The following is a 57,671-nucleotide window of genomic DNA, read 5'->3' as shown; positions in this document are numbered from 1 at the left end:
GCAAGGTTTGAGCGAGCAGAAATTCTGTTGGTTGAGACGAATCGGTCGGTGCAGGTTTTTTTTCGATAAATTTAAATTCCGCGTCACGAGGTCCCTGCATGTATAGCGCTATGCTTGCGTATGATTCCGAAGGAGGATCCACCACAAGCTTCGCGGCGCCTTCCTTACTGCCATCCTTGGTCAGGAGTTCTTCGGTAAAAATGGACTGAGGCGCACCCTGAACCGGAATGCCGGGACTTGGCGGCGGATCAACGATAACCGGATAGGTGCCAGCCACAAGCTTTGGCGGATAAAGTACCGCCTCGATTCCCGACTCTGATTGAATGTCATTCATGGGACATCTTCCGTTGATAAGCCTCACCTGAGGCATGGTCGAAAGACGGTAAACCCGAGGAGTCGAATTCGGCTACTGTCAGAACTAACAGGTACGAAGGTCTTTCAGACGAGCGGCGCTTCTATCCAACGCTGTCACACTGCCGGAAAATGAATCCTGAACGCCGCCCCACCCATCGGCGAATCCCCCAGCATCAACTTGGCGTTGTAACTCTCGATAATGTCCTTGACCACCGCCAAGCCAATCCCCTGCCCCGGATGCTGACGATCCAGCCGCTCGCCACGCTCAAGAATCCGCGCACGCTGATCCGGCGGTACGCCCGGGCCGTCATCTTCGACGCACAACTCAACCCCGGCCAGGGTCTCGCGCACGCTGATGCGCACTTCGCCCAGGCACAGGCGATAGGCGTTTTCCAGCAAGTTACCCATCATCTCCAGCAAGGCGCCCTGCTCGATCGGTACATAACAATGCTCAGGCAGATCGAATGCCACCCGCACACGCTTGTCGCGGTAGACCTTGTCCAGCGTGTCGCACAGGCTTTTGAGCACCGGTTGCAAGCGCACCTGATGCCGCACCAGTCCGCTTTTGCGCAAACTCGCGCGCTGCAGTTGATAGCTGATCTGTTGGCTCATGCGTTCGATCTGGCTTTGCAGCACCCAGGCCTGATCGCGTTCTTCGGGACGTTGAGCCATGTCCTCGCTGACGCCTTGCAGCACCGCCAGCGGCGTTTTCAGACTGTGGGCCAGGTCATCGAGAGAGTCGCGATAGCGGCTGCGTTGCTGGCGCTCACTGAGCAGCAAGCGGTTGAGCGAACCGGTCAGTCGCAGCAGTTCACGCGGGTGTTGTTCGGTGAGGCTTTCGCGGGTGCCGCCTTCGATTTCATCGAGTTCCTGACTGAGTTGGCGCAAGGCTTTAAGGCCCCAGGTCAGACCGATCCACAACAGCGCCAGCAGTACCAGCAAGGCGGCGCCGAAACCCAGGTAAAGATTTTCGCGCAGGCCTTCAAGGGTGCTTTCGTACTCGCGCACCGGTTGCAAGGCAACGATGCTGAACGCAGCGCTTTTGCCGCCGAGCAGTTTGACTTCCACGTCGTAGACGAAGAATTCCTGGCCGCTGGCCTCGCGAATCCGCGCGAACTCGTTGCCGAGGCCGTCATAACGCGGTTTGTAGTTGATCTGCTCTTCCTGGGTGGCTTTCGAACGCCAGACCAGATGCCCTGAACGGTCGTAGATGTAACCGAGCAGGCGCAGGTCAGTGAGGTTGAAGCGCTCATCCGGCAACTGCGTAGGCATCACCAGCCGGCCGTTTTCAATGCGTGCGGCGGAGATCAGCGTGGTGACGTCCGACGCCAGACGCTGCTCGATGGAATCCTGCAGCGCCAGGCTGAACGCGCCTTGCATCGCCGGCAGCAAGGCGAGCATGAACAACACCGCCAACGTGGTGGCGGCGAGCATCAAGCGAACACGAAGGGAACGAATCAAGTGCAGCGCTCATTGAACAGGTAGCCGAGACCACGCACGGTGTCGATTGGCTTGAACCCGGCCGGACCTTCGAGCTTGCGGCGCAGGCGGCCGACCAGCACTTCGATCACGTTCGGATCGCGCTCGTCATCGTCCGGATAGAGCTGTTCCATCAAGCGGTCCTTGGGCACCACTTGCTGGTGGTGCCGCATCAGGTATTCGAGGATGCGGTATTCGTAGGCGGTCAGCGCCAGCGGTTGCTCGTCGAGGGTGGCCTGTTTGCGATTGAGATCAAGCAGCAACGGGCCGGCGACGATGGTCGATTGCGTGAAACCGCTGGAGCGTCGCAACAAGGCATTCAGGCGCGCGTCGAGTTCTTCGAACTGGAACGGTTTGACCACGTAGTCGTCAGCACCGGCGGCCAGGCCTTCGACCTTGTCCTGCCAGTTACCGCGCGCGGTGAGGATCAGGATCGGGAAGGTCTTGGCGCCTGAGCGCAACTGGCGGATCAGGTCGAGGCCGCCCATGCCCGGCAGACCGAGGTCGATCACCGCCAGGTCAAAATTGAACTGCCCGGTCTGGTACAGCGCCTCTTCGGCATTGGCCACGGACTCGACCACGTGACCGCTCTCCGTCAGACGGGTTTGCAGGTGATGACGCAACAGCGCTTCATCCTCGACGACCAACAGTTTCATATCGCTCTCCTGGGTAAATCAAAATCTCCAACAACACACCTGTGGGAGCGGGCTTGCTCGCGAAGGCGATGTACCAGTCGTCATCTTCATTGACTGATCCACCGCTTTCGCGAGCAAGCCCGCTCCCACATTCAGGCTGACTGCTCTATCAGAAAGAGTAGTTGGCCGACAGGTACGTCTGGGCGCTGCTGGTCAAGCCCAGCGAACCCTGTTTGCTGCCGCCGCGCTCGCTCATCTCGGTGCTGGCGTTGCTACGCAGGTAACGGTAACCGAGTTCTACCGAAGTGTTTTGCGACACTTGCTGCAAAACACCGAACTGGCCGCCGACCGCATAACCGATGTCACTGTCGCGACTGTAGCCTGGCGATTCCTGAGTCAGCTTGGTCAAACCGGCCGTCGCACCGCCGAACAATTTGGTGGTGTTGCCCACCGGATAGAACAGATCGTAGCTACCCAGCAGGTTTTCCTGACGCAGTTTAATGCCATTGTGCGAACCCGACACATTGTCGTAGGTGGCGTAGTAGCGACCCTGACTGTTTTGCTGACCGAGGCGTACGCCGTAGGTATTGTTGCCGTCGATCGCGCCAGTGGCGTCAGGGTGATCGAGGTTGTCGTTCAGGGCATGGGATTTTTTGATCTTGTCGCTGGTCTGGCCGAAGGTCAGGCCGGCGAAGTTCGAAGTCGTGTCGGCATGGGCCGCGATACTGGCGCTCATTACGGTAAATGCCAGCAGCAGTTTGTTTAAACGAGTCATGGTATTTCCTCTTTCACAGTGCTGTTTGGGTATGGCGCAAGGTTACTGCCCCTGTCCTGTACCGCCCCTGAACACTCTCTGAACCTGACCTGAACCAAATCGACTAGGCTGCTCTGACCACTTTTCGATATGGAGACCGACCATGCGCCTGTTCCTCGCCCTCACCCTGCTGGCCGCAAGCTGCCTCACCCACGCGGCGATCAAGACCGAAGAAATCCCCTACCAAAGCGCCGACGGCAGCAAGCTGATGGGTTACTACGCCTACGACGACGCGATCAAAGGCGCCCGTCCCGGCATTGTCGTGGTGCATGAATGGTGGGGCTTGAACGATTACGCCAAGCGCCGCGCACGCGACCTGGCTGAGCTCGGCTACAGCGCGCTGGCGATTGATATGTACGGCGAAGGGAAAAATACCGAGCACCCGAAAGATGCGATGGCGTTCATGCAGGCAGCGACCCAGGACGCCGACGCCGCCAGTAAACGCTTCTCTGCCGGTTTGGACTTGTTGAAAAAACAGCCCCAGACCGACGTGAACAAACTCGCAGCCATCGGCTATTGCTTCGGCGGTGGCGTCGTGTTGAACGCGGCGCGCCAAGGTGTACCGCTGGCGGGGGTGGTGAGTTTCCATGGCGCGCTGGCAACCAAGACGCCGGCCACGCCCGGCAGCGTGAAGGCGAAAATTCTGGTGGAGCATGGTGCGCTGGACAGCATGGTCACGCCGGACAACGTCACCGCGTTCAAGTCGGAAATGGACAAGGCGGGGGCTGACTACAGGTTCGTCAGTCTGGAGGGCGCCAAGCATGGTTTTACCAATCCGGATGCCGATCGCTTGAGCCATGGCGAACACGCAGGGCCGGACATTGGTTACAACAAGGCTGCGGATGAAAAATCCTGGGCGGACATGAAAGCGTTCTTCCAGAAGATCTTTGGTTAAGCCAGCGTTGAGCGTGGTGTGGCCTTCACGCTTGCTCGCGAAGGCCACACCATTGATCTCGACCTTGCCTCGGCTAACCGGCAAAATGCCCGCCATGAATCTCACCCCAACCCTCCCCGCTTGCTGCACCCCGCTCGACGCCCACTGGCCCTTGCCGACGGCGTTGCCCGACACGGTGCTGCTCAGCACTCATTTCGATCCGTCGCAACTGCTCGGCGATGACTTTCAACGCAGCGCCATCGATCCACCGCCAAGTATTCAGCGTTCGGTGGCCAAGCGTCAGGCCGAGTTTCTCGCCGGACGCCTCTGCGCGCGGGCGGCGCTGCAACAGTTGCAAGGGAGTGGCATGGTTCCAGCAATTGGCGAAGACCGGGCCCCCGTGTGGCCGGCGCACATCAGCGGCTCGATCACCCACAGCACCGGCCGTGCGGCAGCGATTGTCGCCAATAAGCAACATTGGCGCGGCTTGGGTATGGATCTGGAAAACCTGCTCAACATCGAGCGCGCCGAGCGCCTGGCCGGGGAAATCCTCACTCCGGCGGAAATGCAGCGCATGGCCGCTGGCGCGCGGGATCAATTGGCGTTGCTGGTCACGCTGACATTCTCGGTGAAAGAGAGCCTGTTCAAAGCGCTGTACCCGATCGTGCAAAAACGCTTTTACTTCGAGCATGCCGAACTCCTGGAATGGACTGAACAGGGTCAGGTACGTTTACGCCTGTTGACGGACCTGTCCGGCGAATGGCGCAACGGGACAGAACTGGATGCGCAGTTCGGGGTGCAGGATGGGCAATTGTTGAGTCTGGTCAGTATCAAAGCCTGAAGATCTTTATGGGCTTTCAGGGAGACCACATCGCTGGCAAAGACGACACAACATTCAGCGCCGCTCCTGATTCCTCGGCCAGCTCAAGCTAAAGCAGGCCCCTCCCAGACTCTTGCTCCGGCCAATGATGGCCCGCCCGTCATGCCAATGGATGATCCGTCGCACAATCGACAAGCCCAACCCATGCCCACCCGATGCCCGGGTGCGGCTGTCGTCCAGGCGTAAAAACGGCGTGAAGATCCGCTCCCACGCCACTTCCGGCACTCCCGGCCCGTCATCCTCGACATCCACCCGACAGCGCAGTTGCCCGACCTGATAACTCACCGTGACCGTCGAGCGTGCATGGCGCATGGCGTTGCTCACCAGATTCTGCAAGGCCCGATGCAGATAACGCGGCTCAGCCTCGACCCAGGCATCGTCGTTATCGGCGGCGGCCAGACACAAGCCACGCTGCACCGTGACCTCGGCGCGCAACGGCGCCAATTCCTCGATCACCTGATTGACCAACGCGTCGAGGTCGATGCGTTGAAACGTCAGCGCCGGTGCCCCCTGCTCCAGACGCGCATACGTGAGCATTTCATCGACCAGCTTATCGAGGTCCTCAATGTCGTGATCCATGCCCTCACGGTACTTTTCCAGGGCTTGCGGCGTGGTTGCCGAGCCGATCATTTCCAGGCCAAACCGCAACCGAGCCACCGGCGTGCGCAGTTCATGGGACACCGCACGCACCAGTTCACGCTGGATCGCCAATAACTGTTGCAGGTGTTCGGCCATGCCATTGAACGCCGAAGCCAGTCGCCCGACCGAGTCAGCACCGCGCGCCGGCACGCGGGTTTCCAGACTGCCCTTGGCGATGCGCGTAGCCGCTGCTTCAAGGCCTCGCAAACGGCGCTCGAGTTGGCGCACCAGCAGATAAACGATAAGGCCGATCAAGGTCAGCCCGAGCGCGGCGATCAACACCAGCCATTGCGGTGGATACGGATTCATCTGGTACAGCGGCCCGATTTCCAGCACCCAGGGCGTACCAACCATGCCGGCAAACACGCGGATCGAATCGCCGCCCTTGCCCAGCGCCATCACCGTATCGCCCTCGGACACCCGTCGGCTCTGGTCTTCGTCCATGTCGGCGTCATTCACTGTGACCAATCGCAGATCGAAACCGAAGCCCTTCTCTTTCTTTATCTGCGCCAGCCGTTTGGGCTGCTCGCCCACCGGTACGCGCACCAGTTCATCGGCCAGCAGGTAAATAGTCGCCCGGGCCAGTTGTTCGCTGATTTGTTGCACCTCGCCGGTGAGTACGAGTTGTTCTTTGTCGCTGACCAGCCGATAGACCTTCGCCGCATGCGGCCCGGTTTGCTCGACCAGCGCTTGGCCGCGCAGAACGCGGGTGCGCTGGGTGAGGTCGAGGCCCGTTTCGGCAAAGGTCTTGAGCGCCAGCGGAATCCCGAGCAATCGCTCCCAAACCAATAGCGCACGATGACGCTCGGTTTCATTCATCGGTTGCAGGTTGTCGGCCATCAGCGAGAACGTGCCGTGGGCCAGGCGCTCGCGGTACTGCTCGCTGCGCACCTGATTGAGCAGGTTCAGTGCGAGCACACCGAGCACGGCCACCAGAATCAAGGCTGCGCACATGCCGCCATAGATACGCAGGAAGATCGAGTTCACAGCGCCAGGTCTGCGCAGGCCTCAGGGACGAACAGGTAGCCTTTGCTGCGGATGGTCTTGATCAGACGCGGATGGTCGGGGTCGTCGCCGATTTTGGGGCGGATGCGCGATATGCGTACATCGATCGAGCGGTCCTGCCCGTCGTAGCCAATACCGCGCAGCGCGGTGAAAATCTCTTCCCGTGACAGAATGCGTCCGGCGTTGGAGACCAACAACCAGAGCAGGTCGAACTCGGCGCTGGTCAACTCGATGCCGCTGTCGCTCAGCCAGGCCTCGCGCAAGGCGTTGTCCACCACCAGCGGGCCGAATTGCAGGCGCCGGGATTTCTCCGTGGTCGGCTCGGGCGTGTCACTGCGTCGCAGCAACGCCTGAACCCGCGCCAGCAACAGTCGCGGGCGTACCGGCTTGCACACGTAATCATCGGCGCCGAGGTCGAGGCCATGGATCTGGTCGGCGTCGTCGGTTCTTGCCGTAAGCATCAGAATCGGCCCGTCATAACGGTCGCGCACCTTGCGGCAGATGCTCAGGCCATCTTCGCCGGGGAGCATCAGGTCGAGGATCACCAGATCCGGTTGCTCCTTGATGATCCGCGCCGCCGCCAGCGCACCGTTGCCTTCGATGTCCACGCGCAGTCCATTGGCTTGCAGGTAGTCGCGAGTGAGTTCGGCCAGACGCTGATCATCCTCGACTATCAATACCTGAAAGGCTTGTTGCTCCACCGGTGACCTCTGCTTGCCAGAATTACGAATAAAGGAAGGATCCTCCGGTCTTTTTGTCATCTTTTCGGAGGATAAGAATGCGTACGCATGGGCCGATTGTATAAACGGCGTCCAGCCAGAACACAAGTCGGTAAATGCGTTCGGACAAGGCCGTTTTTTGTGATAGGGTTCGCGCCCTTAAAAATCCGCTGAAGCGTTTTTCCAGGCGAAAAAACAGTGACAAACGGTCTAGCTCAGCAGGTTCGCGGCCTACACGGGAATTCCCTGTTTCACACACAATTTACGCACAGGGTTATCCACAAGCTGTGCGTTGCAATCCGCCCCTGAAACGCATTATCTTGTAGCCCGCTCGCAAAAAAACCCTACATGTAGGGTTTTGCGTAAAAAACCAAACACAAACCGGACAGTGAATTCAAGGCTTTTTATTGCCATTGTCGGGTTGAACCAAACGTATTTTTACAAGCCCAAACCGCGCCTGCGGATGGCTACCGTTTTTCAGTCGATCACGACGATAACGGTACGGGTGTTGCAGTGGCGAAACTGCTCCCCGAAAGGAATGCGGTCTCACGCGTATCGCGCGAGCCGAAGACTTCGGCATGGAAGCGGCGCCCACAAGGCCTTCTTCCTGAACTGTCCCGAAGTCGTTATACCCGGCACGTGCCGGTTGTAGTGCTTCAGGACGGAACGGTGGGCACCGTGATGGTGCCCAAACAAACATAGAGAACGTGGAGACACCCATGCAAACCGACACAACTCGCGAGAACCCGCAGGGCACCTTGCCGCAGGCCGCTGATTCGACTTCGGATCTGGCAGCCACCGCGCCTGGCCAGCTGCGCGTGATCAAGCGTAATGGCACTGTCGTTCCTTACACCGATGACAAGATCACCGTCGCTATCACCAAAGCGTTTCTCGCAGTTGAGGGCGGCACCGCTGCCGCTTCGTCGCGAATCCACGACACCGTTGCCCGTCTGACCGAACAAGTCACCGCGACCTTCAAGCGTCGCATGCCTTCGGGCGGCACCATCCACATCGAAGAAATCCAGGACCAGGTCGAACTGGCCCTGATGCGTGCCGGCGAGCAGAAAGTGGCTCGCGACTACGTGATCTACCGTGACGGTCGCTCGAAAGAACGCGCTGCCCACGCCCCGGCCGAAGAAGCAGTCAACGCTCATCCGTCGATCCGCATCACCCGTACCGACGGTAGCCTGGCGCCACTGGACATGGGCCGCCTGAATACCATCGTGACCGAAGCCTGCGAAGGCCTGGCTGAAGTCGACGGCGACCTGATCCAGCGCGAAACCCTGAAAAACCTGTACGACGGCGTGGCCCTGACCGACGTCAACACCGCCCTGGTGATGACCGCCCGTACGCTGGTTGAGCGCGAGCCGAACTACTCGTTCGTCACCGCCCGCCTGCTGATGGACACCCTGCGTGCCGAAGGCCTGGGCTTCCTGGGTGTGGCTGAAAGCGCCACTCACCACGAAATGGCCGACCTGTACGCCAAGGCACTGCCGGCTTATGTCGCCAAAGGTATCGAGTTCGAACTGCTGAACCCTGTGCTGGCCACCTTCGACCTGGAAAAACTGGGCAAGGCGATCAACCACGAGCGCGACCAGCAATTCACCTACCTGGGCCTGCAAACCCTGTACGACCGTTACTTCATCCACAAGGATGGCGTGCGTTTCGAACTGCCGCAGATCTTCTTCATGCGCGTGGCCATGGGCCTGGCCATCGAAGAGAAGAACAAAGAAGACCGTGCGATCGAGTTCTACAACCTGCTGTCCTCGTTCGACTACATGGCTTCGACTCCAACACTGTTCAACGCCGGCACCCTGCGTCCACAGCTGTCGAGCTGCTACCTGACCACCGTTCCGGATGACCTGTCGGGCATTTACCACGCGATCCACGACAACGCCATGCTGTCGAAATTCGCCGGTGGCCTGGGTAACGACTGGACGCCTGTCCGTGCACTGGGTTCGTACATCAAAGGCACCAACGGCAAGTCGCAAGGCGTGGTTCCGTTCCTCAAAGTCGTGAACGACACCGCCGTCGCCGTTAACCAGGGTGGCAAGCGCAAAGGCGCTGTCTGTGCCTACCTGGAAACCTGGCACATGGACATCGAAGAGTTCATCGAGCTGCGCAAGAACACCGGTGATGACCGTCGTCGTACCCACGACATGAACACCGCCAACTGGATCCCTGACCTGTTCATGAAGCGCGTCTTCGATGACGGCAAATGGACCCTGTTCTCGCCATCCGAAGTACCCGACCTGCACGACCTGACCGGTAAAGCTTTCGAAGAGCGCTACGAGTATTACGAAGCGCTGTCCGAGTACCCGGGCAAGATCAAGCTGTTCAAGACCATCCAGGCCAAAGACCTGTGGCGCAAAATGCTGTCCATGCTGTTCGAAACCGGTCACCCATGGCTGACGTTCAAAGACCCGTGCAACCTGCGCAGCCCGCAGCAGCACGTCGGCGTGGTTCACAGCTCGAACCTGTGCACCGAGATCACCTTGAACACCAACAAGGACGAGATCGCCGTTTGCAACCTGGGCTCGATCAACCTGCCGAACCACATCGTCGACGGCAAGCTGGACACCGCCAAGCTCAAGCGCAGCATCGATGTTGCCGTTCGCATGCTCGATAACGTGATCGACATCAACTACTACTCGGTACCGCAGGCGAAGAACTCCAACTTCCGTCATCGCCCTGTCGGCCTGGGCATCATGGGCTTCCAGGACGCGCTGTACCTGCAACACATCCCTTACGGCTCCGACGCTGCCGTCGAATTCGCCGACAAGTCGATGGAAGCGGTCAGCTACTTCGCGATCCAGGCGTCCTGCGACCTGGCTGACGAACGCGGCTCGTACGAGACGTTCAACGGTTCGCTGTGGTCCAAAGGCATCCTGCCACTGGACTCGCAACAGATCCTGATCGAACAACGTGGCCAGAAGTACATCGATGTCGACCTGAACGAAACCCTGGATTGGGCACCGGTTCGCGCCCGTGTACAACAAGGCATTCGTAACTCCAACATCATGGCCATCGCACCGACCGCGACCATCGCCAACATCACTGGCGTCTCGCAGTCGATCGAACCGACCTACCAGAACCTCTATGTGAAATCGAACCTGTCGGGCGAATTCACCGTGATCAACCCGTACCTGGTTCGCGACCTCAAGGCGCGCGGTCTGTGGGACTCGGTCATGATCAACGACCTGAAGTACTACGACGGTTCGGTGCAGCAGATCGAGCGCATCCCGCAAGAACTCAAAGAGCTCTACGCGACCGCGTTCGAAGTGGACACCAAGTGGATCGTTGACGCCGCCAGCCGTCGTCAGAAGTGGATCGACCAGGCTCAGTCGCTGAACCTGTACATCGCCGGCGCCTCGGGCAAGAAGCTCGACGTGACCTACCGCATGGCCTGGTACCGTGGACTGAAAACCACCTACTACCTCCGTGCCCTGGCCGCGACCAGCACCGAGAAGTCGACCATCAACACCGGCAAGCTGAACGCTGTTTCCAGCGGCGGCAACCACGGTGATGATTCGGTTCTGGCGGCTCCTGCAGGTCCTGCTCCAGTGCCAAAGGCTTGCGCGATCGACGAGCCGGATTGCGAAGCTTGCCAATAAGCTGAGCTGAGTCAGGCGTTGCAAGGCGCCTGAACGAGAAACCCCCGACAAACCTATGGTTTGTCGGGGGTTTTCTTTTGGGTGGAGTAAACGCTCGGGTCAAGTGTATCTGACAGCAGTTGGGCAGCATCAGGACGCCTTCGCTGCCCCCTCTCCCTTGGTCGGCTCACACACCGCCCAAACCGAACCGGCCTCGCACCTACAAAAAAGCCCCTCAAAAAGAGGGGCTTCCTTTACAACCAAAAACCAGCATCAGGCCATCTGAATGATGGTCTGCATGATGGTGCTCTGAGTCGAAATAGTCTTGGCGTTCGCCTGATAGTTGCTCTGCCCCTTGATCAGATCAACCAGCTCGTTGGTCAGGTTAACGTTGGACTCTTCCAGCGAGTTGGAAACAACCGAACCCAACGTACCGGTTTCCGGCGCATCGTAACCCGGGATACCCGAAGCAAACGTCTCTTTCCAGCTAGTACCACCAATAGCCTGCAGGCCTTGTTCGTTGGTGAAGCTGGCCAGCGCAACCTGGCCGATGGCCTTGCTCTGGTTGTTGCTGAAGTTGGCGAACAGCGTACCGGTGCCGTCGATGGTCAGGTTGGTGATCTGGCCAGTGGCGTAACCATCCTGAGTCGGGATCGAACGCGCGGTGTCAGCGTTGTACTGAGTGGTCTTGGCCATGGAAATGGTAATACCAGCGGTGTTCGCCGCAGCACCGTTAGGCGTGAAGGTACCATTGATCACATTGCCAGGAACCCAGCCGGTGAGCTTCAGGTCACTGCTAATCACCGGACCAGGCGGCGTGCTGACCTGAGTCAGTTTGCCAGCGGAGTCAAACGTCATGGTCGAAGGTGTCGGCGCGGTGACCTTCGGATCGCTACCGGTAGCGTCCGGGTTACGCCCGTCTACCAGGGTGTAGACCTTCCAGGTGTTGGCACCGGTCTTGACCACGTACTGATCCATCGGGTGCATGTTGCCCTGACTGTCATAGATCGGCGTGCTGAACGATTTGGTGTAGGTCGCGAGGTTGGTCGGGTCGAATTTGCCGGCGGCCACGGTGTCGTCGATCACCGGAGCGGTCGAGTCCAGGTTGATGGTCGACGTCACCAGCGAGGTGGACTTTGGCGCCAGGTTCGAGGTGTCGATCTTCAGGTCGGTCAGTACGCCGTTGATGACCTTGCCGTTGGCATCCACGCCGTAGCCCTGCAGACGCGAGGTGTAGTTGGTGTTGGTGATGAAGCCAGCATTGTCGACCTTGAACGTACCGGCACGGGTGTAGGACACCGAGCCATTGTTGCTCATGGTGAAGAAGCCCGAACCGTTGATACCCATATCCAACACGTTACCGGTGTTGTTGATGTCACCCTGAGTGAACTGCTGGGACACGTTGGCCAGACGCACACCGTTACCGATGACCTTGCTGCCGCTACCCAGGCGAGTGGCCGAGTAAACGTCTTCGAATTCTGCACGGGACGATTTGAAACCGGCGGTTGCAACGTTGGCGATGTTATTGCCGGTCACGTCCAGTTGTTTGTTGGCTGCATAGAGACCGCTAAGGCCGATATTGAAAGACATATTCCACTCCTTTGTGCCGGTTAGTCGGCTCTATATACCAATGGTTTGTACTTTGGACAGGGCGACGGTGCCCTTGCCGGACAGGTTGAGCATCAACTCGCCGCCGGTCTGGCTGATGGTCACACTGTTGACCGTGGCTGGCAGGTAAGTCGCCAAGTCGGTCGCGGTGCCATTGATTGATGCGTTGGCTTTGACGGTATAGGTACCGGCCTTCACCAGATTGCCGTCCTTGTCCTTGCCGTCCCAGGTGAAGCTCGCGCTGCCTGCGGCGCGACTGCCCAGATCGATGGTGCGAACCACCGTGCCGCTGCTGTCGGTAATGCTGACGGTGCCACCGGCAATCGATGACGGAACGGTCGCCGAACCGGTCATGCCCTTGCTCGGGTCGTCCATCTGAACGCTGTTGGTCTGCACGATCACGTTGCGACCGACCAGCGACGACGCCTGCAGTGCCTGCGAGGAGTTGTAGTTGCCGGCCAGCGAGCTGACGGTGCTGTTAAGCGTGGTGATGCCTTCCAGGCTACTGAACTGTGCCAACTGGGCAACGAATGCACTGTTGTCCTGCGGATCGAGCGGGTTCTGGTTTTTCAGCTGGGTGACCAGCAATTGCAGGAACGCGTCCTTGCCCAGTGCCTGGCCGCCGGTGGCGCTGTTGGTAGCCGAAGCAATGCCACCGGTGGTCGAACTGGTCTTTTTCGACGAGTTCGCCAGGATGTCATTCATGCTCAAGCTGCTGGTGGTATCGGAAACACTCATGGCCGTCGCCCCTTATTACTGACCGAGGGTCAGCACCTTCTGCATCATGGTTTTGGCGGTGTTCATCATTTCGGCGTTGGTCTGGAACGACCGGCTCGCGGAAATCATGTCAGCCATTTCTTCCACCACGTTGACGTTCGGGTAGTAGACGTAGCCCTTGGCGTCAGCGGCCGGATGGTTCGGCTCGTAACGCGCCTCGAGGTTGCTCTGGTCTTCGACCACGCCGAGTACCTGTACGCCCTGCCCTGCGGCGTCCTGGCTCTGGAACAGCGAGTTGCTGCCGCTGTTCTGGCCACCCTGGAACATGGTGGCGAACACCGGGTGACGGGCGCGGTAGGTCTGGTCGATGCTCGACGAGACGGTTTCGGCGTTGGCGATGTTCGAAGCCACGGTGTTCAGACGCGTGGTTTGTGCGCTCATGCCGCTGCCGGCAATGTTGAAAACGCTAGACAGGGACATGGATTACTCTCCGCGCAGGGCTGACACCAGCCCTTTGAATTTGCTGTTGAGCAGAGTGAAGCTGGCCTGGAAGCCGACCGCGTTTTGCGCGTAGTTCGACTGCTCAAGCTGAGCATCTACGGTGTTCTGGTCGATCGAAGGCTGCATCGGCGTGCGATACATCAGCGACTCGTCGCCATTGCCCAGGCCTTCAGCTTCGATGTGACGACTGTTCGTCATGTTCAGGGCGATGGTGCCGTTGGCGTTCTTCTGGGTCTGTGCTTCAAGCACTTTGGAGAAGTCCAGATCCCGAGCCTTGTAGTTCGGGGTATCGGCGTTGGCGATGTTGTTGGCCAGCACTTCGGCACGCTGAGCGCGGAAGCCCAATGCCTTTTCGTGAATGCCGAGCGCTTTATCGAAGCTGATGCTCATGTCGGGAACCTTCGGGTGACCGGTTTTTCGTAACTGAGCTTTAGCAAGCGCCGTGCCAACGCGAGAAACCCCCGAAAACCGCACCTTTGCGGGGATCAGGCAAAGTGGCAATGCCAGAAAAGCGGCAAACGACTTCCGCTGGCTGCCGCTTTTCTGCCGCTTGCCCTCCCCTCCCACCCACACCACAGCTCCACTGTGGGAGCGGCGACCTCGTAGAAACGCCAGGCACAAAAAAACGGGAGCCCCTGCGGACTCCCGTTTTTGTGTTGCCGATTTGCAGATTACTTGGCCTTGTAAATGATCCCCGGGCTGCACTGGACCATCTGGTAATGATCCGGCAAACCGTTCAGCGCTTCGGAAGCGCCAAGGAACAGATAACCACCCGGTTTCAGCGTGCTGTGAATGCGCAACAGAATGTCTTTCTTCACTTCAGCAGAGAAGTAGATCAACACGTTGCGGCAGAACACGATGTCGAACTTGCCCAGGCTGGCGTAACTGTCGAGCAAATTGAACGAGCGAAACTCCACCCGGTTCTTGATCGGTGCCTTGATGACCCAGCGCCCAGGTCCTTTCGGATCGAAAAAACGCTGCAGACGATCGGGGGACAAACCGCGACCGATTGCAAGGCTGTCGTACTCGCCAGTCTTGCAGTTGTTCAGCATGCTGCCCGAGAGATCGGTGGCAACGATCTGCACGCCCATCTTCAACTGGCCAAGGTTGACGCGCTCGAACTCATCGATAGACATCGAGAGCGAGTACGGTTCCTGACCCGACGAGCAGGCTGCCGACCAGATCCGCAGACGCTGGTTGGGACTGGCCTTGATGGCTTCGGGCAGCACCTTGTTCTTCAAGACTTCAAACGGATAGGTGTCACGAAACCACAGGGTTTCGTTGGTTGTCATGGCATCGACGACCTGCTCGCGCAAACCACTGCGCGGCTGGGTCTGGATGCGCTGAACCAGCTCACCCAGGGACTTGATACCTTGCTGCTCCATCAGTTTGTTGAGACGGCTCGAGACCAGGTACTGCTTGTTTTCACCGAGCAAAATGCCACAGGCTTTTTCCAGGAAGACCCGGAACTGTTCGAAATCCAAATTACCCGTAGACAAATTGATGCCGCCTCTTAAATCGTGTTGACCGCCAGGGACAAAAGGTCCCTAGCTGATATCTGCTGCTTTGATCCGGTCGACTACCCGGGATGCCAGGTCATCAGGGCGGAACTTGGCCAAAAAGTCATCGGCACCGACTTTCTTGACCATCGCCTGATTGAATACCCCCGACAACGAAGTATGCAGGATGATATGAAGCTTTTGCATGCGAGCGTCGCCGCGGATTTCAGCCGTCAGCGTGTACCCGTCCATCTCCGGCATCTCGATGTCGGAAATCATCATCAGGAACTCTTCTTCCGGCTTCTTGCCCTCGTCGACCAGCTTGCGCAGGTAATCCAGCGCCTGCTTGCCGTCGTTCAACGCCACGACTTCAACGCCGATCGTCTGCAGGCAACGCGTGACCTGCTTGCGCGCCACCGACGAGTCATCGACCGTCAGCACCCGCAGCGACAACGCCTTGGTCTGCGTCTCGACATCGACCACACCGACCGAAATCGCTTCCGGCGTCGGTGCAACTTCCGCCAGCACCTTTTCGACGTCGATGATTTCGACTAACTGATTGTCCACCCGAGTCACAGCGGTCAGGTAATGATCGCGCCCGGTGCCCTTGGGCGGTGGATGGATCTCCTCCCAGTTCATGTTGACGATGCGCTCCACCGAGCGAACCAGGAAACCCTGGGTCTTGGTGTTGTACTCCGTGATGATCACGAACGGATTTTTCTTGTCTTTCAACGCCCCGGAACCGGTCGCCATTGCCAGATCAAGGATCGGAATGGTCGCCCCCCGAATATTCGCCACCCCGCACACGACAGGACTGGACTTGGGCATCAGCGTCAGTTGCGGGCATTGCAGCACTTCCCGAACCTTGAACACGTTGATCCCGTAGAGCTGCTGACCGTCGAGACGGAACAACAACAGCTCCAGGCGATTCTGCCCTACCAGTTGCGTGCGCTGGTTCACCGAATCCATTACACCAGCCATGCCCAGACTCCTACACCAACGCCAAGTGTTGTTGCGACGCACATTCATTGCTAAACGGCACGGCGCTTGCTTTTTAACTCGTATGAACGCTCAAACGACATTTTTCCGACGCCTGACATCTCCCCTTCGCAGAGGGCTTTGCGCGATGTCCGCCGTTTGCCTCTTTTTCGCCGGCAGCCCTGCCATTGCTGATGCGGTTACCTTGCCTGACATGCTTATCGGCGTCACTCAGGGCTTTCTTGAGTTCACCGTAGAAGACTATCTGGCTACCAGTCAAACGGAAGGCCGCTACGAAATCGAAGTCAACCAGCTCGACCCCCGTATGCACATGCCCATGTGCGACAAGGAATTGACAGCGTCTTTGGAGAGTCCGGCACGTCCGCTGGGACGGGTAACCGTGAAGGTTCGCTGTGAGGGAAGCTCGCCCTGGACCGTGTTCGTACCCGCTCAAGTCCGCCTGTTTCGCGAGATTGTGACCACCACACGACCGCTCAAACGCGCCGGGATTATCGAGCCGCAGGATGTGACCCTGCGAGAGCGTGACGTCAGCACAATCAATCAAGGTTTTCTGACGTCGGTGGATCAAGCCATCGGGCAAAAATTAACCCGACCAACGGTCGCCGATCAGGTCATCACGCTCGTGCATCTGGAACAGGCGGAAGTCGTGCGCAAGGGCGATCAAGTGGTCATCATCGCCCGCACCGGCACACTCGCCGTGCGTATGCCGGGAGAAGCCCTGTCCAACGGCGGCCTGAAAGAACAGATCCGGGTGAAAAACCTCAACTCCAACCGGGTCATCAAGGCGCAAGTCATCGCGCCAGGCCAAGTGGAAGTGGCCATGTAAAACGCTCATGAGAAAACTGGCGCGGACCTCGTCGGTTCCCTAAACTGTGCGGCAGCAGGACACGCGCCGGCGCATGCAGGGCCTATTGCTAAATGGGCCTAAAGTTTTCCAGGGGATGGCCGAAAACATGGCAAGCGTCCAAATTCCCAGAGGTTTTTAACATGGTCATCGATTTCAGCCGTTTGAACAGCTCCTCGTCACTTACGGGCAGTACACGTACCAGCAACGCCAGGGAAACCGCCGAAACCGGCACCTCCGCGCCGCTGAATACCCAGGCCGAACCGGCCAGTACCGCAAAAAGCGGGGAATCGGTACACCTCAGCAATGAGGCTCAACAGTTGCAGAAGGTCACGGACAAGCTGCGCGATCAGCCTGCTGTCGACAAAGCCCGAGTGGCCGAGTTGAAAGCCGCGATTGCCGATGGCAGCTACAAAGTCGACAGCAACCGTGTAGCCAGCAAACTGCTCAACTTCGAAGCCCAGCGCTAGGCTTTTGCCTGCGCCAGGCTTTTGGACGCTTAAAACCCAAGGCCAGCCATGCACGACACTCATTTACTGCAACTGATCATCGACGACTTTGCTCCAGCTCAACAATTGCTGGAATTGCTGCAAACCGAATCCCTCGCTTTGCATAGTCGCGACATGCCCTTGCTGGAAGAAATTCTGGCACGCAAACAGGCCCTGATCATTTTGCTTGAACAGCATGGCCGCAAACGCAGCGAAATCCTCGCCAGTCTCAACCTGCCGACCAATCGGCAGGGGCTTGAGCAACTCGCCAGCCAGTCGAGCCTCGGCGACCAGTTGCTCAGCCAGAGCGACTTCCTGACCGATCTCATCGCCCAATGCCAGGCGGCCAATGTCAACAATGGCCAGTCGATCCGGGTACAGCAGGCCGCTACGGCCAATCAGCTGAAAATCCTCACCGGGGGTGAACCGCCAGCGCTGTATGACGCCAGTGGTGCTTTCGCCAAACCCGTCAAGCCGCGTACGTTCAGCCAGGCGTAAGCCGTTCGATGAGCCCGCACTATCAACACGAGAAACATGCTGGCAAAATACTGGCCAGTCGTAGTCAAATTTTGTCTGGAGATTGAGAAAACGTGCCAAACGCCCTAAGCGCGGATGATGCTCCGCAGCCCCCAAAGGTGCTCACCACGCCCCTGGAAATCTCCAGCAACCTGCGTCAGCTGCAAGAAAGCCACGATCCGCTGATCATCACGTTCCACGAACGCAGCCAGCGCTTCCAGAGCTACCTGATCAAAGTCGACCGTGACAGCGCGTCCATCGCCCTTGATGAAATGATCCCGCGCGACGGCGAACGCTTCCTGCTCGCCGGCGAGTCTTTCAAAGTTGAAGGTTTTCATGAGGGTGTGCGCATTGCCTGGGAATGCACTGGCACGCTGAACATCCAAGAGCGCGAAGGTGATCGCTTTTATACCGGCGAACTGCCGAGCGAAGTGGTGTATCACCAGCGCCGCAACGCCTTTCGCGCGGCACTGAAACTGACCGATCTGGTCAACGTTGAACTGGGCGGCGAAAAGCTCAAATCGCCGATCAACGGCAAGCTGCTGGATATTTCCGCGACCGGTTGCAAGCTGCGCTTCGAAGGCGACATCACCGATCGCCTGCAACTGGGCCAGGTCTACGACCGCTTGATCGCCCCGCCGCTGTTCGGCAACCAGCCGACTTCCGTCGAACTGCGTTATCTGCACTTCGAAGAAAAACTCAACATCACGTTTGCCGGCCTGCGCTTCCACAACATCAGTGGTCAGGCTGCACGTAACGTCGAGCGTTTTGTTTATCAGCTGCAACGTGAAGCACGGCGTTTCGATAAAGACGATCTCTGATTCGACACGGCCAATAAAAAGGGCAGTCACCTTGCGGTGACTGCCCTTTTTTATTTTCGACTGCTTCTCAAGGCCTGGCGCCACTGATATCCGGGGCGGGCTTATCGTTGCCAGCATCCGGATTGGCTGCAGGTTCGGACTCAGGTTCTGTTTCAGGTTGCGATTGCGCCTCCGACTCTGACACTGGCTCCGGTTCAGGCTCTGGCTCTGGCTCTGGCTCTGGCGTGTTCTGCATCTGCTCCTGCACCACCTGCTCGTCAACACGCGGGTCGAGGGCTGCCACCAGCGGTGAGCTGGACATGCTGTCCGGCATCGCTACGTGATGCAGCGGCGCGTCGTCGACCTGATGCAGATTGGTCACCGCCTTCGGGCGAATCCGCCACACCAGCACCATCGCAAAGAAGCTGAAGAACGCGTACAGACTTTGGCTACCGAACAACTTCATCAACACACCCGCCAACAGCGGCCCGATGCTCGCACCGACCCCGTAAGTCACCAACAGCATCGCCGTCAGCGACACCCGGCGATCACCCTCGACATGGTCGTTGGAAAACGCCACCGCCAGGGGATACAGACAGAACTGCACCAGCGAGCAGAGGAAGCCGACCACAAACAGCACCTCCAGCGGTACCTGCGGCAGGATCGCCAGCGGCAAAGCGGCAACCGCCAGAAAACCGGCAAAACAACGAATCAGCAGCGCGCGATCATATCGGTCAGACAACCACCCCAGCGGCCACTGCACCAGCAATCCGGCAAAAATGCAGGTACCCATGAATAGACCGACCTGCTCGGTCGACAGCCCTTGCTGCGAGGCATACAGCGGCGCCAGACCGTAAAACGAGCCAATGATCAAACCCGCCCCGAGCACCGTACTCAATGATTGCGGCACGCGCTTGATGAAAAAACGCGGCTCCATCGGCGCCGGATGCAGCGGTGCCGGGTGAATCCGTCGGGTCAGCGTCACCGGCACCAGACACAGCGCGAAGCACAGGGCGACCAGCATCAGCAGCTCCAGACCGAGGCCCGGATGCATGACCAGAATCAATTGACCCAACACCAGGCCAAGGTACGACGCGATCATGTAGCCGCTGAACACCAGACCACGCTGGTTGGCATCGGCCTGCTCGTTGAGCCAGCTCTCGATGACCATGTACTGGCACATCATGCCCAGACCCACAATCGTTCGCAGCACCAGCCATGCCGGCAGCCAGTCCACCAGACCATGCCCCAACACCGCCGCACCGACGATCCCGGCACACGCCGAATACGCGCGAATGTGCCCGACCCGGGCGATCAACCGGTGGCCGATCTTGCCGCCCAGCACCAGACCGAAATAGTTGGCGGCCATCAACGCACCGACCCACAGCCCGTCGACATCTTCAGCCGCCAGGCGCAGGGCCAGATAAGTAGATAGAAGACCCGAGCCGATCAACATCATCAGCGAGGCAAAATACAGCGCTCGAAAGGATTTCCAGATTTGGCGCATCGGCGTTCCGAGCGGCTCCTTGCAGTAAGTATCGGGCTATCAAACGATAGCCCGATGGCGACGGTACGTCAGGCCTGGGCTGCTAGAACACGCCGTTCCCAGGGAGTGATTTCATCAAAGAAGCTGGTCAGTTCCATGGTCTTCGAAGCGATGTAGCCTTCGATGAACTCCTGTCCGAACAGTTCCCTGGCCAATTGGCTACGTTTCAGACGTTCGAGTGCGGCATGCAAGGTACACGGCAGCGAAAGATTATCCGGCACGTCGAATTCGCCCTGAATCGCCTCGGTCGGCTCCAGTTCGTGTTCGATCCCGTGCAAACCGGCAGCCAGACTGGCGGCGATCGCCAGATACGGATTGGCGTCGGCGCCGGGCAGACGGTTTTCGACCCGACGAGCGACCGGTGAACTGGCCGGAATCCGCAGCCCGGCCGCACGGTTATCGTGGGACCAACAGGCATTGTTGGGCGAAGCGAACGGATGGCACAGACGCTGGTAGGAGTTCACGTTCGGCGCAAACAGCGCGGTGAAGTCCGCCATGCCCGCCTGCTGCCCGCCAATGAAGTGGCGAAACATCGCCGTCGGCTGGCCGCTATCGTCGCTGAAGACGTTTTTGCCGCTGGCGATATCAACGATGCTCTGGTGAATGTGCATCGAGCTGCCCGGCGTGTGCGCCAGCGGTTTAGCCATGCAGACCACGGTCAGGCCATGCTTGAGCGCGACTTCTTTGAGCAAGTGTTTGAACAGGAAGGTCTGATCGGCCAGCAACAGTGGATCACCGTGCAGCAGGTTGATCTCGAACTGGCTGACGCCCATTTCGTGCATGAACGTATCACGCGGCAGACCGAGGGCCGCCATGCATTTATAGACTTCACTGAAGAATGGTCGCAGACCGTTGTTGGAACTGACGCTGAACGCCGACAAGCCATCCTCGCGGCGGCCATCGAGACCGACTGGCGCTCGGAACGGCTGGGTCGGATCAGTGTTTGGAGCGAACACGAAAAATTCCAGTTCGGTCGCCACCACAGGCGCCAGACCGAGCGCCTTGTAACCTGCGATGACTTTCTTGAGCTGGCCACGGGTCGACAGGCTGGAACTTTCGCCAGTCAGTTCATCGGCATCGCAAATGGCCAGGGCACGGGGTTCGTCACTCCATGGCAACGGATGAATCTGGTCTGGATCGGCAATCAGCGCCAGATCACCGTCATCGCTGCCGTAGAACCGCGCCGGCGGATATCCGCCCATGATGCATTGCAGCAGCACCCCCCGCGCGAGCTGCAAACGACGCCCTTCGAGAAAACCCTCGGCGGTCATCACCTTGCCGCGTGGTACGCCGTTCAAATCCGGCGTGACACATTCAATCTCATCAATGCCCGTCAATCGCTGCGCGAGTGAACACTGGCCATCGGTTGTCATGACGCAATCCTTGTTGTTGTACGAGCCGCGAACGGCGACCCGAACAAAATAGGCTTCGGCTGTTCGGAATATCAAGCAGCGTCAAACAAAAAGCCTCGGATCACGGCAGATAGAGACTGAAGATCCCGCCACCCAAGGGGCCGCCATTACGGATTTCGGTGCGTCCCTCGACACCATTGCGTTGATGCAACGCGGCAATGCGGGCAGCGAAATACAGGCCAAGCCCGGTACTGCCGCTGCTGTGATTGATGCCCTGTACATAGTCAGCCTGACGTTCGAGCATCTCGACCGGATAGCCGTCGCCGTCATCGTTGATGCTCAGCACCAGTTGCCCGGCCTCGTCACTGACGGTGATCAGCAGCGACTCGCGGGCATAACGAATGGCGTTATTGATGCAATTGCCCAGCACCGAGGCGACCAGTTCACGATCAAAGAAACCCAGCGGACTCAGTGGATCAACTTCATAAGTGGCGATGATGCCGCGACTGGCGAAGACCTCTTGATGCGCTGCCAGTTGCGCCTCGATGAAATCATCCAGTTCGTGATACGCCGGCTGCACTGGCATCTGGTTGACGCCGAGTTTGTACAGCCCAAGCAACTGCACCAGCATGCCGTTGAGGTGGGCGAACTCAAAGTCGATCACGCCCTGCTCCGTGCCTTCGCGCTGCGCTTGCGGCAAACGCGCCAGCCATTTGCTGTGCGCTTGCATCAGCATGGCCAGCGAGTTCTTCATGTCGTGAACGGTGGAGGCGATCACCGTGGAAAAATCCAATGCTTGCTCGTCTTGGTTCATTCGCCAAACGCCTTGCTTTTCAGCTTCTGATAGCGCGAGAAACGCGCGTCGGTGTCGGGCATCAGGCCGACCATTTTCAGGCAGGCCCGACATTCTTCCAGCTCCGCCGAAGGCACACTGGTGTCGGTGCCATGGAGCAGCGACTGGGCCATGTTCAGCGCAATACTGATGTTCTTCGGTTGCATCTTCAGCGCCTTGCGGAAGACCTCGCGGGCTTCAACCAGATTGCCGGTCTTGTACACCCGCACGCCCTGACGGTTGAGGTCGGCGGCGGCGTTGCTCGAGCTGAGGATAGTCGGGTCATCGGTGAGCTTGGCGATGTCTTTCATCACCGCCGGATCGTCACCGTAGATTTCCGCGCAGCTCTTGAGCATTGACGTACCCGCCTCGGCCTGACCGAGCATCTGCAACTGCTTGGCGACGAGCAGCGCCGCCTCCGGACTCATGAACTGTTCCATGCCGTCGAGTCGCATCAGTGCTTGCTCAGTGAGCTTGTCGGCGGTTTCGGCATCGTTGAGCAGCAGGCTCGTTGCCTTCATCAAACGCGCGCGAATCTGCAAACCGGGGTCGGTCGGGTTCTCTTTGGCAACAGCGCTGAGGGTGGTGTTGATCTCCAGGCGCGTGCGCGTATCGAGACCGCGCTCACTGCCTTTGCTGATCAGCGCATGGGCCAGGCCGAGGTTGCTTTCCGGATCCTTGAAGCGCGACTGCGCGCCCTGCGACACAGCCTGACGGTAAGCCCGCGAGGCGGTGTCGAAATCTTCGTTGGCCATCGCCAGTTTGCCGAGCAACGCCTGCCGACGCACCGCCAGCGGCGACAGGCGAATCGCTTCTTCCAGCACCTGCTGCGCGCCTTTGGTATCGCCCTCGGACACCAGCACATCAGCCATGCCGTCGTACAGCGAAGGCATCATCGGGAATACCTTCAAGGCCTTTTCATACACACCTTTGGCCTGCGCCACTTGCCCACGCTTGAACAGCAACTTGCCCAATCCAGCAAACGCCCACGGCAACGGCCGGTCAGCAATGATGCTGTCGTAGAGGCGTTCCAGTGCTTCGTTCTGATTCAGGTCGCGTAAAGCATCAGCGCGATAGCGCAGACACAGCGGCGAATAGCGAATGTCCTGTTTGCACAGGGCGATGCAGGCGTTGAGCACCTCGACCGGTTTGCCACGGTCGAGGGCTTGCAGAATCGGTTTGAGCAACGTCTTGCGCTGCTCCAGACGCTCCAGCCGCTGGGCCAGTCCCGAGCGGTTGAACGGTTTGGTCAGGTAGGCATCCGGCTCATGCTCCAAAGCACTGAGCACCATCGCCTGACTGGTCTCGGCCGTCACCATCACAAACACGGCTTCGTGGCTGATGAGCTTTTCCAGCATCAGGTCTTCAAGAACCTGCTGGCCGTTCTTCTTGCCGTCACCGAGGTGGAAATCCTGCAGGATGAAATCGTAGGATTTCTGCGCACACATCTTAAGCGCCTGCTCACCGGTGTCAGCGGTGTCCACGTCCTTGACCCCCAGCTCACGCAGCATCGAGCGCACGGAGCTGCGGAAATCCGAGAAATCATCGACGATCAGAAAACTCTTTTGGTGATACGACAGCATCGAGGATTTCCAGGCAATTGAAGTAGATGAACCAAGGGCGATTTTCAGGCGCGCAGATGATAGCTGGAGGCCAAATGCTATCAAGCGATTTCGCACAAGTCTGAACTCACCGTTTGGGTTATCGGCCAGAAGTGGCGTTCCCTGAAGCCGACGTTTCAAGATTCCACACACAGCGATTAACCTGCGCGCCTGCCAACTTCTCACTACAAGGCCGACCTCGTGTACATCAAAGGACGCTACATCGTATATGCCTGTGCGTTGCTGTTTTTCCAGCAGGCCATGGCGAGCGCAATGGACTGCACAAAAGCTTCGAATACCGTGGAAAACGCGATCTGCGCGAATGAAGGGCTGTATGAACTGGAGTCCACCGGACGGATGCTGGGCGCCATTAACTCGATGCTGGTGGAAATGATGGCCGCCATCGCCCGCAAGGATTACGAGCAGCGCCGCGAGCGTCAGGCTCAGGGCATCGAGAAGGCGAAGGCGGCTGGCAAGTACCAAGGCCGCCCAGTTGACATGGATTTGCACAAACGAGTGAAGGAGTTGCTTGCCGCCGGCTTGGGAATCAGAGCATCAGCGAGACACGCCGATTGCTCCACCACTACAGTTCTCCGAATTAGAGATTCATCGTAACGTTGAACGACCTCTTATCTTGGCCAAATTTGACCAATGCCATCAAAGTGCTAGCGTCAATGGTTCCGCGCGTATCGAACGCAGGAGCGGACAGCATGCAATTGGCCTGTCATTGGCCGAGGGAGAACAACCATGGGTCTTGAGTACAGGGATATCGATGCTCGCTCACGCGAGCATATGGTCCAAGAGATTGAAGCGGACATTCGCACGGATAGGCTTTTTACTAGCAAGCGCCTGACTGAGGAGGGAGTGCAAGCTTGGCCAGAACTGCTGAAAGTGGCCGCAGCTAATCATTCGGATGACTGGCTAGCTGATCAAATAAGAGCTCGCCGGCTGATGAAAAGCCAAGAGCAGAGAGCCAAGCCAAAAGGTGGGTTCACGTTGGCACAAGTCCCATATAACGCACCGGAAACGCTCGCAGAAGGCGAATTCAATCGCTACTTCGTCCGGGGCTTATGTCTCAAGGCAATCGAAGAACAAATCCCCGAGCTGGTAGCTTATCGCGCAAAGCACTCATCAGTGCCCCGTCCAGAGTCAGAGGCGGTAATAGGAAGAAGATTTGCACCCGAGCAGTTACTTGAGGATATTCGTAACTCTCCAGGCGTAGAGCCGGCTTTGGGCGTTCCTCCCGGACCTAACTCAGGGATATCCGTGAAAATCCCTTAATTCACGAATCGACATCCGATACAAAAAAGCCCCGACAGGCCTTTAGCTGAGCGGGGCTTTTTAATACCTGAAGCAATCCATTTGCACCCACCCTGCACCCATGGGTTTTTTACGGTGAGAGCTGAAATGGCTGGAGACCTTGAATTATATGGTGTCCCAGGGCAGGTTCGAACTGCCAACCTTCCCCTTAGGAGGGGGATGCTCTATCCAATTGAGCTACTGAGACACTGAGTTGTCACGAGATGAACACTGCGCGACGGACGGCGTGCATGTTAACGGCCAGGCCCTGATTTGTCATGTCATCCGTAGGGCTTTTTAAGTGTAGGCAGGCGCCCGGCAAGGCTGAGTGAAGATTTACCGTGCATTTTGCACTCTCCCAAAAAACCATCATTGCAGATTGCAACCTTCGCCCTCTGAAAAAACCTTCCAAATGCTTGTTTTTAAAGGACTTAACAGCGGATAGACTGTTGGCACGACGGCTGCTTTGTCTGTTCTCATAACAGAACAAACGGAGTCCGCCTCATGAACAGCACTCTCTTGCTCGCAAACGCGGTCGCCTTGGCGATTTTGATAGGTTTCCACTTTGCCCCCGAGAGCGCTGAACGGGTTGCTCAGCGCATGCCGCATTACTTGCAGGTGCAGAAAGCGCCGCAGTTGGCACTGTTGAGTGATCAGAGCTTCGCACCGCAAGCGGTCAGCGAGTCTCAGCAGGCACTGCCAGCACTAGCGACCGAACGTCTGGTTTTTTGAAATATCTGCAGGAGTACAGCATGTCCAAATCAGCAGCAGGATTTCTGATCCTCGCCTTATTGAGTGGCGTTGTGCATTTTTCGCTGTTCGAGGAAACCGAAATCACTCTGCCGCTGATTAGCTGTGGCGTGTTTACGGTGTTGTTTGCTCTGGCGCTGATCGCCGGGCGCAGGTTCAAGTTTGATCCAGTACTACGTTGAGCCGGACCAGCTCCAGAAGCTGATTGACGGCGTCCGCCAGGTTGCCCGAATTGTCGATCAGGTGCACAGGCCGGTCACTTGATCTCCTATCCTTGAACAGAGCGTTCCGGGCAAGCCGTGCATCGATCTGCTCAAGCGTCTCTCGACCGCGCCTGAGTAAACGCTCTCGCAGCACCTCATCCCTGACCGTCAGTAAAACCGGCAACAGCGAAGGATAGCGCTCCTGTGCCTGCCGCAAATTGGCACGCGAGCCGTTGACCAATACATGTCGCCCGGCTTGCAACCATTGATCCATTTCCACCGCAATGCCATAGGCGAGGCCGTTGGCTTGCCATGCCAATGAAAAATCACCGGCGCGCTGACGTCTTTCGAACTCTTGCGGCGTTACGCCAATCGCATCCTCGCCCATCGATTCGGCAGATCGCGTGATCACCCGGCGCATGACTTCGCAGTTCAACGCCCGCAATGGCTCACGAGCGGCCTCGATCAGACTGTCCTTACCCGAACCGGACGGCCCCATCAGATAAATAAGCTTGCCATACATCCTGAAAACGCCCTCCAGCAGGTGTTTGCCCCTAGTAAATCGGCAAATTGCCACTATCCTGTACAGGTAAGGAACAAGGATCGAAAACCGCATAGCATGCACGTTCTGACGTCTTAGAACACTAAAGGACGTGCATCAGGAGGCGGTCTTTGATGCGGGCCAAGGCAAAGTTTTCAAACCAGTCCGCATTTCTGATAATTGGTGCTGGCATTACGCCTTTACCCAGCTCAATATTTGTCACAGAATTGACGCCAATGATCTGGCAATTTTGAGGCATGATGCGAGCCTCTTAACAATTCAGGTTGAACCATTTGGCGCGGATGCTTGTCCTACCACACATCTGCGGCCAATCCCGAGAACCGCTCCCCTGAACTAACCGGTTAAATATATGCGCCCATTGAAACAGGCAATTTATTCCAGCCGTACGGCTGACAAGTTCGTCGTACGTCTGCCAGACGGAATGCGTGAACGCATTGCCGAGGTGGCTCGCAATCATCATCGCAGCATGAACTCCGAGATCATTGCGCGCCTTGAGCAGAGTCTTATTCAGGAAGGCGCTTTGGGCGAAGAACTGAGCATGCGTCTGGACAGCCCGGAGCTGTCGTTGCACGAACGCGAGTTGCTGCAACGCTTCCGCCAGCTTTCTCACCGTCAACAGAATGCACTGGTGTCCTTGATCGCCCACGACGCTGAAATGGCTGCAGACGCGTCCTGAGTCATACCGAACACCTCAAGCCAGCATTAGTGCTGGCTTTTTTTCGCCTGAAATTCAGGCCATCCCTTTTCTCTAAAAAAAAACCCGCCAATAGAGTTGGCGGGCCGTTTATTCATGGCAGATCAAAGCAGGAAGATTGTCGCCAACCCCAGGAAGATGAAGAACCCCCCACTGTCGGTCATCGCGGTGATCATCACGCTGGCCCCCATCGCCGGGTCACGCCCCATCTTCGCCAGCGTCATCGGGATCAAGACCCCCATCAGCGCCGCCAGCAACAGATTGAGAGTCATCGCTGCTGTCATCACCACGCCCAGCGACCAACTGCCGTAAAGCAGATAGGCAACCACCCCGATCACCCCACCCCAGACGAGGCCATTGATCAATCCAACCGCCAACTCCTTACGCATCAGGCGTGAAGTGTTACCGGTGCTGACCTGATCGAGCGCCATGGCACGAACGATCATGGTGATCGTCTGATTACCGGAGTTGCCGCCGATCCCCGCCACGATCGGCATCAGCGCCGCGAGCGCTACCAGCTTCTCGATCGAGCCTTCAAACAGGCCGATCACCCGGGAAGCGAAGAACGCGGTGATCAAGTTGATCGCCAGCCACGCCCAACGGTTATTCAGGGATTTCCATACGGAGGCGAAGATATCTTCCTCTTCACGCAAACCCGCCATGTTGAGGACTTCGCTTTCGCTTTCCTCACGGATCAAGTCAACCATTTCGTCGATGGTCAGACGACCAATCAGCTTGCCGTTCTTGTCGACTACCGGGGCAGAGATCAAGTCGTAACGCTCGAATGCCTGAGCAGCGTCGTAGGCATCTTCGTCCGGGTGGAAACTCACCGGATCGCTGGCCATGACTTCAGCAACCTGCTTATCGGGGTCATTGACCAGCAAACGCTTGATCGGCAGCACACCTTTAAGCACGCCGTCGTAATCGACCACGAACAGTTTGTCGGTGTGACCAGGAAGCTCTTTGAGGCGGCGCAGGTAACGCAAAACCACTTCGAGACTGACATCCTCACGGATGGTCACCATCTCGAAGTCCATCAGCGCACCGACCTGCTCCTCGTCATAGGACAGCGCCGAACGCACACGCTCGCGCTGCTGGTTATCCAGACTCTCCATCAGCTCATGGACGACATCTCGCGGCAGCTCAGAGGCCAGGTCAGCAAGTTCGTCGGCGTCCATGTCCTTGGCCGCAGCCAGGAGCTCGTGATCATCCATGTCGGCGATCAGCGTTTCACGGACAGAATCGGATACTTCGAGAAGAATGTCGCCGTCGCGATCAGCCTTGACCAGTTGCCAAAGCGTCAGGCGATCATCCAGCGGCAAGGCTTCAAGAATGTAGGCAACGTCGGCGGAGTGCAGATCATCGAGCTTGCGTTGCAACTCGACGAGATTTTGTCGGTGAACCAGGCTTTCCACCCGGTCCTGATGCGCGCCTTCCTGGCGATGAGTCAGGTCTTCAACGACCCGTTGACGCTGCAGCAGCTCGACGACCTGAGCCAGGCGATCCTGCAGGCTTTCCTGTGTTTTCTTTACTTCGATTTCAGACATAGGCGAACTCCACTCCCAGCAGCGGGGCACGCCGGAAGGATCAATCAGTCAATTCATGATTGGTAAAACGGGGTACTGAGTAACTACTGGGTAAGTCCATGGAAGTTTTCCACAAGCCCCGGCGGGGCTGACGGGCGCAATGATACACCGCCTGACGGTTTAAAACGTTAAAAAATCACGGCTGAAACAAGCGCTTGCGAGACAAACCTGAGCGCAGCCCTGATCCATGCAGATGCGACGACTCATCCCGAAAAGAAAACACACCGGCATTAAAAAATGTAGCAGCTACCCTTGAGCGTAGACCGTCATGGAGGACGTCGAATGCCATCAAAAACATCCCGCTTTGTGCTCGCCAGCCTGCTCTGCCTCCCAGCCGCCGGGGCTGCGACCAGCCTTCATCGCTGCGAAGCTCCTGACGGCAGCATTACATTCACGTCGATGAGCTGTGCAAGCGGAGAAAAGCTCTCAGCGCAGGAGGTTCACCCCTACCTCACCGGCTCAGTGGTCGCGGTGATGCCAGCGCTCAATCACGAAGAAACATCCGGCAAGAAAACCAACGACAGAGAACCTGGCGTTGCCGGCAAAGCAGAAGACAAATGCGGAAATCTCATCGATGCCAGACAACGGCGTGAAGCGATCATTAATCGACGCGTCATTGCCGGCATGAACCAACAGGATGTCGAAAGCGCACTCGGCAAACCGGACAAAGTGAATATTCGGACTTTGACTACAAGCTATCGGTACGATCTCAAGCGAGGTCGCACGGCTCTAGTCGAATTTGATGAGAAAGGGTGCGTCAAAGGAAAAGCCAAATCCCGGACAGCAAAAAGCCCGCGTTAAACGCGGGCTTTTCGATATATGGTGCACTCGACAGGATTCGAACCTGTGACCGCTCGGTTCGTAGCCGAGTACTCTATCCAGCTGAGCTACGAGTGCATTTGTGTTTTTAAACCAGACCACAACTGGCTGAAGCCGAGTTACTTATATTGCTATAAACAACTCTTAAATGGTGCACTCGACAGGATTCGAACCTGTGACCGCTCGGTTCGTAGCCGAGTACTCTATCCAGCTGAGCTACGAGTGCATTTGTTGCGCCGCATTATAGCCCGTCTAATCTCTATTCCAACCACTTTTTCTAGTAAATTCAATAATTTACCGAAAAAGCCAGATTACAACGTACTAAGCAAATAATGGCGGAGAACGGGGGATTCGAACCCCCGACACCCTTTTGAGGTGTACTCCCTTAGCAGGGGAGCGCCTTCGGCCACTCGGCCAGCTCTCCGCAACACGGGGCGTATATTAACCACCTTCTTCCCCGTTTGCAAACATAAAAAACGATAAAAATTAATGGCTTGGTTCTTCGTCCTTCTCTTTCTTTATACGCAGGTAAATTTCCTCACGGTGCACGGCAACCTCTTTCGGGGCGTTGACGCCGATACGCACTTGATTTCCTTTAACGCCGAGCACGGTTACGGTGATTTCGCCATCACCGATAATCAGGCTTTCTGCGCACCGACGAGTCAGAATCAGCATACCTTTCTCCTCACGCAATTCAGTTCAGGGACAACAGTCTGCAAAAAAAAGGCACCCGACCTACAACCGGAGCGATCGTAGCCCTACATGCCTGAGTATTGACTAGCGCGAGCAAAAGAACAGTTCAGGTCTCGCGTCATTCAAAAATAAAGGGCGCGATCAAACCGCGCCCTTCAAGGAAACGGAATTACTCGCCCTGACGGGCGGGAGCATCCAGTTCGAAAGCCGTGTGCAGGGCGCGCACAGCCAGCTCCAGATATTTCTCTTCAATGACGACGGAAACCTTGATTTCCGATGTCGAGATCATCTGGATGTTGATGCTTTCCTTTGCCAGGGATTCGAACATGCGACTGGCCACGCCGGCGTGGGAACGCATGCCGACGCCGACGATCGAGACCTTGGCAATCTTGGTGTCGCCGACCACTTCACGGGCACCGATCTCGCGGGCGGTGTTTTCCAGCACGGTCTGCGCGCCCGGGTAGTCGTTGCGGTGCACAGTGAAAGTGAAGTCGGTGGTGTTATCGTGCGCGACGTTCTGCACGATCATGTCGACTTCGATGTTCGCAGCACTGATCGGGCCGAGAATCTTGAACGCCACACCTGGAGTGTCTGGCACGCCACGGATGGTCAGCTTGGCTTCATCGCGGTTGAAAGCGATGCCGGAAATGATCGGCTGTTCCATGGTTTCCTCTTCATCAGTAGTAATGAGGGTGCCCGGACCCTCCTTGAAGCTGTGCAGTACGCGCAGCGGAACGTTGTACTTGCCGGCGAATTCCACCGCACGGATCTGCAACACCTTGGAGCCGAGGCTGGCCATTTCCAGCATCTCTTCAAAGGTGATCTTGTCCAGACGCTGAGCGACTGACACAACACGCGGGTCGGTGGTGTAAACACCATCAACGTCGGTGTAGATCTGGCATTCATCCGCCTTGAGCGCTGCAGCCAGTGCCACTCCCGTGGTATCGGAACCGCCGCGACCGAGGGTGGTGATGTTGCCGTGTTCGTCGACACCCTGAAAACCAGCGACAACCACCACGCGACCTGCTTTAAGATCACCACGAATTTTCTGGTCATCAATCTGCAGGATACGCGCTTTATTGTGTGCACTGTCCGTCAGGATCCGCACCTGATTACCGGTGTACGACACCGCCGGCACACCACGCTTGATCAGCGCCATGGCCAACAGGGCAATCGTCACTTGCTCACCAGTGGAAACGATCACGTCCAGTTCGCGCGGAACCGGTTGACCGTCGCCACTGATTTGCTTGGCCAGATCGATCAGACGGTTGGTTTCGCCGCTCATTGCAGACAGCACGACCACCAGGTCATCGCCGGCATCGCGGAATTTCTTAACCTTGTCGGCGACCTGCTCGATTCTCTCGACAGTGCCGACCGAGGTGCCTCCAAATTTCTGTACGATCAAAGCCATTTCAAAGCCGCCTCTGCCCATGAAGGGCGCCCAATAATCACTCAAACAGCCACCGGCCCCGCCACTAGACTGCGGGCCCGGCGGGCCGCCTTATAAACCCTGCTCGACGAATGGAACGGTCAACGCCAGTGCGCCATCCAGCGCGCCGGCGTCGACACCGCCGCCCTGCGCCATGTCCGGACGACCACCGCCCTTCCCGCCCACTGCCGCAGCAGCCTGTTTCATCAAATCACCGGCTTTGAGTTGGCCAGTCAGGTCTTTGGTTACGCCTGCAACCAGAACGACCTTTTCCTCATGGACACTGCCGAGCAGGATCACTGCGCGGCCGAGTTTGTTTTTCAGTTGATCGACCAGCGCCAGCAGCGCCTTGCCATCCTGACCATCCAGGCGTGCAGCCAGAACCTTCACACCTTTGACATCCAGTGCCGAGGCCGACAGATCGTCGCCCGCAGCGCTGGCGGCCTTGGCCTGCAACTGCTCGAGTTGTTTCTCCAGCAGACGGTTGCGCTCCAGCACAGCCGACAGTTTGTCGATCAGGTTGTCGCGACTGCCCTTGACCAGGCTGGCCGCTTCCTTGAGTTGTTCTTCCGCGGCGTTCAAGTAAGCCAGTGCCGCAGCACCCGTGACGGCCTCGATACGACGCACGCCCGATGCCACACCGCCTTCGCTGATGATTTTCAGCAGGCCAATGTCCCCGGTACGGTTGGCGTGGATACCGCCGCACAGTTCGACGGAGAAGTCGCCGCCCATGCTCAGCACGCGCACGTTGTCGCCGTACTTCTCGCCAAACAGCGCCATGGCGCCTTTCTTCTTGGCGGTCTCGATGTCGGTTTCTTCGGTTTCAACGGCGGAGTTCTTGCGAATCTCGGCGTTGACAATGTCTTCCAGCGCTTTCAACTGTTCAGGCTTGATGGCTTCGAAGTGGCTAAAGTCGAAGCGCAGACGCTGACTGTCGACCAGCGAGCCTTTCTGTTGAACGTGATCGCCCAGCACCTTGCGCAGTGCTGCGTGCAGCAAGTGCGTGGCCGAGTGGTTCAGCGAAGTGGCGTGACGCACCTCGGCTTCGACATGGGTTTGCACCGGTGCGCCAACGATCAGGCTGCCCGAGGCCAGCACACCGTGGTGCAGGAAAGCACCGCCGGTTTTGGTGGTGTCGCGCACATCAAAACGGCTGCTACCCGCTTGCAGATAACCACAATCGCCGATCTGACCGCCGGACTCAGCGTAGAACGGGGTCTGGTTCAGCACCACGACGCCCTCTTGGCCTTCACTCAAAACGTCGACGGACTGACCATCTTTGTACAGAGCCACAACTTTCGCCGAACCGCTGGTGTTGTGATAACCGGTGAACTCGGTATCCACATCAACCTTGACCAGGCTGTTGTAGTCCATACCGAAGGAGCTGGCGGAACGCGCACGCACACGCTGGGCTTCCATCTCGCGCTCGAAACCTTCTTCGTCGATGGTCAGGCTGCGCTCGCGAGCGATGTCGCCAGTCAAATCCATCGGAAAACCGTAGGTGTCGTAAAGTTTGAACACTACATCGCCCGGCACCACGTCGCCTTTGAGGTCAGCCAGATCCTGCTCGAGGATTTTCAGACCTTGTTCCAGGGTCTTGGCGAACTGCTCTTCCTCGGCTTTCAACACGCGCTCGATGTGCGCCTGCTGGGATTTCAGCTCAGGGAAGGCTTCGCCCATCTCGGCCACGAGTGCGGCAACGATCTGGTAGAAGAAACTGCCCTTGGCGCCGAGTTTGTTGCCGTGACGGCAAGCACGACGAATGATCCGACGCAGCACATAACCGCGGCCTTCGTTGGACGGCAGCACGCCGTCGGCAATCAGGAAGCCGCAGGAGCGAATGTGGTCAGCCACGACTTTCAGGGATGCCTGATTGTCGTTGGTGCAACCGATGGCCTTGGCCGACGCGGCCAGCAGGCTTTGGAACAGGTCGATTTCATAGTTCGAGTGAACGTGCTGCAGCACGGCACTGATCCGCTCCAGGCCCATGCCGGTGTCGACCGACGGCGCTGGCAGTGGGTGCAACACACCATCGGCGGTGCGGTTGAACTGCATGAACACGTTGTTCCAGATTTCGATGTAACGGTCGCCGTCTTCTTCAGGCGAGCCTGGTGGGCCGCCCCAGATGTCGGCGCCGTGATCGTAGAAAATCTCGGTGCAAGGACCGCAAGGGCCGGTATCGCCCATGGTCCAGAAGTTGTCCGAAGCGTACGGTGCGCCCTTGTTGTCGCCAATGCGCACCATGCGCTCGGCCGGAACGCCGATTTCCTTGGTCCAGATGTCGTACGCCTCGTCATCGCTGGCGTAGACGGTGACCCACAGTTTTTCCTTCGGCAGGTTCAGCCACTTGTCGGACGTCAGGAAGTTCCAGGCATAGGTGATCGCATCACGCTTGAAATAGTCACCAAAGCTGAAGTTACCCAGCATTTCGAAAAACGTGTGGTGACGGGCGGTATAACCGACGTTTTCCAGGTCGTTGTGCTTGCCGCCGGCGCGCACGCACTTCTGGCTGGAAACAGCGCGGGTGTACGCGCGCTTTTCCTGGCCCAGGAAGCAGTCCTTGAACTGGTTCATCCCCGCGTTAGTGAACAGCAGGGTTGGGTCGTTGCCCGGAATCAAAGAGCTGGAGGCTACACGGGTGTGGCCTTGCTCTTCGAAGAAGCGAAGGAAGGCTTCACGGATTTCTGCGCTTTTCATTAGGTTCTTCCACGGAGGCTGCGGCCAAAGGCCTGTTCGAAACGTCAACAGACGAAGCGACGGCAAAGGGCCGCATTATATCGGCCCTGCGCGCGGGGTACAGCGTGTTTATACGATAGAAACGGTCAATTGGACGGCTAACGCTGTCACTTGCGCGAAAACTCGACGAATGTCGCGATCACTTGCTCGATTTGCGAGCGATTGACGTCCATGTGCGTGACCATCCGCAGACGCGCGGCGGCACTCAACTTGATCCCGCGCTCGGCAGCAAACGCCTTGATCGCCAGGGCTTTGTCGCCCATTTGCACATAAACCATGTTGGTCTGTACTGGTTCGACGCTAAAACCTGCCTCACGCAGCCCTTCAGCAAGCCGTTGAGCATTGGCATGGTCATCCGCCAGACGCTCAACGTTGTGATCCAGCGCGTACAAACCCGCCGCCGCCAGTAATCCGGCCTGACGCATGCCGCCGCCGACCATTTTACGCAGACGACGAGCCTTGCCGATCAGTTGCTCAGAGCCGCAAAGCACCGAACCGATCGGCGCCCCCAACCCTTTGGACAGACACACCGATACCGAATCGAAATACCGAGTGATTTCCCGGGCATCGACCCCGAGCTTGACCGCAGCGTTGTACAACCGCGCGCCGTCCAAGTGCAATTGAAGGCCGTGATCTTGAGTGAAGCGTTGGGCGCTGGCCAGATAATCGAGTGGCAACACTTTGCCTTGCATGGTGTTTTCCAGTGCCAGCAGACGAGTCCGGGCGAAGTGGAAGTCGTCGGGTTTGATCGCGGCGGCCACCTGATCAAGATCCAGCGAACCATCGGCCTGTACTTCCAGCGGCTGCGGCTGGATCGAACCGAGCACCGCGGCGCCACCGCCTTCGTACTTATAGGTGTGCGCCTGTTGGCCAACGATGTACTCGTCACCGCGCTCGCAATGCGCCATCAATCCCAACAGATTGCTCATGGTGCCGGTTGGCACGAACAACGCGCCGGCGAAACCCAGGCGTTTGGCCAGTTCGGTTTCCAGACGATTGACCGTCGGGTCTTCGCCGTACACGTCGTCACCGGTGGCGGCGCCGGTCATGGCGTCGAGCATGGCGGGAGTCGGTTGGGTGACGGTGTCGCTGCGAAGATCGATAACGCTCATGAACCTGGCCTCAAGTCAGCAGGGGAAATCCCTTTACGAAGGTGAATTACTGCGGTCATCGCGCCGATTAATCAACCCTTGGCGCAGAAAAACGCCTCACAAGCATTCAAAAAAATCGATAACAATCATCTGAAAGGCGCAATGCACAGACACAAAATCTGTGTTAAAAACGCTGCGCCGCCCGAGAAAGGGTGGCGAAAACGTTCTCAGGGCGGGGTGCAATTCCCCACCGGCGGTAATTGCGCGCAATGCGCATAGCCCGCGAGCGCTTGGCGACGGGCATGGCAATGGCTGTGATCGACGACAAGGTCAGCAGACCCGGTGTGATTCCGGGGCCGACGGTCATAGTCCGGATGAAGAGAGAACGGGATTGACACCCAAGAGCCGTCCGCGCGCTTCTGCGTTCGTGCGTACCCTTGAATCCCCTTCGATTCATAACGCCCTGTTTTTCACACAAACAGGAGTCAGAACATGCAACCCACCGCTATCGACAGCAAAAGCAAACACCCTCATGGCGAGCGCGTCGCGTTCATCCAGGCCTGCTGGCACAAGGAAATCGTCGACCAGAGCCGTAAAGGCTTCGTCGCCGAAATGCTCGTTCAGGGTTATCAGGAATCGGACATCGACTTCTTCGAAGTCGGCGGTGCCTTTGAAATGCCCCTGCATGCCAAGCTACTGGCCAAGACCGGTCGTTATGCCGGCATCGTCGCGGCAGCCCTGGTAGTGGACGGCGGCATCTATCGTCACGAGTTCGTCGCCCAGTCGGTGGTCAGCGGCCTGATGCAGGTGCAACTGGAAACCGAAGTGCCGGTATTCTCCGTGTCCCTGACCCCGCATCATTTCCATGCCGGTGAAGAACATCAAAAGTTCTTCTTCGAGCACTTTGTGCACAAAGGTCAGGAAGCGGCGAAAACGTGTGCCGATACGCTGCAGAAGGTTCGGGTGTTGCGTCGCAGTGAGCCCCGTGCGGTCGCTGTCTGATATCTGCACCGAGTGAGGTCTCAGACCTCACTCAGATCCAAATGTGGGAGCGGGCTTGCCCGCTCCCACAGGAGATAGGTGTTGATCCCCCAAATTGTTTCAGGCCAGGGTTTCGTCGGTGGCCGGCACGATCAGGATGCCCGCTCGCAAGCCGTTCTTGACCTTGGGATTGGGAAAGATGATCCGCGCGCCTTCTTCCTCGATGATCCAGCGGGTATTGGCCAAGTCCTCGGCCAGTACATAACCGACTTCCAACTGGGAAAAGTTCTCGATGTCCTGCGGCAGGTTCAGGCGGAACGCATCGCTGTGCTTGATGATTTCCCGCGCCACGCTGAACAGTTGCAAGCCATCCAGGCCCTCCTGCGCCAGATCTGGCTCATTGCCTTCAATGATCTGCTTCAGACGGGTTTCCAGCCGCGAGACATCAACCCCTTCGTTCTGCCCGAAGGGCCGCGCCTTGCCCAATTCCAGCGTGAAAGCCTCGGCGCCGAGTTTGTCGTAGGTATATGCGCTGAACACGATCGACGGTTTATTCTGCAACAGCACCGCTTCCATGCCCGCAGCACGCAAGCGCGCCAGCTCTCTACGCGAATGCTGGCGTCCTTCCTTCCACGGATACAGGGCGAATTGCTCGATCTTCGAGCCGCGAATGGCCGTGTGCAGGTCATAGTGCAAGCGCTGGCGATCCGGCAGGCTGAAGAAACTCGCCGCCAACCGCTCAAGTTCACAGGCACGCAGCGCTTCAGAGCCGCTGCTTTGTTCGTGACGACCGTTGAACAGCCGATTGACGTCCTGCTCGATGAAACGCTCGCCTTTGCGAATCGCCTCAGTGTTGCCGAACAGGAACAGAATGCGTGCGCGCGGCTTCAGATCGCCGCGAGCGATGTCATGCAGCAGCCGATCAAGCAGCTCGATCGGTGCGGTTTCGTTGCCGTGGATGCCTGCCGACAGCAGCAGGTCCAGGCCATTGTCAAGCGCTTGCGGTGGCCGGACCTCCAGCGCACCTTCGCTCAACCAGCGCATCCGCACGCCTTCGACAGTCAGTTGAGTCTTCTCCGCCGGTTCGCGGCCGGCGAGGGTCAGTTCAAGCAGTTTGCCGAGGGCGAGCATAGAGCGGTTTCCTTAGTGGTCGTGGTTGCAATCCGGGCCGTGCACGTGGTCTTCGTCGTCGCCAACGTCGGCCGGTTCCATTTCCAGTTGCAGGCTTACCAGATTAGTCGCCAATGGGCGCAGCAGCAGGTTGGCGTACTCGGCATCGCCTTCTTCAACGTCGACGCCGATCAGCAGTTGGCCACGGCCATCCTGCTGGATCCACAGCTCTTTGCCTTGCCACATGACCGCGACGCGGGTGCACGAGGTTTGCAGTTGCGTGCCGTCGGTGTCTTCAAGGATCAGCTGCAGGGAATCGCTCATGTTTTTACTCTCTTGGGGAGACGAACCGCACGCCGCGTTCAAGCGGCGCGCCGGCCATCAATTGATCTGGAATGGATAAACCGCGCCCAGTTTAAGGATTTGCGTGAGTTCATCCAGTGCCGTCCGGCATTCAAGCAGCAATTGCGGGTCCGCCAGATCGGTTTCGCTCAGGCGGTCGCGGTAGTGCTTTTCAACCCATGCGGTCAACGAACCGTACAACGGGGCCGTCATGATAACCCCTGGGTTGACCGCCGCCAGCTCGGTTTCATTCAGTGCAACACGCAAGCGCAGGCACGCCGGACCGCCCCCATTCTGCATGCTCTGCTTGAGGTCGAAGACCTTCACTTCGCGGATCAGACCGCCGGAGCTGGTCAGGCTTTGCAAGTAAGCCCACACGCGCTCGTTGGCCTGGCACTCTTGCGGCACGATCAACAGCATCGAGCCGTCAGGGCGCGACAACAACTGGCTGTTGAACAGGTACGAACGCACGGCGTCGTCGACGGTGACCGCCGAACGCGGCACACAGATCGACTGGAAATTGCCGCCAACCCTGGCCAGTTTGCCTTGCAACTCGGCCAGCATCTGATCGGTGTCGAGGAACGCGTCCTCGTGATAGAACAACACCTCGCCATTGCCCACGGCAATCACGTCGTTGTGGAACACGCCCTGATCGATCACGTTCGGATTCTGCTGTGCGTAAACCACGCCTTCGTCCCGCAGACCGTGCAGACGCGCTACCGCTTGCGACGCTTCGAGGGTCTGCCGGGCCGGGTATTTTTGCGGCGCCGGGAAACGGTTGTCGAAGGCACTGCGACCGAACACGAAGAACTCGACACCGGCCTCGCCGTACTCACGGCAGAAACGCGTGTGGTTGGCCGCGCCTTCGTCACCAAACTGCGCCACCGCTGGCAGCGCAGCGTGATGGGCGAAGTGTTGCTGATTGGCGAACATCGCGCCGAGCACGCGGCTCGTGGTCGGGTGCTCGATGCTGCGGTGGTATTTGCAGTTGAGGTTAGCGGCGGTGAAATGCACACGGCCGTCAGCGGTGTCGGCACTCGGGCTGACCGTCGCAGCGTTGGCCACCCACATGCTCGACGCCGAGCAACTGGCGACCAGCAAAGGCATGGCCTCTTTGGCCGCGCGCTCGATCACTTGCGCGTCGCTGCCACTGAAACCCAGACGGCGCAGAGCGGCCACGTCCGGACGTTCCTGCGGCGCCAGCACGCCTTGCTGAAAGCCCATTTCCATCAGCGCTTTCATTTTCGCCAGGCCTTGCAGCGCCGCTTCCTTCGGGTTCGAGGACTGCTGGCTGTTGCTCTGGGACGCAACGTTGCCGTAGGACAGACCGCCGTAGTTATGGGTCGGCCCCACTAGACCGTCGAAATTGACTTCATAGGATTTCATCAGCGAGGCTCCACGAGAATCTGTTGTTATAGGCTTCAGTAACTATTCTTTGTGACCGAGGCGCGGCTATCGCCAGCAGGCTGGTTCCCACAGGGAAATGCATTCCACTTTGTGTGCCACCTGCTAACGATGGGCATCACGCCATCTTTACGCCGGGTGTAAGCGATGCAGGCAACACCAGGCTCGGTGTTTCCAGCGACGCCACCGGGTACGCGCAATAATCCGCCGCGTAGTAGGCACTGGCGCGATGGTTGCCCGAGGCCCCCACACCGCCAAACGGCGCGCTGCTCGCAGCCCCCGTCAATTGCTTGTTCCAGTTGACGATGCCGGCGCGGCTTTCCAGCCAGAATTGCTGATAACGATCTTCGGAATCCGACAACAGACCGGCGGCCAAGCCGTAAGCGGTGTCGTTGGCCTCACTGATCGCTGCGGCGAAATCGCTGTAGCGGATCACTTGCAGCAACGGGCCGAACAGTTCTTCGTCCGGACGCTCGGCCACTGCGGTCACATCAATAATGCCGGGGGTCAGCAACGCGGCTTGCGCCTGCGGCTGCGTCATGTCCAGCAGTGACACGGCGCCATTGGCCAGTAAATGCGCTTGGGCATCCATCAACGCTTTCGCCGCGCCAAGGGAAATCACTGACCCCATGAACGGTGCCGGTTGCTGATCGAACGCACCGACTTCAATGGTCGAGCTGACCTCAACCAGACGCTTGAGCAGGCTGTCGCCCCACGCGCCTTGTGGCACCAGCAGACGACGAGCGCAGGTGCAACGCTGGCCCGCCGAGATGAAGGCCGATTGAATGATCGTGTACACCGCCGCGTCGAGGTCAGCGACCTGATCCACCACCAGCGGGTTGTTGCCCCCCATTTCCAGCGCCAGAATCTTGTCCGGACGCCCGGCAAATTGCTGGTGCAAGTGGTTGCCGGTACGGCTCGAGCCGGTGAAGAACAGACCGTCGATGCCCGGGTTCGCCGCCAGCGCAATGCCGGTTTCACGAGCGCCTTGCAGCAGGTTCAGGACGCCGGCCGGCAACCCGGCTTCGATCCAGCACTTGACCGTCAGTTCGGCGACTTTCGGGGTCAGCTCGCTGGGCTTGAACAGCACGCTGTTACCGGCCAGCAACGCCGGCACGATGTGACCGTTGGGCAAGTGACCAGGGAAGTTGTAAGGCCCGAACACGGCAACCACGCCGTGAGGCTTGTGGCGCAGCACGGCGGTGGCGTCGCCCAACGGGCCGCTCTTCTCGCCGGTACGTTCGCGGTAGCTCTGCACCGAGATCGCGATCTTGTTGACCATGCTGGTGACTTCGGTGGCGGCTTCCCACAGTGGTTTGCCGGTTTCCTCACCGATGGTGCGGGCCAGTTCGTCGCTGTGGTGCTTCAGTGCAGCAGCAAAGGCTTCGAGCACGCTGATGCGCTCTTGCAGCGTGCGCCGTGCCCAACCCGGAAAAGCCTGACGCGCCGCCTGCACGGCCGACTCGACCTGCGCAGCAGTGGCGCCCTCCCCCGACCACAGCACTTGCTGGGTCACCGGGTTCAGAGATTGAAAAGCTTCGCCCTGACCGGCCAGCCATTCACCTGCGATGTATAGCGAATTCATTATTTCGACTCCCGAGCAGCAGACAACGCCACGGCGCGCACTTGGTCGCCCGCGTTGAGTTGAAGACGTTTGGCGGTGTGTGGATCGACCACCAGCGTGCCCGCAGCCAGACGTGCCGGCGCAGCCGTGATGCGGCAGTCTTCGCGTTTGCGGTTATGGATGATGAACGGCGTGGCATCGTCGCCCGGCGTGCCGACCGCCAGTACCAGCGCCTCGCTGTCTCGCACCGCGCGGATCTTGCTGGTTTCGCATTCGATGGCCGGACCGGCGTCAAAGATGTCGACGTAGCCCTGATAACTGAACCCTTCGCTCTTGAGCATCGCCAGCGCCGGCTCGGTGTCCGGATGGACCTGGCCGATGACATTGCGTGCATCAGGCGACAGGAAGCAGGTGTACAGCGGGAATTTCGGCATCAGTTCAGCGATGAACGCCTTGTTGCCGACACCGGTCAGGTAATCGGCCTGGCTGAACTCCATCTTGAAGAAGTGCCGACCCAGACTTTCCCAGAACGGCGAACGGCCAGCGTCATCCGACACACCGCGCATCTCGGCGATGATCTTGTTGCCGAACAGTTCCGGGAACTCGGCGATGAACAGCATCCGCGCCTTCGACAGCATGCGACCATTGAGACCGTTACGGTAATCGGCGTGCAGGAACAGTGAGCACAGCTCGGAGTTTCCGGTCAGGTCGTTGGCCAGGAACAGCGTCGGGATCTCGCGATAGATGTTCAACTCTTGCGAAGCGCTGACGGTCAGGCCGACACGGAAGTTGTACCAGGGCTCACGCAGACCGACCGCGCCGGCAATGGCGGAAATACCCACCACGCGGCCGTCGTCGTCTTCAAGCACGAACAGGTAATCCGCATCGCCACGGCCGGCTTCGCCGCGAAAGGTCTTTTCAGCCCAGTCGACCCGATGGGTCAGGCGCTCTTCGTTGGCCGGCAACGTGGTCAGGCCAGTGCCGGTGCTGCGGGCCAGGTCGATCAGCGCGGATAAATCGCTGCTGCGTACGGGACGAACAATCATGCTATCTCCTCAAACGGGCCGCCTTCGCCACCCGTAAAACTCGCTAAGGCGTTAAACCGCCACCAGGCGCACGCTGGCACCTTCACCGACGCCCAAGGCCTCGGCCGCTTCCAGATCAAGCGTCACCGGTTTGCCCGGCGCGTAGTCCAGCTCAAGCAACACGGCGCGGTAATCCTGCAACTGGGCGTTGGCCACCAGATACTGGCGACCGGCACCTTTGACCGGCTCGCCGATCTTCACCGGCACCACACGGCTCTGGGCGATCGAACGGATCCCCGACACACGCGCATGCAGGGTCGGGCCGCCGTCGAAAATGTCGATGTAGTGATCGGTCTCGAAGCCTTCGCGCATCAGGATGTCGAAGGTGATCTGCGCACGCGGGTGTACCTGACCCATTGCCTCTTGGGCGGAGTCCGGCAGCAACGGCACATAGATCGGGTAATGCGGCATCAGCTCGGCGAGGAACGTACGGCTTTTCAACCCGCACAGGCGCTCGGCTTCGGCGTAGTTGAGGTCGAAGAAGTTGCGACCGATGGCGTCCCAGAACGGCGAGTCGCCATGCTCATCGCTGTAACCGACGATCTCGGTCACCACCGAATCGGCGAACCGCTCCGGGTGGCTGGCGACGAACAGCAGACGACCACGGGAATTGAGTTCGGCCCACGGCGAACCCACCAACTCACGCTGCACGTAGAAACTGGTCAGCAAGCTATTGCCGGTCAGGTCGTGGCACTGTGAAAGCACATGGATCTTGTTGTGGATCTTCAGCTCGCGGGAGGCGTGGACGAAGGTCTCGTTGCGAAAGCTGTAAAACGGTTCCGAATAACCGGCCGAAGCAACGATCGCCGAGCAGCCGACCAGTTTGCCGGTGGTGGAGTCTTCAAGGACGAAGAAATAACTCTCTTCACCGTTGAAGCTCACTTCGGCGGCGAACGAGGCTTCGCTCGCCGCGATCTTGTCGCTCAGACGTTCCACGTCATCCGGCAAGGAAGTGACACCAATCGGACTGTCCGCAGCCAGACGCTGTACCTCGCCCAGATCAGCCATTTGCGCGGGGCGCATCACCAGCATGGTGTCACTCCTTTCTCTTATAAAAATCACAGAAAAAACACCGAACATTGTTGGAGCGGGCTTGCCCGCTCCAACATTTGATATTGCCCGGTATCAAAAATTGGGTTCGACGCCTGAACCGCTCAGGCGTCGAAAGGTGTATCAAGCTTGCGTCAGTGTTGCAGCGGCACGTTCGAAGCGGTCCAGACCGGCATCGATATCAGCGTCCTCGACCACCAGGCTCGGGGCGAAACGGATCACGTCGGGACCTGCTTGCAGAATCATCAGGCCTTCTTTTTCAGCGGCGTTGAAGATGTCTTTGGCCTTGCCTTTCCAGGCCTCACTCAGCACGCAACCGATCAGCAAGCCGAGGCCACGCACCTGAGTGAACAGGCCGTACTTCTCGCCAATTTGCTCAAGACGGGTTTTGAACTTGTCGTGCTTGGCATTGACGCCGCTCAGCACTTCAGGGGTGTTGATCACGTCGATCACCGCTTCAGCAACCGCGCACGCCAGCGGGTTGCCGCCGTAGGTGGTGCCATGGGTGCCGACGACCAGATGTTTGGCCAGCGCTTCGGTGGTCAGCATCGCCGCGATCGGGAAACCGCCGCCCAGGCTCTTCGCGCTGGTCAGGATATCCGGGGTCACGCCGTAATGCTGGTAGGCAAACAGCTTGCCGCTGCGGCCCATGCCGGTCTGCACTTCATCGAACACCAGCAGCGCGTTGTTCGCATCGCACAGTTCGCGGGCACCTTGCAGGTAAGCCAGTTCGGCCGGCAGCACGCCGCCCTCGCCCTGGATCGGTTCGAGCACGACCGCGCAGGTCTTGTCGGAAACGGCCGCTTTGAGCGCCGCCAGATCGTTGTAGGGAACGTGGGTGATACCGGTGATTTTCGGGCCAAAACCGTCGGAATACTTCGACTGGCCACCCACATTCACGGTGAACAGGGTGCGACCGTGGAAGCTGTTCAGCGCGGCGATGATCTCGTATTTCTCAGTGCCGAAACGGTCGAACGCGACGCGACGGGCCAGCTTGAAGGCGGCCTCGTTGGCTTCGGCGCCGGAGTTGCAGAAGAACACACGCTCGGCGAAAGTTGCGTCGATCAGCTTGTGCGCCAGACGCAGGGCCGGCTCGTTAGTGAACACGTTCGAAACGTGCCACAGCTTGTTCGCTTGCTCGGTCAAGGCACCGACCAGCGCTGGGTGCGCGTGGCCCAATACGTTGACGGCGATGCCGCCGGCGAAGTCGATCAGCTCGCGGCCGGCCTGATCCCAGACGCGGGAACCGGCGCCACGCACCGGAATGAAAGCGGCAGGCGCGTAGTTGGGAACCATAACCTGGTCGAAATCGGCGCGTTGTACCGCAGCGTGCTCAACGGACATCGGAGTCTCCTGATGAGGGCCACCCGCCTGAAACTGGCGAGCGATGGGGGGATTGTAAGGACAGTTTTCAGCCCGGCCTTGCCGCCAAGCGACAACTTCTTATAGCGCAAACCCCGGTTTTTCCCGGGTTTACGGCAATGCGACAAATAGCGTCGCAAAGGCGCAGTTTAAACTGGCGCTGCCGATTGCGGCAGACGCGGGAGAATATCAACTCAGCCTCACGTCCAAGCGATAAATATGTACCGCACCTGGATCGCCACTTCCTGATTTGCTGTCGCTCTTTTCAACGGCCAAGGAACGGCACATGCATTTGCCTCAAGGACAGCACCCCACAGCTAGAACCGACACGACCGACCCGCAACACCCCGATGATCACTATCAGCACTTGAAGAACGCCCTGCCCGACTGGCTTGCCAACGTCTCCCCCACCCGACGCCAGGCCCTGAAAAAAGTCCAGCCGTCACAAACCCTCACACTGCAGGCGGTATCGACCGCACAGCATCAGAGACTCAAAGCCCTCAACGCCGAACACTGGACGGCGCAAAGTGAGGTCGACACGCAACTGGAACATTTGCAGGACGCCAGTGCCTTCGCCGAACCCTTGCTCAAGCAAGCGCTGAAAAGCCGCTTCGACCTGGATGTGGATGTGCGCAAGACGTTCCTGCGCCTGTATATCCCCGCAACCACGCCCTGGTTCCCGATCAGTACCGGCGCTCGGACCTGGACGGTCTCGCTGCTGGATGCCGCGCTGCATAACTTCGAAGAAAAGGAAACCCGCAACAAGGCCTTCGAAGCCGATTCGACTTACATCACCCAGCCCTCATCCACCGGCCAGTTCGATACCCTGCCGTCAATCAAGGCCAAACTGAGCATCGCGAACTTTACAAAACTGTGCCGGGAACTGGATATCGGCGCGCAATACAAAACCCATCTGGAAGCCCACCTGGGCTTCTCCGATCCGGCAGTGGCAACGTCGCTGCGCCAGAAGATTGATGCAAGTGAAAAAGCCGCGATGCGCGCAGCGCTGCAAATGGCACTGATGAACCGTGACATTTCGCAAAGTTCTTTTCGCCTGATCGACGCGATGCTCGACGGGCTGCAAGGCATACGAATCAACAGCGTGCCCGTGGTGCGTCATGACGTGACGATGATGGGCGCCACGCTTACCGGTATCGTCGTGTTTGCCCCCAGCCTGGAGGAGGCGCGAAAAAACGCCCAAGTGGTGGCCTATGTCCCGGAAGACCCCGAGCACCCGTTCAAGGAATATGCCTCGGCGCTCGAGATGGTCATTGAATTGACCCGACAGTTGCGCTCAAAGGATTACCAGCACTTTTTCAGCCGGTTCGTGAATCACGAACACCGCGGTTTTTTCTTCTCCGGCCTCAATGACCGCCTGAGCAAAATCAAATGGCACCCAAGCGAGAAAGGGAGCTCTGAACCCGCCTGGCGGGCGTCCCCGGTCGAGCGCCCCAATCTGGAGACGGCATTCATCCCGTTCCACGACGACCTGTGGCAACACCTCTATCAGGCGAAACTCAACAAGATCCTCAATGACGCCCGTTTCATCGCCGTGCCGACCGCTTCGGTCGACCAGAAAGCCCGCTGGGCCTTCTGGGATTCGGTGGTCAATATCATTTCGACGATCGTGCAGACCGCAGCGCTGGTCGTTGCGCCGTTCGTGCCCGTGCTGGGCGAAGCGATGATGGCGTACATGGCTTATCAGTTTCTCAACGAGGCCTTCGAAGGCATCATCGAATGGGCACAGGGGCGCACCACCGAAGCGTTCGAACACTTGATGAGCACCCTCGAATCGCTGATCCAGTTGGGGTTGTTTGCAGTCGGCGGGAACATTGCCGTGGCCGAGCTTCCCAAGATTTTGCCCAAAGAAATCGTCGCCTTCATCGACCGTTTCAAAACGGTCAAAATGACCAACGAACAAGTCCGTTACTGGGATCCTGATCTCGGTCGCTATCAACAGGAGAGCGCTCCTGACGCCGACTCCACGCCTAATCAACTGGGCCTGCACGAGCATCAGGGCAAACATCTGTTGCCGCTCGAAAACGCCCATTTTGCCGTGAGCGAAAGCACAATCCCCGGCCAGTACCGGATCGAACACCCGACCCGTCCCGATGCTTACCAGCCGCTGTTGCGACACAACGGCGACGGCGCCTGGCACACGGAACTCGAACAACCACTGGAATGGGACAAGCCCACGGCGTTGCGCCGGATCGGCCCCTTGGTCGAGTCGTTTTCCCCACTCGAACGCGAAACGATTCTTCAGGTCAGCGGGGTCAACGAAGGCGCCCTGCGCAAAATGCATGTCGAACAGGAAAAACTGCCGCCGCTGCTGGCCGACAGCATCCAGCGCTTCAAGATCGATCAGCAACTGCAACGTTTTAACGACTATCTGAGCAGCGATGCGCCCGAGCAATACCTGCGCGCCGACCCGGTCATGCAGTTGCAACTGTTGACCGAGCAGGGTCGCTGGCCTGCCGGCAAACGCCTGCGTTTGCTGGATAAACAAGGCGAACTCATCTGGCAATCCTCCAGTGACGAGCGCTTGCCGCTGACCGAGTTGCATCAAGACAGCCTGATCGGCGACGACCTGCTCAAAAGCCTGTTTTATGCCCTCGACGAGGCGCAAGGCAAAGCCCTGCTGGGCATGGAGTTTTCCGGCCCGACGCCGCCACTGGACGTACGCAGCCAGATGCTTCGCAAGCAACTGGCCCAGCTCGCCATGCAACAACGCAGCGTCATGTTCGAGGCGCGCTATCAGGCGCTGCAGCACAGCGACGATCCACTGGCGCAGCCCCTGCTCCAGCACGATCCGGCGCTACCGGCCGCCGTCACCCGCGAATTACTCGCCACGACCACCAGTGACGAACTGCTGGCCATCAGCGAAGGGCAAGTGCCGGCGCGTCAGCAGCAACTCATGCAACTGGCCCGTCAGGAAGTGCGTGTCACCCGCGCCTATGAAGGGCTGGAGCTCGATTCCGTCAACAACCCGGATTCTGACACCCTGGCACTGCACAGCCTCAAACTGTTACCTGGCTGGAGCGGCGATGTACGTATCGAAATCCGCGACGGGTACTACGAAGGGCCGATACTCGACAGCACCGGCCGCAGCGATGCCCCCGCGCAGAAAATCCTCGTGCGAAAAAGCGATGGCAACTATCAGCCCTACGATGAACGCGCTCAGGAGCTGCATTCGGCCACCGATTTCTATTCAAGCCTGCTCCACGCCTTGCCGGATGCCGATCGCCGGGCGTTGAACCTGCAAATCAGCGACGCAGGTAAATTGAAGCAAGCGATTCGAGCGAATCCGATGGCGCGCAGCGAACTGCGGGTTGCGATTGCACAACCACCGCTACCGGAGCCCGTTATCGATACGTTGCGCCTGGTCGGTGTTGAAAGTCATCCACCAACACGCAGTGCGCAAGCGCGAACGCTCGCTGAGCGGATACTTGAGGTCTATCCGAACGAATCGCCAGCCGAAGTGCAGATGTTCATTTTCGAGCACCAGCGAGGCGCGGGTGGTGTGCGAGGCGAGCTCTCGCGACTTCACCGCGAGTACATCAGGCTCAGCGACGATCTGCGTCGCTGGCAGTTCGATGTGCCGTCGCACGACCCGCAGACAGGTCTGGCGTTGACACCGATTCAGCGCAGAGCCGCCCTGCAAAGCCGTTCGACCCTCAGACGCGGGATCGAGCGGTGCTGGCGCAAGCAAACGCGCGGACCGGCCGGTTACCTGATGCAGATCACTGACCCGATCATTGGCGAGCTTCCTGTGCTGGATGCTGACTTCAGCCACGTCACCTCTCTGGCGATCAATGGCATCAGAAGTACCCGCGGTGTCGATCAGTTCTTGCAGCGTTTCCCCACATTGATGTATCTGGATGTGCAAAACGCCAACCTGCCAAATCTGCCGTCCGCCCTCACCTCGATGCCGGTGCTGCGGCAACTGATTCTGCGCAATTGCAACCTGCGCCTCGGCGCTGGCGATCAGGTTTTACTGGCTTCATTGTCAGACCTGTCCGTTCTCGATCTTCAGGACAACCCGCTAGGGCTGCACCTCGATATCCAGCCAATGACCTCGCTGCGTTTACTCAACCTGACCAATACCGGTATCACGGAGGCGCCAGCCAATCTGCTGAGCCACCCACGATTGGTCAGCGGTAAATTCGCCAGCAACCTGATCACCGAAGTGCCGGACGCCTTATTCACACTCAACAGCATGCTCAGCGACGGCTTCAATTTCGCCGACAACCCGCTGAGCGCCGCCTCGCGAGAACGCGTGAAAACCCATTACCAGCGCACCACAAAGCACTTCGGGGTAGTGCCTGAAGAAGTCGACATCAACCGCACGATCAACCTGTTTGCGGCACTCGAGCCTGCGCAGGCTACCGACGTGTTCTATCAACTGCCCGGAACGCTGGCTCAAGGTCGGGCGCAACTGACCCAATGGGAAGTCGAATTCAGACAGATGAAGGATGGCCTTGCGCAATGGAGCCGAAACATTCCCGAAAACGACCCCACGACCGGCCAACCGCTGAACCTGAACGAGCAATCCAGTGAACTGATGCACCGCGAGCGATTCGCTCAGGCGCTGGAGCAATTCTGGGGCAGCAGAACCCCACACCAGCCCACGCTCAGAAGCTGGTACCTGGAGGCGAATCTGGACTTCATCGGCGATCTGCCAACGCTGGATGCCGACTTCAGCCACGTCTCCAAACTGAGCCTGACCGGCAATAAAGACGTTTCAGCGCTGACGCCATTTCTGCATCGTTTCCGGAACCTGGAAGCGCTGCATCTGTTTGATTTCGATCTGGAACCGGCGTCCAGTTCGATCATCGGTTTTCCTCGCCTGACCACGCTGGAGCTGAAGAATTGTGCGGTGGTGCTGACCCCGGAAAACCAGGCAGCTCTTTGCACCATGAGCAGCCTGGAAACACTGGAGCTGGGCAACAATCCGCTGGGCACACTGCCCGACCTGAATCTGCTGCCCAACCTGACTTATATCGATGTGAGCAACGCTGGCTTGTCCACCGTCCCGGACGGCGTCATCGATCACCCGAATCTGCGCACGATGATCTTCAGCGACAACCTCATCACCGAACTGCCCGAGGCCATTTTCGAACTGCCCCCCAATCGCAGCGACGGGATGGATTTTGCCGATAACCCTCTATCAGCCGCGACTCGCGAACGGATCAAAATCTATTACCGCAAGACGGGGCAAGACTTCGATGTGCAGGCCGATCCGGCCGACATTGCCGTGGCCCGGGAACTGTTTCCACAACTGGATGCGCAGGAAGCCAGTGACATGATCTACGACTTGCCCGGCACCCTGGTCGATAGTCATGATCAACTCGGTCGCTGGCAAACCGAGCTCACCACGCTGACAGCCAATCTCGCCACGTGGGCGCCTAAGGTTCCCTCCCTCCATCCCGTCACCGGTGAAGCCCTGACGGCCATCGAATTGCTCAACGAGTACGCATACCGCAAGGCGTTCGGGCAAAAGCTTGAGAACTTCTGGCGTCATCGCTTGACCCTGTCCGGAATGCGTGACGATTCTTTTTCCTCGGGCCTGCCATTCATCGGTGACATGCCCGTGCTCACGACAGACTTCAGCCACGTCTCGAACCTGCACCTCAAGGGCAATCCTGCCTTGCGTGGAATCGAACCGTTCCTTGATCTATTTCCCAGAGTGCAATCGCTTGAGATGCGCGACCTCACCATGGAGCAATTCCCCGCGCCCGTTGGTCGCATGCAGGAACTGAAGGATCTGACGCTGAACCATTGCCAGCTCACGTTGACCCCCGAGGGGCAAAACACACTGATCTCACTGAGCGACCTTGAACGTCTGGACCTGAGCAACAACCCGTTGACGCTGGCACCGGATATCGCGGCGATGCCAAAATTGAATGACATTCGCTTGTCCAACTGCAGCCTGACCGAACTGCCAAATGGTCTCGAAGCACATCCCAACCTGAAATCAGTTCTGCTCGAAAGCAACCGCATCACCGAATTACCCGAAGCGTTTTTTCAAATCGACGCCGATCTGGCTGACGGCGTCGATCTGTATGACAACCCTTTGTCGGACGCCAGTCGTGATCGCATCAAGACGTTCTACAACCAACAAGGATGCGACCTTGGCGTGCAGGCCGATCGTGCTGACATCGGCCGCGCGCGCGCCTTGTTTCCGGAGTTGGAAGACGAAGACGCCAACCATATGATCTACAAACTGCCGGGCTCGCTGGACGACGGTCGAGCCCAGCTTTTGCGCTGGGAAAGCGAAATGGCCCAAATGGATCGCGACCTCAATGCCTGGACCGAGGCCATTGCGGCAAGCGACCCCGAGACTGGCCAGCCACTCAGTACCACCGAGGTGGCAACCGAGCGCGAAGCCAGACAAGAGTTCAGCAACGATCTTCAGCAGTTCTGGCGCCAGCGCCGCGCAGACAAACTTGAGCTGCGCTCCAATACGCTCACTGCCGAACTGCCCTTCACCGGTGATCTGCCCGCCCTGTCGGCTGACTTCAGCCATGTCAAACAATTGTCCTTGCAGGGCAAATCAACGCAAAACGTCCCGGACGCGTTCCTGAACTGTTTCCCTGGTTTGTCGGGGCTGGAAATGCGCGATATTGCCCTGCGCCGCTGGCCTCAGGCGCTGAACAGGATGCCCTCGCTGCTGACCCTGGCGCTTAGCAACTGTGGTGTGGTCTTTGACGCCCAGGCGCAAGCCATGCTTTCAGGCATGCGCCGGCTGACGATGCTCGATCTGTATAAAAATCCACTGGGTGTGGTGCCTGACGTTTCGCCGCTCAAGGCGCTGACTTACCTCGACCTGTCCGAAACCGGTATCGACAGCGTCCCGGCCGGCCTGACGGAGATTGCCGACCTCAACACCGTGTTGTTGAACGATAACCGCATCACCGAGTTGCCGGAGGCGCTCTACAACCTCCCCGACCCGGTCAGCAATGGCATCGCTCTGGACGATAACCCGATGTCTGCAAAGACGCGCGATCAGATCAAAGCCTATTACCAACGTACCGGCAGGCATTTTTTCGTACTGGCCGAACAGGCCGATGTCGAACGGGTACAAGCGTTGTATCCACATTTTTCGCAGACCCAAGCCAGCGATCTGATTTACCACCTGCCCGGCACATTGGCGGATGGACGCGTTGAACTGGCACGTCGAGAGACCGAACTGACGACCCTCAACAACGACCTTGAGCACTGGATGAACGCGCAGTTGCTTGACCCCGTCACCCGCCAATCGCTGGAACCGCAAGCGCGGCTGCAAGAGCAATCCAAAAGGATGAAATTCAAGGAAAGCCTGGAAAATGCCTGGCGTCGCAAATCATCCGCAATTCAGTCCGCGTCCAGCCTGACCCTCGACCTGTCGTTCATCGGAGACCCGCCTGCCTTGGCCGCGGACTTCGGGCATGTGCTTGAACTGGATCTGACCAGCACGGCTACCGTTGCGCCGCGAACCGAAGGCTTGCTCGCCCGCTTCCCTAACCTGCTGAGTCTTAAGATGCGGGGGTTTGAACTCGAGAGCATTCCCGCCGAGGTTTTAAGCATGAAGAAACTCAAGCTGCTGAATCTGCCCGAGTGCAGCATCCGCCTGACAGAAGACACTGCGAATGCGCTGGGGACTCTGGAAGAAATCGACAGCCTGGACTTAAGCAACAATCCCCTAGGACGCGCGCCCGACATCAGCCGCATGAAGCAACTGACCCGCCTGGATCTGAGTAATACCGGACTCACCGAGACGTGGCCGGCACTGTTCGACTCCATCACACTGAGCCACGCCGACCTTTCGGATAACGCGATCACCGAGTTGTCGATTGAAATACTGCGTGGTGATCGTCAGTTGATCGCCCACTTCAACTTCGATGGTAATCCGTTGTCGGGGCTGGCTCGCAGACGGCTTGAAGACTATGCACAATTGCGCGCAGCCAGGCTGAATGAACCGCGCTGGCGCCAGCAGATCACCGTGGGGGATGACACGAGCTCATCGTCGTCTTCGACGTTTGCGACCTCGCCGCAATCGGAGAATTAACAATAGTCGCCAACCCGACGCGGCTCAGCCGCGCTCGGGCGGCACCGACGACAATTCGAACGGGCTGCTGCTTCGCCGCTGGTTGCGATCTTCTCGCGGCGTGGCACCGAAGAAGTTGCGATAAGCGCTGGAGAAGTGCGGCCCCGAGGAGAAGCCGCACGACAGACCGATCTGAATGATCGACTTGCTGGTTTGCATCAACATTTGCCGGGCCTTGTTCAGGCGCAGTTCCAGGTAGTACTGGCTCGGCACACGATTGAGGTATTGCTTGAAGATCCGCTCCAACTGCCGACGGGATACGCACACATGCTGGGCAATTTCGTCGGTGGTCAGCGGCTCTTCGATATTGGCTTCCATCAGCAACACCGCCTGGGTGAGCTTCGGATGGCTGGAGCCCAGACGGTTCTGCAACGGAATGCGCTGACGCTCGCCGCCCTCGCGGATGCGCTCCACCACCAGTTCTTCGGACACCGCACCGGCCAGCTCTGCACCGTGATCACGCGCCAGCACTGCCAGCAACAAGTCGAGCACCGACAGGCCGCCACACGCGGTCAAGCGATCACGGTCCCAGTCGAACAGATGGCTGGTCGCGATGACTTTAGGGAAACGCTCCGCGAAATCGTCCTGCCAGCGCCAGTGGACGGCAGCGCGGTAACCGTCGAGCAAACCGAGTTGCGCCAACGGATACACGCCGGCCGACAGACCTGCGATCACACAGCCAGCCCGCACCAGTTGTTTCAGTGCACTGCTCAGAGCCGGCGCCAAAGACGTCGGTGGCTCATCGGCGAGCAGAAACAGTTTCTGGAAGTTTTCGAGCTTGCCGGCCCATGGCTCGCCGGGCAATTGCCAGGCACCTTCGGCGGGAGGCTCGGCCTGCAAGAACGTCAACTCGTAGACCACGTCCGGGTGCACACGCTGAGCAACACGCAAGGCCTCCTCCGCCAGCGCCAGCGTCAACGCTTTAGTGCTGGGCCAAATCAGGAAACCAATTCGATGGGCAGTCATGGGCGGGCAATCCGAAACGAAGAACGGTGATGAAGGCAAGGGCCAATGCTAGCCCGAAATCGAAACTGTCGCAGATCCATTGTGGGAGCGGGCTTGCTCGCGAATGCGGTAGATCAGACACCAATGATGTCGACTGATACACCGCTTTCGCGAGCAAACCCGCTCCCACAGGGGGCCGAGCAAGTTTTCAGGTCGCGAAGCATGACCTAATTGGGTGCATAACGGGAGCGATTACTTGAGGCTACCCGAGAGGAACTGTTGCAGACGTTCCGATTGCGGATTGACCAGCACTTCACGCGGATCGCCGCTTTCTTCCACGACACCTTTGTGGAGGAATACCAACTGGTTCGACACTTCACGGGCAAAGCCCATTTCGTGGGTGACCACCACCATGGTGCGGCCTTCCTGAGCCAGCGCCTGCATGACTTTGAGCACGTCGCCTACCAGTTCCGGGTCGAGCGCCGAGGTCGGTTCGTCGAACAGCATCACTTCCGGTTCCATCGCCAGCGCACGAGCAATCGCCACACGCTGCTGCTCGCCACCGGACATGTGCCCCGGGAACGCATCCTTACGATGGGCCACGCCGACCTTGTTCAGGTAATGCTCGGCTTTCTCGCGGGCTTCGGCCTTGGACATGCCCAGCACATGCACCGGCGCTTCCATGATGTTTTCCAGCGCGGTCATGTGCGACCACAGGTTGAAATGCTGGAACACCATCGACAGACGCGAACGCATACGCTGCAGTTGCTTTGGATCAGCGGCTTTCAGCGCGCCGTCCTTGTTCGCGACCAGTTTCAGCTCTTCGTTGTTGAGCAGAATCTTGCCCGCGTGCGGCTGCTCAAGCAGGTTGATGCAACGCAGGAAAGTACTTTTGCCGGAGCCACTGGAGCCGATGATGCTGATCACATCGCCGGCTGCCGCTTTCAGGGACACGCCCTTGAGCACTTCGTGACTGCCATAGCGTTTATGCAGGTCTTGGACTTCAAGTTTGTACATGCGGTCGGTTCTCACAAAAACAGTCAGTCAGTCGTTGAGCAAGCGCCCGTGACGCAGCGCTTCGCGCCCCGCCACCTTGGCCAGCCAGAAACCGGGTTGGGCATAGCGCAGCCGTTCAATGGCAAACAGCACCCCGGACGTACCAGCACACACCGTGCTGACCCGATCAGACACAGGGTCGATCACTTCAAAAATCTCATCACCGGCCTCGACCCATTCGCCGGGTTTACGCACAAAGCTCACCACGCCCGGGTGCGGCGCGAACAACAATTCGGTGCCTTCGAACGGCATGCCTTCGCACGGCTCGTGTGCCGGGCTCGGCCACTCGCCGCAGATCAAGCCCTGCTCGGCGAGAAACGCCAGAATGCCTTCAGCATGGGCCTGGGCATCAGCGCGGCCAGTGTCAGCCTGACCGCCCAGCTCGATGGTCGTCGCCAGACAAGCCAAAGGAATCTGCGCCTGCGGGAACTGACGCGACAGGCGCAGCCACGGCAGCGAACAGGCTTCATCGAAGGAGCTGCCGCCGGAATCTTCCGCCAGCAAACCCACTTTCACATTCAGATGCGCGGCCAGTGAACGCCACTGCGGCCAGTGCTGCGGCAACGCATACAGGTGCAGTGCCGCTTCAGCATCACAGTGCAAGTCGAGCACCACGTCGGCGGTGCAGGCGTGGCTGAGCAATACGCGCTGCATGCCTTGCAACTGGCTGCTCGCGGGCGGCAATGCCGCCAGATGATCGGCCATCGCCTGACGGATCAGGCGAATATTGGCGTGCGAATCGTCACCCAGGCTGCCGGCCAACGCCGCCGCAACCGGCGCGCTCAGCTCAACGAAGTCACGGTTGAAATTCTTGCCACTGCCCGCCTCGAAACGGCCTTGGTGATTGCCTTGCAGCAACTGACCAAGACCCAACGGGTTGGCCACCGGCACCAGCTCGATCACGCCGTTGAGCAGGCCTTTGTCTTCGAGTTCGCCGAGGCGCTTTTTAAGCTCCCAGGCGGTGCGCATGCCCGGCAATTCGTCAGCGTGCAGGCTGGCCTGAATGTAAGCCTTGCGCTCGCCGCTGCCGAAACGAAACACCGAAATCCTGCGCTCGCTGCCCAGATGGCTCCACGGCAAAACGTGGTCGATACGTTCCATATCAGTGCTTCCGCGGGGCCAGATAGCTCAGCCAGCGACGCTCGGCCAGCTTGAACAACTTGACCAGAATGAAGGTCAGGCACAGGTAGAACACGCCAGCGGTGATGTACGCCTCGAAAGGCAGGTAGTACTGCGCGTTAACGGTACGGGCCGCACCCGTGATGTCGATCAGGGTCACGATGGACGCCAGACTGGTGGTCTGCAGCATCATGATCACTTCGTTGCTGTACTGCGGCAACGCGCGGCGCAGGGCCGACGGCAGCAGGATGCGCTTGTACATCTTGAAGCGCGACATGCCCATGGCTTTGGCCGCTTCGATCTCACCGTTCGGCGTCGCCTTCAGGCTGCCGGCGATGATTTCCGCGGTGTAGGCGCTGGTGTTCACGGCGAACGCCAGGCATGCGCAGAACGTAGCGCTGGACAGCCACGGCCAGAGGAAGCTTTCACGTACAGCTTCAAACTGGGCCAGACCGTAGTAGATCAGGAACAGTTGAACCAGCATCGGCGTACCGCGAATCACGTAGGTGTAGAGCCACGCGGTGCCGTTGACGATCGAGTTCTTGGAGACGCGCATCAGCCCCAGCGGCAACGCCGCCAGCAGACCAAAGAACAGCGACAGCGCGAGCAGTTTGAGGGTGGTCAACAGGCCGCCGAGGTACAGCGGCATAGCCTCCCAAATGACGTTGTAGTCGAAGATCATAGATCAGCCGCCCTTACGCCTACCGAGTAGCGCTTCTCAAGTTGACGCAATGCCAGCAACGAGACACTGGTGATCACCAGGTACATCGCCGCCACTGCAAGGAAGAAGGTGAAAGGCTCGCGAGTGGCATCCGCCGCCTGCTTGGCCTTGAACATCATGTCTTGCAGACCGACCACCGAAATCAGCGCAGTCGCCTTGGTCAGTACCAGCCAGTTGTTGGTGAAGCCTGGAATCGCCAAGCGAATCATCTGCGGCACCATCACCCGGAAGAACACCTGAAAACTGCTCATGCCGTAGGCCATGCCCGCTTCGGCCTGCCCCTTGGGGATCGCCATGAACGCGCCACGGAAGGTTTCCGACAGGTACGCCCCGAAGATGAAACCGAGGGTGCCGATACCGGCGGCCAACGGGTTCAGGTCGATGTAATCGTTGAAGCCGAGCAGCGGCGCCACGCGGTTGAGCAAGTCCTGACCGCCGTAGAAAATCAGCAGGATCAGCACCAGATCGGGAATCCCGCGGATCACCGTGGAATACAGATCGCCCAGCCACGCCAGCCAGCGCACCGGCGACAGGCGCAGTGCAACACCGATCAGCCCGAGAACGATGGCCAGAGCCATGGACGACAAGGCGAGCTGAAGCGTCAGCCATGCGCCATCGAGGATGACAGCCCCGTAGCCTTTCAACATGATTCAGGTCCTCGAAAGTAGGGATGAAAAAATGGCGCAAAC

Annotated in this window: 48 protein-coding genes, 4 tRNA genes, 1 pseudogene and 1 riboswitch (1 of these 54 running past the window's edge); of the genes and pseudogenes, 15 read left to right on the top strand and 38 right to left on the bottom strand. The window is 58.6% G+C overall.

Annotated features, from left to right (window positions below; all coding sequences use genetic code 11):
• The 4 genes from AACY18_RS01955 to AACY18_RS01940 form a co-directional block, all read right to left on the bottom strand.
• Positions 1 to 334 carry the start of a hypothetical protein gene (locus AACY18_RS01955; protein WP_339464073.1) on the bottom strand. It extends 1,262 nt beyond the left edge of the window, so 334 of the gene's 1,596 nt are visible here — the first part of the coding sequence; it begins with the start codon at positions 332 to 334; its stop codon lies beyond the left edge, outside the window.
• A 134-nt stretch (positions 335 to 468) separates the two neighbouring features.
• Positions 469 to 1,815 (bottom strand): ATP-binding protein, encoded by a 1,347-nt coding sequence (locus AACY18_RS01950; RefSeq protein WP_339464072.1) that lies wholly within the window; start codon positions 1,813 to 1,815, stop codon positions 469 to 471.
• Positions 1,812 to 2,489 carry a response regulator transcription factor gene (locus AACY18_RS01945; RefSeq protein ID WP_339430850.1) on the bottom strand — a complete coding sequence of 226 codons (678 nt, stop codon included), beginning with the start codon at positions 2,487 to 2,489 and terminating at the stop codon, positions 1,812 to 1,814. The genes AACY18_RS01950 and AACY18_RS01945 overlap by 4 nt, the downstream gene beginning before the upstream one ends.
• A 148-nt stretch (positions 2,490 to 2,637) precedes the next feature.
• Positions 2,638 to 3,243, bottom strand: a complete 606-nt coding sequence (locus AACY18_RS01940) for a hypothetical protein (RefSeq protein ID WP_339430851.1) — start codon at positions 3,241 to 3,243, stop codon at positions 2,638 to 2,640.
• A 142-nt stretch (positions 3,244 to 3,385) separates the two neighbouring features.
• Here AACY18_RS01940 and AACY18_RS01935 point away from each other — a divergent pair, with 142 nt between their 5' ends.
• Together AACY18_RS01935 and AACY18_RS01930 are read left to right on the top strand one after the other, a co-directional pair.
• Positions 3,386 to 4,177 carry a dienelactone hydrolase family protein gene (locus tag AACY18_RS01935; protein WP_339430852.1) on the top strand — a complete coding sequence of 264 codons (792 nt, stop codon included), beginning with the start codon at positions 3,386 to 3,388 and terminating at the stop codon, positions 4,175 to 4,177.
• Between the two features lie 94 nt (positions 4,178 to 4,271).
• Positions 4,272 to 4,997 (top strand): 4'-phosphopantetheinyl transferase family protein, encoded by a 726-nt coding sequence (locus tag AACY18_RS01930; protein ID WP_339430853.1) that lies wholly within the window; start codon positions 4,272 to 4,274, stop codon positions 4,995 to 4,997.
• A gap of 54 nt (positions 4,998 to 5,051) precedes the next feature.
• On the opposite strand, the gene AACY18_RS01925 is transcribed toward AACY18_RS01930, so the two are convergent.
• Both AACY18_RS01925 and AACY18_RS01920 read right to left on the bottom strand, forming a co-directional pair.
• Positions 5,052 to 6,662, bottom strand: a complete 1,611-nt coding sequence (locus AACY18_RS01925; protein ID WP_339430854.1) for an ATP-binding protein — start codon at positions 6,660 to 6,662, stop codon at positions 5,052 to 5,054.
• Positions 6,659 to 7,381 (bottom strand): response regulator, encoded by a 723-nt coding sequence (locus tag AACY18_RS01920; protein ID WP_339430855.1) that lies wholly within the window; start codon positions 7,379 to 7,381, stop codon positions 6,659 to 6,661. The genes AACY18_RS01925 and AACY18_RS01920 overlap by 4 nt, the downstream gene beginning before the upstream one ends.
• A 737-nt stretch (positions 7,382 to 8,118) precedes the next feature.
• Between AACY18_RS01920 and AACY18_RS01915 the strand changes: the two genes are divergently transcribed.
• Positions 8,119 to 11,013, top strand: a complete 2,895-nt coding sequence (locus tag AACY18_RS01915) for a ribonucleoside-diphosphate reductase subunit alpha (RefSeq protein WP_339464071.1) — start codon at positions 8,119 to 8,121, stop codon at positions 11,011 to 11,013.
• A 252-nt stretch (positions 11,014 to 11,265) separates the two neighbouring features.
• On the opposite strand, the gene flgE is transcribed toward AACY18_RS01915, so the two are convergent.
• The 6 genes from flgE to AACY18_RS01885 all read right to left on the bottom strand — a co-directional run bounded on the left by flgE (position 11,266) and on the right by AACY18_RS01885 (position 16,298).
• Positions 11,266 to 12,582, bottom strand: a complete 1,317-nt coding sequence (gene flgE, locus AACY18_RS01910) for a flagellar hook protein FlgE (RefSeq protein WP_339430857.1) — start codon at positions 12,580 to 12,582, stop codon at positions 11,266 to 11,268.
• Between the two features lie 30 nt (positions 12,583 to 12,612).
• Positions 12,613 to 13,338, bottom strand: coding sequence for a flagellar hook assembly protein FlgD (gene flgD, locus AACY18_RS01905; RefSeq protein ID WP_339430858.1), 726 nt, complete (start codon positions 13,336 to 13,338; stop codon positions 12,613 to 12,615).
• A 15-nt stretch (positions 13,339 to 13,353) separates the two neighbouring features.
• Positions 13,354 to 13,797 carry a flagellar basal body rod protein FlgC gene (flgC, locus tag AACY18_RS01900; RefSeq protein ID WP_003227217.1) on the bottom strand — a complete coding sequence of 148 codons (444 nt, stop codon included), beginning with the start codon at positions 13,795 to 13,797 and terminating at the stop codon, positions 13,354 to 13,356.
• 3 nt (positions 13,798 to 13,800) lie between these two features.
• Positions 13,801 to 14,208: a flagellar basal body rod protein FlgB gene (flgB, locus tag AACY18_RS01895; protein ID WP_339430859.1), complete on the bottom strand. Its 408-nt coding sequence runs from the start codon at positions 14,206 to 14,208 to the stop codon at positions 13,801 to 13,803.
• 281 nt (positions 14,209 to 14,489) lie between these two features.
• Positions 14,490 to 15,317: a protein-glutamate O-methyltransferase CheR gene (cheR, locus tag AACY18_RS01890; RefSeq protein WP_221733039.1), complete on the bottom strand. Its 828-nt coding sequence runs from the start codon at positions 15,315 to 15,317 to the stop codon at positions 14,490 to 14,492.
• Between the two features lie 48 nt (positions 15,318 to 15,365).
• A complete protein-coding gene (locus tag AACY18_RS01885) occupies positions 15,366 to 16,298 on the bottom strand; it encodes a chemotaxis protein CheV (RefSeq protein WP_221733040.1) in 933 nt (310 codons plus the stop codon).
• 82 nt (positions 16,299 to 16,380) lie between these two features.
• On the opposite strand from AACY18_RS01885, the gene flgA reads away from it, so the two are divergent.
• From flgA to AACY18_RS01865, 4 genes are all read left to right on the top strand, one after another.
• On the top strand, positions 16,381 to 17,142 hold the full coding sequence (gene flgA / locus AACY18_RS01880; RefSeq protein ID WP_339430860.1) for a flagellar basal body P-ring formation chaperone FlgA: 762 nt from the start codon (positions 16,381 to 16,383) through the stop codon (positions 17,140 to 17,142).
• 161 nt (positions 17,143 to 17,303) lie between these two features.
• Positions 17,304 to 17,630: a flagellar biosynthesis anti-sigma factor FlgM gene (flgM, locus tag AACY18_RS01875; RefSeq protein WP_339430861.1), complete on the top strand. Its 327-nt coding sequence runs from the start codon at positions 17,304 to 17,306 to the stop codon at positions 17,628 to 17,630.
• 48 nt (positions 17,631 to 17,678) lie between these two features.
• Positions 17,679 to 18,146 (top strand): flagella synthesis protein FlgN, encoded by a 468-nt coding sequence (locus AACY18_RS01870; RefSeq protein WP_339430862.1) that lies wholly within the window; start codon positions 17,679 to 17,681, stop codon positions 18,144 to 18,146.
• 92 nt (positions 18,147 to 18,238) lie between these two features.
• A complete protein-coding gene (locus AACY18_RS01865; protein WP_339464070.1) occupies positions 18,239 to 18,985 on the top strand; it encodes a flagellar brake protein in 747 nt (248 codons plus the stop codon).
• A gap of 67 nt (positions 18,986 to 19,052) precedes the next feature.
• On the opposite strand, the gene AACY18_RS01860 is transcribed toward AACY18_RS01865, so the two are convergent.
• The 4 genes from AACY18_RS01860 to AACY18_RS01845 all read right to left on the bottom strand — a co-directional run bounded on the left by AACY18_RS01860 (position 19,053) and on the right by AACY18_RS01845 (position 24,277).
• The gene (locus AACY18_RS01860) at positions 19,053 to 20,471 is read right to left on the bottom strand and encodes an MFS transporter (protein WP_339464069.1); all 1,419 of its coding nucleotides are present in this window, start codon (positions 20,469 to 20,471) and stop codon (positions 19,053 to 19,055) included.
• 68 nt (positions 20,472 to 20,539) lie between these two features.
• Positions 20,540 to 21,781, bottom strand: coding sequence for a glutamine synthetase family protein (locus AACY18_RS01855; RefSeq protein WP_339431012.1), 1,242 nt, complete (start codon positions 21,779 to 21,781; stop codon positions 20,540 to 20,542).
• A 202-nt stretch (positions 21,782 to 21,983) separates the two neighbouring features.
• The gene (locus AACY18_RS01850) at positions 21,984 to 22,676 is read right to left on the bottom strand and encodes a sensor histidine kinase (RefSeq protein WP_339430865.1); all 693 of its coding nucleotides are present in this window, start codon (positions 22,674 to 22,676) and stop codon (positions 21,984 to 21,986) included.
• Positions 22,673 to 24,277, bottom strand: a complete 1,605-nt coding sequence (locus tag AACY18_RS01845) for a tetratricopeptide repeat-containing response regulator (protein ID WP_221733047.1) — start codon at positions 24,275 to 24,277, stop codon at positions 22,673 to 22,675. The genes AACY18_RS01850 and AACY18_RS01845 overlap by 4 nt, the downstream gene beginning before the upstream one ends.
• A gap of 360 nt (positions 24,278 to 24,637) precedes the next feature.
• On the opposite strand from AACY18_RS01845, the pseudogene AACY18_RS01840 reads away from it, so the two are divergent.
• Both AACY18_RS01840 and AACY18_RS01835 read left to right on the top strand, forming a co-directional pair.
• Positions 24,638 to 24,910, top strand: a pseudogene (locus AACY18_RS01840) (recombinase family protein); the annotation flags it as partial.
• Between the two features lie 132 nt (positions 24,911 to 25,042).
• Positions 25,043 to 25,576 (top strand): hypothetical protein, encoded by a 534-nt coding sequence (locus tag AACY18_RS01835; protein WP_339464068.1) that lies wholly within the window; start codon positions 25,043 to 25,045, stop codon positions 25,574 to 25,576.
• Between the two features lie 149 nt (positions 25,577 to 25,725).
• Here the strand turns inward: AACY18_RS01835 and AACY18_RS01830 are convergent.
• Positions 25,726 to 25,802, bottom strand: a tRNA-Arg gene (locus AACY18_RS01830).
• A 296-nt stretch (positions 25,803 to 26,098) separates the two neighbouring features.
• Between AACY18_RS01830 and AACY18_RS01825 the strand changes: the two genes are divergently transcribed.
• On the top strand, positions 26,099 to 26,326 hold the full coding sequence (locus tag AACY18_RS01825; protein ID WP_339464066.1) for a hypothetical protein: 228 nt from the start codon (positions 26,099 to 26,101) through the stop codon (positions 26,324 to 26,326).
• Positions 26,327 to 26,346: 20 nt separating this feature from the next.
• Complete coding sequence (locus AACY18_RS01820; RefSeq protein ID WP_339430869.1) at positions 26,347 to 26,526, top strand: PA3371 family protein; 180 nt, start codon at positions 26,347 to 26,349, stop codon at positions 26,524 to 26,526.
• Here the strand turns inward: AACY18_RS01820 and phnN are convergent.
• On the bottom strand, positions 26,501 to 27,070 hold the full coding sequence (gene phnN / locus AACY18_RS01815) for a phosphonate metabolism protein/1,5-bisphosphokinase (PRPP-forming) PhnN (protein ID WP_339431013.1): 570 nt from the start codon (positions 27,068 to 27,070) through the stop codon (positions 26,501 to 26,503). The genes AACY18_RS01820 and phnN overlap by 26 nt on opposite strands.
• Before the next feature lie 388 nt (positions 27,071 to 27,458).
• Here phnN and AACY18_RS01810 point away from each other — a divergent pair, with 388 nt between their 5' ends.
• Complete coding sequence (locus AACY18_RS01810) at positions 27,459 to 27,785, top strand: Arc family DNA-binding protein (protein ID WP_003178899.1); 327 nt, start codon at positions 27,459 to 27,461, stop codon at positions 27,783 to 27,785.
• Positions 27,786 to 27,907: 122 nt separating this feature from the next.
• On the opposite strand, the gene mgtE is transcribed toward AACY18_RS01810, so the two are convergent.
• Complete coding sequence (mgtE, locus tag AACY18_RS01805; RefSeq protein ID WP_339430870.1) at positions 27,908 to 29,350, bottom strand: magnesium transporter; 1,443 nt, start codon at positions 29,348 to 29,350, stop codon at positions 27,908 to 27,910.
• A 321-nt stretch (positions 29,351 to 29,671) separates the two neighbouring features.
• Here mgtE and AACY18_RS01800 point away from each other — a divergent pair, with 321 nt between their 5' ends.
• A complete protein-coding gene (locus AACY18_RS01800) occupies positions 29,672 to 30,190 on the top strand; it encodes a cell envelope protein SmpA (protein ID WP_339464065.1) in 519 nt (172 codons plus the stop codon).
• Between the two features lie 19 nt (positions 30,191 to 30,209).
• Here the strand turns inward: AACY18_RS01800 and AACY18_RS01795 are convergent.
• The 7 genes from AACY18_RS01795 to ltaE form a co-directional block, all read right to left on the bottom strand.
• Positions 30,210 to 30,286 (bottom strand) — tRNA-Arg (locus AACY18_RS01795).
• 71 nt (positions 30,287 to 30,357) lie between these two features.
• Positions 30,358 to 30,434: transfer RNA gene (locus AACY18_RS01790), tRNA-Arg, on the bottom strand.
• Between the two features lie 107 nt (positions 30,435 to 30,541).
• A tRNA-Ser gene (locus AACY18_RS01785) sits at positions 30,542 to 30,632 on the bottom strand.
• Between the two features lie 62 nt (positions 30,633 to 30,694).
• Positions 30,695 to 30,883 carry a carbon storage regulator CsrA gene (gene csrA / locus AACY18_RS01780; protein WP_002554426.1) on the bottom strand — a complete coding sequence of 63 codons (189 nt, stop codon included), beginning with the start codon at positions 30,881 to 30,883 and terminating at the stop codon, positions 30,695 to 30,697.
• A 187-nt stretch (positions 30,884 to 31,070) separates the two neighbouring features.
• Complete coding sequence (locus tag AACY18_RS01775) at positions 31,071 to 32,312, bottom strand: aspartate kinase (protein ID WP_339464064.1); 1,242 nt, start codon at positions 32,310 to 32,312, stop codon at positions 31,071 to 31,073.
• A 90-nt stretch (positions 32,313 to 32,402) separates the two neighbouring features.
• The gene (gene alaS / locus AACY18_RS01770) at positions 32,403 to 35,027 is read right to left on the bottom strand and encodes an alanine--tRNA ligase (protein WP_339464063.1); all 2,625 of its coding nucleotides are present in this window, start codon (positions 35,025 to 35,027) and stop codon (positions 32,403 to 32,405) included.
• A gap of 146 nt (positions 35,028 to 35,173) precedes the next feature.
• Positions 35,174 to 36,178: a low-specificity L-threonine aldolase gene (gene ltaE, locus AACY18_RS01765; RefSeq protein WP_339430874.1), complete on the bottom strand. Its 1,005-nt coding sequence runs from the start codon at positions 36,176 to 36,178 to the stop codon at positions 35,174 to 35,176.
• A gap of 198 nt (positions 36,179 to 36,376) precedes the next feature.
• Positions 36,377 to 36,548, top strand: a riboswitch (FMN riboswitch).
• 101 nt (positions 36,549 to 36,649) lie between these two features.
• Here ltaE and AACY18_RS01760 point away from each other — a divergent pair.
• Positions 36,650 to 37,159, top strand: a complete 510-nt coding sequence (locus AACY18_RS01760; RefSeq protein WP_339464062.1) for a 6,7-dimethyl-8-ribityllumazine synthase — start codon at positions 36,650 to 36,652, stop codon at positions 37,157 to 37,159.
• 99 nt (positions 37,160 to 37,258) lie between these two features.
• Here AACY18_RS01760 and astE read toward each other — a convergent pair whose 3' ends face one another.
• From astE to AACY18_RS01725, 7 genes are all read right to left on the bottom strand, one after another.
• Positions 37,259 to 38,269: a succinylglutamate desuccinylase gene (astE, locus tag AACY18_RS01755; protein WP_339464061.1), complete on the bottom strand. Its 1,011-nt coding sequence runs from the start codon at positions 38,267 to 38,269 to the stop codon at positions 37,259 to 37,261.
• Positions 38,270 to 38,281: 12 nt separating this feature from the next.
• Entirely contained in the window at positions 38,282 to 38,572 is a 291-nt protein-coding gene (locus AACY18_RS01750) for a hypothetical protein (RefSeq protein WP_016983958.1), read from the bottom strand.
• A gap of 57 nt (positions 38,573 to 38,629) precedes the next feature.
• The gene (gene astB, locus AACY18_RS01745) at positions 38,630 to 39,976 is read right to left on the bottom strand and encodes an N-succinylarginine dihydrolase (protein WP_339430878.1); all 1,347 of its coding nucleotides are present in this window, start codon (positions 39,974 to 39,976) and stop codon (positions 38,630 to 38,632) included.
• 136 nt (positions 39,977 to 40,112) lie between these two features.
• Positions 40,113 to 41,582 carry a succinylglutamate-semialdehyde dehydrogenase gene (astD, locus tag AACY18_RS01740; RefSeq protein ID WP_339431014.1) on the bottom strand — a complete coding sequence of 490 codons (1,470 nt, stop codon included), beginning with the start codon at positions 41,580 to 41,582 and terminating at the stop codon, positions 40,113 to 40,115.
• Positions 41,579 to 42,604 carry an arginine N-succinyltransferase gene (astA, locus tag AACY18_RS01735; RefSeq protein ID WP_339430879.1) on the bottom strand — a complete coding sequence of 342 codons (1,026 nt, stop codon included), beginning with the start codon at positions 42,602 to 42,604 and terminating at the stop codon, positions 41,579 to 41,581. The genes astD and astA overlap by 4 nt, the downstream gene beginning before the upstream one ends.
• Before the next feature lie 51 nt (positions 42,605 to 42,655).
• Positions 42,656 to 43,675 carry an arginine/ornithine succinyltransferase subunit alpha gene (gene aruF / locus AACY18_RS01730; protein WP_339430880.1) on the bottom strand — a complete coding sequence of 340 codons (1,020 nt, stop codon included), beginning with the start codon at positions 43,673 to 43,675 and terminating at the stop codon, positions 42,656 to 42,658.
• Between the two features lie 141 nt (positions 43,676 to 43,816).
• Positions 43,817 to 45,037: an aspartate aminotransferase family protein gene (locus AACY18_RS01725; protein ID WP_339430881.1), complete on the bottom strand. Its 1,221-nt coding sequence runs from the start codon at positions 45,035 to 45,037 to the stop codon at positions 43,817 to 43,819.
• A 304-nt stretch (positions 45,038 to 45,341) separates the two neighbouring features.
• Between AACY18_RS01725 and AACY18_RS01720 the strand changes: the two genes are divergently transcribed.
• Positions 45,342 to 53,102 carry a dermonecrotic toxin domain-containing protein gene (locus tag AACY18_RS01720; RefSeq protein WP_339464060.1) on the top strand — a complete coding sequence of 2,587 codons (7,761 nt, stop codon included), beginning with the start codon at positions 45,342 to 45,344 and terminating at the stop codon, positions 53,100 to 53,102.
• 24 nt (positions 53,103 to 53,126) lie between these two features.
• Here AACY18_RS01720 and argR read toward each other — a convergent pair whose 3' ends face one another.
• From argR to AACY18_RS01695, 5 genes are all read right to left on the bottom strand, one after another.
• Complete coding sequence (gene argR, locus AACY18_RS01715; protein ID WP_339430883.1) at positions 53,127 to 54,107, bottom strand: transcriptional regulator ArgR; 981 nt, start codon at positions 54,105 to 54,107, stop codon at positions 53,127 to 53,129.
• A 231-nt stretch (positions 54,108 to 54,338) separates the two neighbouring features.
• Positions 54,339 to 55,103: an ABC transporter ATP-binding protein gene (locus AACY18_RS01710; protein ID WP_221734282.1), complete on the bottom strand. Its 765-nt coding sequence runs from the start codon at positions 55,101 to 55,103 to the stop codon at positions 54,339 to 54,341.
• Between the two features lie 27 nt (positions 55,104 to 55,130).
• Positions 55,131 to 56,243 carry a M14 family metallopeptidase gene (locus AACY18_RS01705; RefSeq protein ID WP_339464058.1) on the bottom strand — a complete coding sequence of 371 codons (1,113 nt, stop codon included), beginning with the start codon at positions 56,241 to 56,243 and terminating at the stop codon, positions 55,131 to 55,133.
• A gap of 1 nt (position 56,244) precedes the next feature.
• The gene (locus tag AACY18_RS01700) at positions 56,245 to 56,943 is read right to left on the bottom strand and encodes an ABC transporter permease (RefSeq protein ID WP_221734280.1); all 699 of its coding nucleotides are present in this window, start codon (positions 56,941 to 56,943) and stop codon (positions 56,245 to 56,247) included.
• Complete coding sequence (locus tag AACY18_RS01695) at positions 56,940 to 57,629, bottom strand: ABC transporter permease (protein WP_053122878.1); 690 nt, start codon at positions 57,627 to 57,629, stop codon at positions 56,940 to 56,942. The genes AACY18_RS01700 and AACY18_RS01695 overlap by 4 nt, the downstream gene beginning before the upstream one ends.
• Positions 57,630 to 57,671: the final 42 nt, after the last annotated feature.

The organism is Pseudomonas sp. EA_65y_Pfl2_P74, from assembly GCF_963970575.1.
Taxonomy (GTDB): domain Bacteria; phylum Pseudomonadota; class Gammaproteobacteria; order Pseudomonadales; family Pseudomonadaceae; genus Aquipseudomonas; species Aquipseudomonas baetica_A.
The sequence above is the reverse complement of the archived record's forward strand: the minus strand, read 5'-3'. Positions and strand labels throughout refer to the sequence as shown.

Coding starts and splice junctions, on each gene's coding strand:
- flgD (WP_339430858.1), bottom strand. CDS start 13,338: ATGAGTGTTTCCGATACCACCAGCAGCTTGAGCATGAATGACATCCTG.
- AACY18_RS01825 (WP_339464066.1), top strand. CDS start 26,099: ATGAACAGCACTCTCTTGCTCGCAAACGCGGTCGCCTTGGCGATTTTG.
- AACY18_RS01725 (WP_339430881.1), bottom strand. CDS start 45,037: ATGTCCGTTGAGCACGCTGCGGTACAACGCGCCGATTTCGACCAGGTT.
- mgtE (WP_339430870.1), bottom strand. CDS start 29,350: ATGTCTGAAATCGAAGTAAAGAAAACACAGGAAAGCCTGCAGGATCGC.
- AACY18_RS01945 (WP_339430850.1), bottom strand. CDS start 2,489: ATGAAACTGTTGGTCGTCGAGGATGAAGCGCTGTTGCGTCATCACCTG.
- astB (WP_339430878.1), bottom strand. CDS start 39,976: ATGAAATCCTATGAAGTCAATTTCGACGGTCTAGTGGGGCCGACCCAT.
- AACY18_RS01810 (WP_003178899.1), top strand. CDS start 27,459: ATGCGCCCATTGAAACAGGCAATTTATTCCAGCCGTACGGCTGACAAG.
- AACY18_RS01850 (WP_339430865.1), bottom strand. CDS start 22,676: ATGAACCAAGACGAGCAAGCATTGGATTTTTCCACGGTGATCGCCTCC.
- csrA (WP_002554426.1), bottom strand. CDS start 30,883: ATGCTGATTCTGACTCGTCGGTGCGCAGAAAGCCTGATTATCGGTGAT.
- AACY18_RS01695 (WP_053122878.1), bottom strand. CDS start 57,629: ATGTTGAAAGGCTACGGGGCTGTCATCCTCGATGGCGCATGGCTGACG.
- AACY18_RS01700 (WP_221734280.1), bottom strand. CDS start 56,943: ATGATCTTCGACTACAACGTCATTTGGGAGGCTATGCCGCTGTACCTC.
- AACY18_RS01820 (WP_339430869.1), top strand. CDS start 26,347: ATGTCCAAATCAGCAGCAGGATTTCTGATCCTCGCCTTATTGAGTGGC.
- AACY18_RS01720 (WP_339464060.1), top strand. CDS start 45,342: ATGCATTTGCCTCAAGGACAGCACCCCACAGCTAGAACCGACACGACC.
- astA (WP_339430879.1), bottom strand. CDS start 42,604: ATGATTGTTCGTCCCGTACGCAGCAGCGATTTATCCGCGCTGATCGAC.
- phnN (WP_339431013.1), bottom strand. CDS start 27,070: ATGTATGGCAAGCTTATTTATCTGATGGGGCCGTCCGGTTCGGGTAAG.
- AACY18_RS01915 (WP_339464071.1), top strand. CDS start 8,119: ATGCAAACCGACACAACTCGCGAGAACCCGCAGGGCACCTTGCCGCAG.
- ltaE (WP_339430874.1), bottom strand. CDS start 36,178: ATGAGCGTTATCGATCTTCGCAGCGACACCGTCACCCAACCGACTCCC.
- AACY18_RS01870 (WP_339430862.1), top strand. CDS start 17,679: ATGCACGACACTCATTTACTGCAACTGATCATCGACGACTTTGCTCCA.
- flgA (WP_339430860.1), top strand. CDS start 16,381: ATGAACGCTCAAACGACATTTTTCCGACGCCTGACATCTCCCCTTCGC.
- AACY18_RS01775 (WP_339464064.1), bottom strand. CDS start 32,312: ATGGCTTTGATCGTACAGAAATTTGGAGGCACCTCGGTCGGCACTGTC.
- AACY18_RS01940 (WP_339430851.1), bottom strand. CDS start 3,243: ATGACTCGTTTAAACAAACTGCTGCTGGCATTTACCGTAATGAGCGCC.
- AACY18_RS01845 (WP_221733047.1), bottom strand. CDS start 24,277: ATGCTGTCGTATCACCAAAAGAGTTTTCTGATCGTCGATGATTTCTCG.
- AACY18_RS01885 (WP_221733040.1), bottom strand. CDS start 16,298: ATGGCTGGTGTAATGGATTCGGTGAACCAGCGCACGCAACTGGTAGGG.
- flgE (WP_339430857.1), bottom strand. CDS start 12,582: ATGTCTTTCAATATCGGCCTTAGCGGTCTCTATGCAGCCAACAAACAA.
- flgB (WP_339430859.1), bottom strand. CDS start 14,208: ATGAGCATCAGCTTCGATAAAGCGCTCGGCATTCACGAAAAGGCATTG.
- AACY18_RS01935 (WP_339430852.1), top strand. CDS start 3,386: ATGCGCCTGTTCCTCGCCCTCACCCTGCTGGCCGCAAGCTGCCTCACC.
- AACY18_RS01760 (WP_339464062.1), top strand. CDS start 36,650: ATGCAACCCACCGCTATCGACAGCAAAAGCAAACACCCTCATGGCGAG.
- AACY18_RS01855 (WP_339431012.1), bottom strand. CDS start 21,781: ATGACCGCCGAGGGTTTTCTCGAAGGGCGTCGTTTGCAGCTCGCGCGG.
- alaS (WP_339464063.1), bottom strand. CDS start 35,027: ATGAAAAGCGCAGAAATCCGTGAAGCCTTCCTTCGCTTCTTCGAAGAG.
- AACY18_RS01860 (WP_339464069.1), bottom strand. CDS start 20,471: ATGCGCCAAATCTGGAAATCCTTTCGAGCGCTGTATTTTGCCTCGCTG.
- AACY18_RS01750 (WP_016983958.1), bottom strand. CDS start 38,572: ATGAGCGATTCCCTGCAGCTGATCCTTGAAGACACCGACGGCACGCAA.
- AACY18_RS01705 (WP_339464058.1), bottom strand. CDS start 56,243: ATGGAACGTATCGACCACGTTTTGCCGTGGAGCCATCTGGGCAGCGAG.
- AACY18_RS01930 (WP_339430853.1), top strand. CDS start 4,272: ATGAATCTCACCCCAACCCTCCCCGCTTGCTGCACCCCGCTCGACGCC.
- astE (WP_339464061.1), bottom strand. CDS start 38,269: ATGCTCGCCCTCGGCAAACTGCTTGAACTGACCCTCGCCGGCCGCGAA.
- argR (WP_339430883.1), bottom strand. CDS start 54,107: ATGACTGCCCATCGAATTGGTTTCCTGATTTGGCCCAGCACTAAAGCG.
- AACY18_RS01800 (WP_339464065.1), top strand. CDS start 29,672: ATGCCATCAAAAACATCCCGCTTTGTGCTCGCCAGCCTGCTCTGCCTC.
- flgC (WP_003227217.1), bottom strand. CDS start 13,797: ATGTCCCTGTCTAGCGTTTTCAACATTGCCGGCAGCGGCATGAGCGCA.
- flgM (WP_339430861.1), top strand. CDS start 17,304: ATGGTCATCGATTTCAGCCGTTTGAACAGCTCCTCGTCACTTACGGGC.
- AACY18_RS01710 (WP_221734282.1), bottom strand. CDS start 55,103: ATGTACAAACTTGAAGTCCAAGACCTGCATAAACGCTATGGCAGTCAC.
- aruF (WP_339430880.1), bottom strand. CDS start 43,675: ATGCTGGTGATGCGCCCCGCGCAAATGGCTGATCTGGGCGAGGTACAG.
- AACY18_RS01835 (WP_339464068.1), top strand. CDS start 25,043: ATGGGTCTTGAGTACAGGGATATCGATGCTCGCTCACGCGAGCATATG.